The organism is Pseudomonas lundensis, assembly GCF_002269125.1.
Classification (GTDB): Bacteria; Pseudomonadota; Gammaproteobacteria; order Pseudomonadales; family Pseudomonadaceae; genus Aquipseudomonas; species Aquipseudomonas lundensis_A.
This window is the reverse complement of the sequence record NZ_NQKI01000019.1, coordinates 1-57,165: the sequence shown is the minus strand read 5'-3', so window position 1 is coordinate 57,165 and position 57,165 is coordinate 1. Positions and strand designations below refer to the sequence as shown.

51 protein-coding genes, 5 tRNA genes, 1 pseudogene and 1 riboswitch (1 of these 58 only partly in view) are annotated in these 57,165 nt (G+C 58.6%); of the genes and pseudogenes, 29 read left to right on the top strand and 28 right to left on the bottom strand.

The features are described 5' to 3' along the window. From flgA to CJF39_RS13310, 4 genes are all read left to right on the top strand, one after another. Positions 1-398, top strand: partial view of a flagellar basal body P-ring formation chaperone FlgA gene (flgA, locus tag CJF39_RS13325; protein WP_094993843.1) — the 3' portion only. Its footprint begins 373 nt before the window's first position; 398 of the gene's 771 nt are visible here — the last part of the coding sequence; the start codon falls outside the window, past its left edge; it ends in the stop codon at positions 396-398. A gap of 151 nt (positions 399-549) precedes the next feature. Next, positions 550-873 (top strand): flagellar biosynthesis anti-sigma factor FlgM, encoded by a 324-nt coding sequence (flgM, locus tag CJF39_RS13320; protein ID WP_094993842.1) that lies wholly within the window; start codon positions 550-552, stop codon positions 871-873. A 50-nt stretch (positions 874-923) separates the two neighbouring features. Further along, entirely contained in the window at positions 924-1,391 is a 468-nt protein-coding gene (locus tag CJF39_RS13315; protein WP_094993841.1) for a flagella synthesis protein FlgN, read from the top strand. A gap of 94 nt (positions 1,392-1,485) precedes the next feature. Beyond that, complete coding sequence (locus CJF39_RS13310; RefSeq protein ID WP_094993840.1) at positions 1,486-2,226, top strand: flagellar brake protein; 741 nt, start codon at positions 1,486-1,488, stop codon at positions 2,224-2,226. A 46-nt stretch (positions 2,227-2,272) separates the two neighbouring features. Here the strand turns inward: CJF39_RS13310 and CJF39_RS13305 are convergent, their stop codons facing one another. Both CJF39_RS13305 and CJF39_RS13300 read right to left on the bottom strand, forming a co-directional pair. Further along, a complete protein-coding gene (locus CJF39_RS13305) occupies positions 2,273-3,613 on the bottom strand; it encodes an MFS transporter (protein ID WP_094993839.1) in 1,341 nt (446 codons plus the stop codon). Between the two features lie 103 nt (positions 3,614-3,716). Further along, on the bottom strand, positions 3,717-4,958 hold the full coding sequence (locus CJF39_RS13300) for a glutamine synthetase family protein (RefSeq protein ID WP_169966062.1): 1,242 nt from the start codon (positions 4,956-4,958) through the stop codon (positions 3,717-3,719). A gap of 279 nt (positions 4,959-5,237) precedes the next feature. On the opposite strand from CJF39_RS13300, the gene CJF39_RS13295 reads away from it, so the two are divergent. The 6 genes from CJF39_RS13295 (at position 5,238) to CJF39_RS13270 (ending at position 12,411) form a co-directional block, all read left to right on the top strand. Beyond that, positions 5,238-6,248, top strand: a complete 1,011-nt coding sequence (locus tag CJF39_RS13295; RefSeq protein WP_094993837.1) for a LacI family DNA-binding transcriptional regulator — start codon at positions 5,238-5,240, stop codon at positions 6,246-6,248. A gap of 148 nt (positions 6,249-6,396) precedes the next feature. Then, entirely contained in the window at positions 6,397-7,230 is an 834-nt protein-coding gene (locus CJF39_RS13290) for an inositol monophosphatase family protein (protein ID WP_094993836.1), read from the top strand. Between the two features lie 79 nt (positions 7,231-7,309). Then, a complete protein-coding gene (locus CJF39_RS13285) occupies positions 7,310-8,698 on the top strand; it encodes an MFS transporter (protein ID WP_094993835.1) in 1,389 nt (462 codons plus the stop codon). Between the two features lie 152 nt (positions 8,699-8,850). Next, entirely contained in the window at positions 8,851-9,609 is a 759-nt protein-coding gene (locus tag CJF39_RS13280) for an oligogalacturonate-specific porin KdgM family protein (RefSeq protein WP_094993834.1), read from the top strand. Between the two features lie 37 nt (positions 9,610-9,646). Next, complete coding sequence (locus CJF39_RS13275; protein WP_094993833.1) at positions 9,647-10,951, top strand: histidine-type phosphatase; 1,305 nt, start codon at positions 9,647-9,649, stop codon at positions 10,949-10,951. A 149-nt stretch (positions 10,952-11,100) separates the two neighbouring features. Next, the gene (locus CJF39_RS13270; RefSeq protein WP_094993832.1) at positions 11,101-12,411 is read left to right on the top strand and encodes a histidine-type phosphatase; all 1,311 of its coding nucleotides are present in this window, start codon (positions 11,101-11,103) and stop codon (positions 12,409-12,411) included. A gap of 36 nt (positions 12,412-12,447) precedes the next feature. Here the strand turns inward: CJF39_RS13270 and CJF39_RS13265 are convergent, their stop codons facing one another. After that, positions 12,448-13,209: a FadR/GntR family transcriptional regulator gene (locus tag CJF39_RS13265; protein ID WP_094993831.1), complete on the bottom strand. Its 762-nt coding sequence runs from the start codon at positions 13,207-13,209 to the stop codon at positions 12,448-12,450. Between the two features lie 239 nt (positions 13,210-13,448). Here CJF39_RS13265 and CJF39_RS13260 point away from each other — a divergent pair, with 239 nt between their 5' ends. From CJF39_RS13260 to CJF39_RS13215, 10 genes are all read left to right on the top strand, one after another. Further along, complete coding sequence (locus CJF39_RS13260; RefSeq protein WP_094993830.1) at positions 13,449-14,189, top strand: SDR family oxidoreductase; 741 nt, start codon at positions 13,449-13,451, stop codon at positions 14,187-14,189. Between the two features lie 38 nt (positions 14,190-14,227). Further along, positions 14,228-15,076 (top strand): ureidoglycolate lyase, encoded by an 849-nt coding sequence (locus CJF39_RS13255; protein WP_094993829.1) that lies wholly within the window; start codon positions 14,228-14,230, stop codon positions 15,074-15,076. Between the two features lie 14 nt (positions 15,077-15,090). Then, complete coding sequence (locus tag CJF39_RS13250; protein ID WP_094993828.1) at positions 15,091-16,368, top strand: L-fuconate dehydratase; 1,278 nt, start codon at positions 15,091-15,093, stop codon at positions 16,366-16,368. A 36-nt stretch (positions 16,369-16,404) separates the two neighbouring features. Next, complete coding sequence (locus CJF39_RS13245; RefSeq protein ID WP_094993827.1) at positions 16,405-17,268, top strand: amidohydrolase family protein; 864 nt, start codon at positions 16,405-16,407, stop codon at positions 17,266-17,268. Beyond that, positions 17,265-18,041, top strand: coding sequence for an SDR family oxidoreductase (locus CJF39_RS13240; RefSeq protein WP_094993826.1), 777 nt, complete (start codon positions 17,265-17,267; stop codon positions 18,039-18,041). Before CJF39_RS13245 ends, CJF39_RS13240 begins: the two co-directional genes overlap by 4 nt. Beyond that, positions 18,038-18,406, top strand: a complete 369-nt coding sequence (locus CJF39_RS13235; RefSeq protein ID WP_094993825.1) for an L-rhamnose mutarotase — start codon at positions 18,038-18,040, stop codon at positions 18,404-18,406. Before CJF39_RS13240 ends, CJF39_RS13235 begins: the two co-directional genes overlap by 4 nt. A 45-nt stretch (positions 18,407-18,451) precedes the next feature. Further along, a complete protein-coding gene (locus CJF39_RS13230; RefSeq protein ID WP_094993824.1) occupies positions 18,452-19,687 on the top strand; it encodes a sugar MFS transporter in 1,236 nt (411 codons plus the stop codon). 46 nt (positions 19,688-19,733) lie between these two features. Continuing rightward, on the top strand, positions 19,734-21,041 hold the full coding sequence (locus CJF39_RS13225) for an MFS transporter (protein ID WP_094993823.1): 1,308 nt from the start codon (positions 19,734-19,736) through the stop codon (positions 21,039-21,041). A 120-nt stretch (positions 21,042-21,161) separates the two neighbouring features. Then, complete coding sequence (locus CJF39_RS13220) at positions 21,162-22,061, top strand: SDR family oxidoreductase (protein WP_094993822.1); 900 nt, start codon at positions 21,162-21,164, stop codon at positions 22,059-22,061. Between the two features lie 168 nt (positions 22,062-22,229). Further along, entirely contained in the window at positions 22,230-22,499 is a 270-nt protein-coding gene (locus CJF39_RS13215; RefSeq protein WP_178088655.1) for a hypothetical protein, read from the top strand. A gap of 31 nt (positions 22,500-22,530) precedes the next feature. Here CJF39_RS13215 and CJF39_RS13210 read toward each other — a convergent pair. Further along, a tRNA-Arg gene (locus tag CJF39_RS13210) sits at positions 22,531-22,607 on the bottom strand. A gap of 356 nt (positions 22,608-22,963) precedes the next feature. Here CJF39_RS13210 and CJF39_RS13205 point away from each other — a divergent pair. Together CJF39_RS13205 and CJF39_RS13200 are read left to right on the top strand one after the other, a co-directional pair. Beyond that, positions 22,964-23,200 (top strand): hypothetical protein, encoded by a 237-nt coding sequence (locus CJF39_RS13205; RefSeq protein WP_094993871.1) that lies wholly within the window; start codon positions 22,964-22,966, stop codon positions 23,198-23,200. An 18-nt stretch (positions 23,201-23,218) separates the two neighbouring features. Next, complete coding sequence (locus CJF39_RS13200) at positions 23,219-23,398, top strand: PA3371 family protein (protein ID WP_094993820.1); 180 nt, start codon at positions 23,219-23,221, stop codon at positions 23,396-23,398. Here the strand turns inward: CJF39_RS13200 and phnN are convergent. Beyond that, positions 23,390-23,968, bottom strand: coding sequence for a phosphonate metabolism protein/1,5-bisphosphokinase (PRPP-forming) PhnN (gene phnN / locus CJF39_RS13195; RefSeq protein ID WP_094993819.1), 579 nt, complete (start codon positions 23,966-23,968; stop codon positions 23,390-23,392). The genes CJF39_RS13200 and phnN overlap by 9 nt on opposite strands. 363 nt (positions 23,969-24,331) lie before the next feature. Between phnN and CJF39_RS13190 the strand changes: the two genes are divergently transcribed. Beyond that, positions 24,332-24,658 (top strand): Arc family DNA-binding protein, encoded by a 327-nt coding sequence (locus CJF39_RS13190; RefSeq protein WP_047276944.1) that lies wholly within the window; start codon positions 24,332-24,334, stop codon positions 24,656-24,658. Between the two features lie 116 nt (positions 24,659-24,774). On the opposite strand, the gene mgtE is transcribed toward CJF39_RS13190, so the two are convergent. From mgtE to ltaE, 9 genes are all read right to left on the bottom strand, one after another. Beyond that, complete coding sequence (gene mgtE / locus CJF39_RS13185; protein ID WP_047276945.1) at positions 24,775-26,217, bottom strand: magnesium transporter; 1,443 nt, start codon at positions 26,215-26,217, stop codon at positions 24,775-24,777. Between the two features lie 441 nt (positions 26,218-26,658). Next, positions 26,659-26,735: transfer RNA gene (locus CJF39_RS13180), tRNA-Arg, on the bottom strand. 70 nt (positions 26,736-26,805) lie between these two features. Next, positions 26,806-26,882, bottom strand: a tRNA-Arg gene (locus CJF39_RS13175). A 70-nt stretch (positions 26,883-26,952) separates the two neighbouring features. Then, positions 26,953-27,029 (bottom strand) — tRNA-Arg (locus tag CJF39_RS13170). 107 nt (positions 27,030-27,136) lie between these two features. Next, positions 27,137-27,227, bottom strand: a tRNA-Ser gene (locus tag CJF39_RS13165). A gap of 61 nt (positions 27,228-27,288) precedes the next feature. Next, a complete protein-coding gene (csrA, locus tag CJF39_RS13160) occupies positions 27,289-27,477 on the bottom strand; it encodes a carbon storage regulator CsrA (protein WP_003175645.1) in 189 nt (62 codons plus the stop codon). Between the two features lie 187 nt (positions 27,478-27,664). Beyond that, on the bottom strand, positions 27,665-28,900 hold the full coding sequence (locus CJF39_RS13155; protein ID WP_094993818.1) for an aspartate kinase: 1,236 nt from the start codon (positions 28,898-28,900) through the stop codon (positions 27,665-27,667). A gap of 83 nt (positions 28,901-28,983) precedes the next feature. Further along, positions 28,984-31,602, bottom strand: a complete 2,619-nt coding sequence (gene alaS, locus CJF39_RS13150) for an alanine--tRNA ligase (protein WP_094993817.1) — start codon at positions 31,600-31,602, stop codon at positions 28,984-28,986. A 146-nt stretch (positions 31,603-31,748) separates the two neighbouring features. Then, positions 31,749-32,753 (bottom strand): low-specificity L-threonine aldolase, encoded by a 1,005-nt coding sequence (ltaE, locus tag CJF39_RS13145; protein ID WP_094993816.1) that lies wholly within the window; start codon positions 32,751-32,753, stop codon positions 31,749-31,751. A 214-nt stretch (positions 32,754-32,967) separates the two neighbouring features. Then, positions 32,968-33,138, top strand: a riboswitch (FMN riboswitch). A gap of 129 nt (positions 33,139-33,267) precedes the next feature. Between ltaE and CJF39_RS13140 the strand changes: the two genes are divergently transcribed. Together CJF39_RS13140 and CJF39_RS13135 are read left to right on the top strand one after the other, a co-directional pair. After that, positions 33,268-33,780: a 6,7-dimethyl-8-ribityllumazine synthase gene (locus CJF39_RS13140; protein WP_094993815.1), complete on the top strand. Its 513-nt coding sequence runs from the start codon at positions 33,268-33,270 to the stop codon at positions 33,778-33,780. 144 nt (positions 33,781-33,924) lie between these two features. Then, positions 33,925-35,391 (top strand): M91 family zinc metallopeptidase, encoded by a 1,467-nt coding sequence (locus tag CJF39_RS13135; protein ID WP_094993814.1) that lies wholly within the window; start codon positions 33,925-33,927, stop codon positions 35,389-35,391. Here the strand turns inward: CJF39_RS13135 and astE are convergent. The 7 genes from astE to CJF39_RS13100 all read right to left on the bottom strand — a co-directional run bounded on the left by astE (position 35,376) and on the right by CJF39_RS13100 (position 43,029). Next, positions 35,376-36,398 (bottom strand): succinylglutamate desuccinylase, encoded by a 1,023-nt coding sequence (astE, locus tag CJF39_RS13130; protein ID WP_094993813.1) that lies wholly within the window; start codon positions 36,396-36,398, stop codon positions 35,376-35,378. The genes CJF39_RS13135 and astE overlap by 16 nt on opposite strands. A gap of 13 nt (positions 36,399-36,411) precedes the next feature. After that, positions 36,412-36,699, bottom strand: coding sequence for a hypothetical protein (locus CJF39_RS13125; protein WP_047276959.1), 288 nt, complete (start codon positions 36,697-36,699; stop codon positions 36,412-36,414). Between the two features lie 64 nt (positions 36,700-36,763). After that, positions 36,764-38,110 carry an N-succinylarginine dihydrolase gene (astB, locus tag CJF39_RS13120; protein WP_094993812.1) on the bottom strand — a complete coding sequence of 449 codons (1,347 nt, stop codon included), beginning with the start codon at positions 38,108-38,110 and terminating at the stop codon, positions 36,764-36,766. A gap of 40 nt (positions 38,111-38,150) precedes the next feature. Beyond that, positions 38,151-39,617 (bottom strand): succinylglutamate-semialdehyde dehydrogenase, encoded by a 1,467-nt coding sequence (gene astD, locus CJF39_RS13115; RefSeq protein WP_170942684.1) that lies wholly within the window; start codon positions 39,615-39,617, stop codon positions 38,151-38,153. Further along, positions 39,614-40,651 (bottom strand): arginine N-succinyltransferase, encoded by a 1,038-nt coding sequence (astA, locus tag CJF39_RS13110; RefSeq protein WP_094993810.1) that lies wholly within the window; start codon positions 40,649-40,651, stop codon positions 39,614-39,616. The genes astD and astA overlap by 4 nt, the downstream gene beginning before the upstream one ends. 55 nt (positions 40,652-40,706) lie before the next feature. Further along, entirely contained in the window at positions 40,707-41,726 is a 1,020-nt protein-coding gene (aruF, locus tag CJF39_RS13105; RefSeq protein ID WP_094993809.1) for an arginine/ornithine succinyltransferase subunit alpha, read from the bottom strand. Between the two features lie 82 nt (positions 41,727-41,808). Continuing rightward, a complete protein-coding gene (locus tag CJF39_RS13100; protein ID WP_094993808.1) occupies positions 41,809-43,029 on the bottom strand; it encodes an aspartate aminotransferase family protein in 1,221 nt (406 codons plus the stop codon). Positions 43,030-43,425: 396 nt separating this feature from the next. Here CJF39_RS13100 and CJF39_RS13095 point away from each other — a divergent pair, with 396 nt between their 5' ends. Next, positions 43,426-47,559 (top strand): leucine-rich repeat domain-containing protein, encoded by a 4,134-nt coding sequence (locus CJF39_RS13095; protein ID WP_094993807.1) that lies wholly within the window; start codon positions 43,426-43,428, stop codon positions 47,557-47,559. A 3-nt stretch (positions 47,560-47,562) separates the two neighbouring features. Here the strand turns inward: CJF39_RS13095 and argR are convergent, their stop codons facing one another. The 7 genes from argR to acs form a co-directional block, all read right to left on the bottom strand. Further along, entirely contained in the window at positions 47,563-48,543 is a 981-nt protein-coding gene (argR, locus tag CJF39_RS13090) for a transcriptional regulator ArgR (RefSeq protein ID WP_094993806.1), read from the bottom strand. A gap of 124 nt (positions 48,544-48,667) precedes the next feature. Next, on the bottom strand, positions 48,668-49,432 hold the full coding sequence (locus CJF39_RS13085; protein WP_094993805.1) for an ABC transporter ATP-binding protein: 765 nt from the start codon (positions 49,430-49,432) through the stop codon (positions 48,668-48,670). Positions 49,433-49,455: 23 nt separating this feature from the next. Next, positions 49,456-50,568, bottom strand: a complete 1,113-nt coding sequence (locus CJF39_RS13080; RefSeq protein ID WP_094993804.1) for a succinylglutamate desuccinylase/aspartoacylase family protein — start codon at positions 50,566-50,568, stop codon at positions 49,456-49,458. A 3-nt stretch (positions 50,569-50,571) separates the two neighbouring features. Beyond that, the gene (locus CJF39_RS13075) at positions 50,572-51,270 is read right to left on the bottom strand and encodes an ABC transporter permease (RefSeq protein ID WP_094993803.1); all 699 of its coding nucleotides are present in this window, start codon (positions 51,268-51,270) and stop codon (positions 50,572-50,574) included. Next, positions 51,267-51,956 (bottom strand): ABC transporter permease, encoded by a 690-nt coding sequence (locus CJF39_RS13070; RefSeq protein WP_094993802.1) that lies wholly within the window; start codon positions 51,954-51,956, stop codon positions 51,267-51,269. The genes CJF39_RS13075 and CJF39_RS13070 overlap by 4 nt, the downstream gene beginning before the upstream one ends. Before the next feature lie 90 nt (positions 51,957-52,046). Next, a complete protein-coding gene (locus CJF39_RS13065) occupies positions 52,047-52,829 on the bottom strand; it encodes an ABC transporter substrate-binding protein (protein WP_094993801.1) in 783 nt (260 codons plus the stop codon). A gap of 507 nt (positions 52,830-53,336) precedes the next feature. Beyond that, positions 53,337-55,292, bottom strand: a complete 1,956-nt coding sequence (acs, locus tag CJF39_RS13060; RefSeq protein WP_094993800.1) for an acetate--CoA ligase — start codon at positions 55,290-55,292, stop codon at positions 53,337-53,339. 418 nt (positions 55,293-55,710) lie between these two features. Between acs and CJF39_RS13050 the strand changes: the two genes are divergently transcribed. From CJF39_RS13050 to CJF39_RS13035, 3 genes and pseudogenes are all read left to right on the top strand, one after another. Beyond that, on the top strand, positions 55,711-55,974 hold the full coding sequence (locus CJF39_RS13050) for a DUF2790 domain-containing protein (protein ID WP_094993798.1): 264 nt from the start codon (positions 55,711-55,713) through the stop codon (positions 55,972-55,974). Between the two features lie 115 nt (positions 55,975-56,089). Then, positions 56,090-56,308 carry a heme utilization protein gene (locus tag CJF39_RS13045; protein ID WP_094993797.1) on the top strand — a complete coding sequence of 73 codons (219 nt, stop codon included), beginning with the start codon at positions 56,090-56,092 and terminating at the stop codon, positions 56,306-56,308. Between the two features lie 504 nt (positions 56,309-56,812). Continuing rightward, positions 56,813-57,165: pseudogene (locus CJF39_RS13035) on the top strand (ribonucleotide-diphosphate reductase subunit beta); the annotation flags it as partial.

The following is a 57,165-nucleotide window of genomic DNA, read 5'->3' as shown; positions in this document are numbered from 1 at the left end:
CACAGGTGAAGTTATTCCGCGAGGTCGTGACCGTCACTCACCCCCTCAAGCGCGGCATGATCATCAGCTACGACGATGTGGTGCTGCGCGAGCGCGATGTTGGCCTGATCACTCAGGGCTACATGACCGCGGTTGAACTGGCAGTGGGACAAAAACTTCTGCGACCCATGGTCACCGATCAGGTGCTGACCCTGACGCATCTGGAGCAAGCGGCCGTGGTGCGCAAGGGTGATCAGGTGGTGATCAATGCCCGTAGCGGGACCTTGACGGTCAGAATGCCGGGCGAGGCGCTGTCCGACGGCGGGCTCAGCGAACAGGTACGGGTGAAGAACCTGAACTCCAAACGGGTCATCAAGGCGCGGATTACCGGGCCGGGGCAAGTTGAGGTGGCCTTGTAGGACAGTTGGCATACGACTCTCAACTTTCCTACACTGTCGCTTGACGCAGATCAGTACGGGCTTGCGTCGCCGTATGATTAATCGTGCCTAAAGTTTTCTCGGGTATGGCCGAAAACATGGCAAGCGTCCAAATACCCAGAGGTTTTCCATTATGGTCATCGACTTCAGTCGTCTTAACAACGCCGCGCCGTTAACCGGCAGCACGCGCAGCAACGCCAGTCAGGAAGCAGGCAGCGCTACGCAAGCAGCCCCTGCCAAGAGCGAACAGGCGGGCGTCAATGCCCCGAGCGGGGAATCTGTGCACCTCAGTCATGAGGCACAACAATTGCAAAAAATCAGCGATTCGCTGCGCGATCAACCGATTGTCGACAAAAGCCGCGTGGCTGAGTTGAAACAAGCCATTGCCGATGGCACTTACACCGTCGACAGCAATCGGGTTGCCAGCAAACTGCTTAACTTGGAAGCCCAGCGCTAGCCCTCGCGGCAAGCGCCAGGCTTTTGGACGCTTAAATTCCAGAGCCAGCCATGCACGACACGACTTTATTGCAACTGATCAACGACGACTTCGCCCCTGCCGAGAAACTTCTCGCCTTGCTGCAGGACGAAACCATTGCCCTGCAAGGGCGCGACATGTTGGTGCTCGAAGACATTCTGGCGCGCAAACAGTCGTTGATCATTCTGCTCGATCAGCATGGTCGCAAGCGCAGCGAAATTCTCGCGGGCCTTGGCTTGCCGGCCAACCGCAGCGGGCTTGAGCAACTGGCCAGCCACTCGGACCTTGGCCCGCAACTGCTGGCCCAAAGCGACGCATTGAATCAGGTGCTAGCCGATTGTCAGGCGGCCAACGTGATCAACGGTCAGGCCATCCAGACGCAACAACTCATCACGGCCAATCAACAGCGCATCTTGCACGGCGGCGAAGCCCATACGCTGTATGACGCCCGCGGCACCACTGCACTGGTCAACAAACCACGCGCTTTCAGCCAGGCGTGAGCCCGTGTGACCGCACTATCCTAACGACGCAACATACTGGCAAAATGCCTCCTTTTTTGCGTGTTGTTGTATTTTGTCTGGAGATTGATGAACCGTGTCCCATGCTGAAGATGCTCCGCAGCCTCCCAAGGTGCTCACTACACCTTTGGAAATTTCCGCACATTTGCGGATGCTACAAGAGAGCCATGACCCGCTGATCATCACCTTCCACGAGCGCAGTCAGCGTTTTCAGAGCTACCTGGTCGAAGTGGATCGCGAGTCCGCGACCCTGGCTTTTGACGAAATGATCCCGCGTGACGGTGAGCGTTTCCTTGAGGCCGGTGAGCCGTTTCGCGTGGAAGGCTTTCATGACGGTGTTCGCATTGCCTGGGAGTGCACCACGCAACTGACCATTGACGACAAAGACGGCCACCGCTGTTACCACGGCGCTTTGCCGACCGAGATCGTCTACCACCAGCGCCGCAATGCGTTCCGCGCAGCCCTCAAGCTGGCGGATCTGGTAACGGTAAAAGTGGATGGCGACAAGATTAAATCCGCGCTTGAAGGCAAGTTGCTGGATGTGTCAGCGACGGGTTGTAAATTGCGGTTTGAAGGCGACATCAGTGAGCGCCTGCAACTGGGGCAAGTGTACGAACGCTTCAACGCCGCCCTGCCCTTCGGGCCCATGACCACGCCCGTGGAGTTGCGCTACCTGCATTTTGAAGAACGCCTCAACATTACCTTTGCCGGTATGCGCTTTCACAATATGAGCGGCGGCGTTCAGCGTCAGGTCGAGCGTTTTGTGTACCAATTGCAGCGTGATGCGCGACGCTTCGATAAAGACGACGATTATTGAGGCCTGGCCCTCTCCCAATGGGAGAGGGCACAACATGCACCTTGACTCACACCTGCCGCGGATCGGCCTCTTCTGCCTCCGGGAGAGGGGCTTCTGGGGCGTGTGGTTCTACCGTCGGCTCTGCGGTGTCCTGCATCTGATCCTGCACCACTTGCTCATCGACCCGAGGGTCAAGGGCCGCTACCAATGGCGAGCTGGACATGCTGTCCGGCATGGCCACGTGTTGCAGCGGCGCATCGTCGACCTGATGCAGATTGGTCACCGCATTCGGGCGAATGCGCCACACCAGCACCAGGCCAGTCAGGCTGAAAAACGCGTAAAGCATCTGACTGCCCAACACCTTCATCAATACCCCCGCCACCAACGGCCCAATACTGGCCCCGATACCGTAGGTCACCAGCAGCATCGCCGTCAGTGATACCCGGCGGTCTGCTTCCACGTGGTCATTGGCAAACGCCACCGCCAGCGGGTAGATGCAAAACTGCACGAGCGCGCTCAACCAGCCCGCGACGAACAGCACTTGCAGAGGCACTGAAGGCAGGATCGCCAGCGGCAGCGACACCACCGCCAGAATGAACGCGAACACGCGAATCAGCAGCGGCCGGTCATAGCGATCGGACAACCAGCCCAATGGCCATTGCGCCAGCAACCCGGCAAAAATGCAGCACCCCATGTACAGGCCGACCAACTCGGTGGACAAGCCCTGCTGCGTGGCATACAGCGGCGCCAGGCCGTAGAACGACCCCACCAGCAACCCCGCACCCAATACGGCGATCAATGATTGCGGGACACGTTTGATAAAGAACTTCGGGTCCATCGGCGCGGGGTGCAGCGGCGCCGGGTGAATGCGCCGGGTCATGGCCACAGGCACCAGACACAGTGCAAAACACATCGCCACCAGCATCAGCAATTCCGGGCCGAGGGCCGGGTGTATCACCAGAATCAGTTGCCCGAGCACCAGGCCCAGGTAGGACGCAATCATGTACAGACTGAAGACCACACCGCGCTGCTTGGCGTCTGCCTGTTCGTTGAGCCAGCTTTCAATGACCATGTACTGGCACATCATGCCGAGACCGACGATCACCCTCAGCAGCAACCAGATCGGCAGCCAGTCGGTGAGGCCGTGGCACAGCACGGCGGCGCCGACAATCCCGGCACACGTGGCATACGCGCGGATATGCCCCACCCGCGCAATCAATCGGTGTCCAATTTTGCCCCCCAGCACCAGACCAAAATAGTTGGCCGCCATGAGCGCACCGATCCACAGGCCGTCGACATTGTCGGCTGCCAGGCGCAGGGCGAGGTAGGTACTGAGCAAGCCCGAGCCGATCAACATCATCAGCGAGGCGAAATACAACGCTTTAAAAGACTTCCAGATTTGGCGCATCGGCGTTCCCCGCGACTCCATGCAATGGCATGCGAACTGCCCGGTGGCAGCCCGCATGCAGCAGGTTCAAACGGTTGAGCCGAAGCCTGTGCCGTCTGGACGATTAAGCCTGAGCCGCTAACACGCGGCGTTCCCAGGGTGTGATTTCATCAAAGAAGCTGGTGAGCTCCATCGTCTTGGACGCAATGTAACCTTCGATGAACTCCTTGCCGAACAGTTCCTTCGCCAAGTGACTGCGTTTCAGACGCTCCAGAGCGGCATGTAAGGTACATGGCAATGACAATGCGTCCGGCACCTCGAATTCCCCCTGAATCGCAGCAGTCGGCTCCAACTGATTTTCGATGCCGTGCAAACCCGCCGCGAGGCTGGCGGCAATCGCCAGATACGGGTTGGCGTCGGCACCCGGTAAACGGTTTTCGACACGCCGTGCCACCGGCGAACTGGCCGGGATGCGCAGGCCCGCCGCCCGATTGTCATGGGACCAGCACGCATTGTTTGGCGACGCATAGGGGTGACACAGGCGCTGGTAGGAGTTGACGTTCGGTGCGAACAACGCCGTAAAGTCCGCCATGCCTGCCTGTTGCCCGCCGATAAAATGGCGGAAGGCAGCGGTTGGCTGACCCGCCGCATCACTGAACACGTTACGCCCGGTGCCCAGTTCGACCACGCTCTGATGAATGTGCATTGAGCTGCCGGCCGTTTTCGCCAGCGGCTTGGCCATGCACACCACCGTCAGGCCATGCTTGAGCGCAACCTCTTTGAGCAGGTGCTTGAACAGGAAAGTCTGATCGGCCAACAGCAGCGGATCACCGTGCAGCAAGTTGATCTCGAACTGGCTGACGCCCATTTCGTGCATGAAGGTGTCACGGGGCAACCCCAGCGCGGCCATGCATTCATAGACGTCATTGAAGAACGGGCGCAGGCCGTTGTTGGAACTGATACTGAACGCCGAGAAGCCAACTTCTCGGCGACCGTCCAGGCCCAGCGGCGGCTGGAACGGCTGGGTCGGGTCGGTGTTGGGCGCAAACACAAAGAATTCAAGTTCTGTGGCGACCACGGGTGCCAGGCCGCGGGCGGCATAACGGGCGATCACGGCTTTGAGCTGGCCACGGGTCGACAGGCGCGAACTTTCGCCCGTCAGCTCGTCGGCATCGCAGATGGCCAGCGCGCGGGGTGTTGCGCTCCACGGCAGGCGATGGATGTGCGCGGCATCCGGCACCAGTGCCAGATCGCCGTCATCGCTGCCATAGAACCGCGATTCGGGGTATCCCCCCATGATGCATTGCAGTAGCACCCCACGGGCCATCTGCAAGCGTCGCCCTTCGAGGAACCCTTCAGCGGTCATTACCTTGCCGCGGGGCACGCCATTCAAATCGGGCGTCACACATTCAATCTCATCAATGCCGGTCAGTCGCTGCGCGAGTGAACCCTGGCCATCGGTCGTCATGACTCTTTCCTTGTTGTTGTACAAGCCGCGAACGGCGACCCGTACAAAATACGCATCACCTGTTCGGGATTTCAAGCGCACGTGGGTCAATTCCCTGAAATCCTGCGCTTGGCTCACTAGGCATTTACGGCGCAAGCCATTAGGGTGGCGATTCTACTTTTTCGCGCAGTGCCCGTTATGCCTAAAGACGACGCCCACTTAATCACCGCCCACGATGTCGCCCGGCACGCCGGGGTCTCGCGTTCGGCGGTTTCGCGCACGTTCACCCCGGGCGCCAGTGTCTCGCCCCACACCCGCGACAAAGTGATGGCCGCCGCGCAGGCACTGGGTTATCAGGTCAATTTGATCGCCCGCACGATGAACAAGGGCTATAGCAACTTTGTCGGCGTAGTCACCGCCGGCTTCGAAAGCCCGTTTCGTGCCAGCCTGCTCGGTCCGATAACGGACGCCTTGAATAAACAGGGGCTGATGCCGCTGCTGATGAATGCCGACGATCCCCAGCAACTGGAGCAATCGCTGCACGAATTGCTGAGCTATCAAATCGCCGGGGTGATTCTGACGTCGGCCTCGCCGCCCCTGTCGGTGGTGCAGCATTACCTCAAGCATCACATCCCGGTGGCGATGATTAACCGTGGCCACGAGCTGGAAGGCGCCGACGTCATCGGCAGCGACAACCGTGGCGGCGGTCGTCTGGCGGCACAAACCCTGCTGGCCAGCGGTGCCAGGCGTCCCGCGTTCATCGGTCAGGGCCAGCACAACTTCAGCAGCCGCGAACGCTGGCTGGGATTCAGCGAACGCCTGGCCGAGGCGGGTATCACCCCTGTGGCGGTACAAGACGCGGCCCCCGGCTATGACGGCGGACGCGCAGCGGTGTGCCATTTGTTCAATACCGGGGTTCGGCCAGATGCCTTGTTCTGCGCCACCGACATGCTGGCGTTGGGGGCGCTGGACGGCTTGCGCCTGGGGTTGAATTTGTCAGTGCCCAAGGACGTGCAGGTCGTCGGTTTCGACGATATTCCTCAAGCGGCCCACTTAGCCTATCACCTCACCACCCTGCGTCAGGACAGCCAGGCATTAGCCAGAAGTGCCGTGGCGGCCATTATCGCCCGTCGGAAAAATTTTCAGTTGCCGACGCCGCACAGCTCTATCCCGGTCACGCTGGTCAGACGCAGCAGCACATTGGAATAATTATTTTATTTTGATCTTGAATTGAATTTTTATTTCGTGTTGTATGACCCCAACAGTGAGTCGTCCCCTGCCCTCTCTCTCCTGCAGCCGGACGATTCACTTTTTTAGAAGCCTGATTGCACACGTGTGCAAACTTGAGGATGTCAGCATGCCCAACAGTCTCTCTGCCCTTCTGCCGCCCGAATCGCTCGACCTCGACGCGCGTTACCGGCACGCCCAGCGCATCGCCGTGCAGGCGGCTCAGTTGGGGCTCGACTACTACCGCCAGCGCGCCAGCCTTGAGGTCAGCCACAAAGCAGGCGTGGGGCAAGACGTGGTCAGCATCGCGGACCGCGAACTGGAAGACTTCATCAAACAGCAACTGACTGAACATTTCCCCCAGGACGGTTTTCTGGGTGAAGAAACCGGCGGCAGCGAGTTGCAGGCACGCTGCATCTGGGTGGTTGACCCGATTGATGGCACCAGCTGCTTCGTGAACGGTTTGCACACCTGGTGCGTGTCGATTGGCCTGCTGGTCGATGGCGAACCGTGGCTGGGCGCAGTCGCTGACGCCAACCATGACGAGTTGTTTCACGCGTGCCGGGGCCATGGCGCCTTTGTGAACCAGACCCGCATCGAAGTGAACCCGGCCACTGACCTGACGCAGGGCGTAACCGGTGTCGGTACCTCTCACCGACGCGGCAAAGAACACTTTTTGCCTTTTCTCAAGCAGCTACTGGATGAAGGCGGCATGTTCATTCGTAACGGTTCGGGTGCCTTAATGATTGCCTATGTCGCCGCAGGACGCCTGCTGGGCTACTACGAAACCCACATCAACAGTTGGGATTGCCTCGCCGGGTTGGTGCTGGTGCGCGAAGCAGGCGGGCAATGCAGCGACTTTCTACGCGACGGCGGCCTGACCGAGGGCAATCCGTTATTGGTGGCCGCACCACAGCTCTACCCGGCGCTGGCGAACCTGATAGGTCCCTCGCTAACGGCTTGATACATTGCGCTGCCTGACCTGGAACCGGCCGTGCCTGCAAGGCGCGGACTGAAAAACAATAAACAGGAAACCTTGCACCATGACTTCTCTGCTCAATGCCTTTAAGGCTGCGCCTGCCCGGCAAGGACCGGCTACCCCGGATATGGATCGGTTCAAGCGGTTGCGCTGGCAAACCTTTCTGTCGATGTCCCTGAGTTACGCGCTGTTCTACGTCTGCCGCCTGTCGTTCAACGTGGTCAAGCCCGCACTGGTCGCTAACAACCTGCTCAACCCCACCCAACTGGGCATCATCGGCTCGGCGCTGTTTTTTGCCTACGCCATCGGCAAACTGGTCAACGGGTTTCTGGCCGACCACGCCAACGTGCGCCGCTTCATGATGCTGGGCCTGCTGCTCAGCGCCATCGTCAACGCCTGCATGGGCCTGACCACCAACACTGTCATTCTGACTTTGATCTGGGGCCTGAACGGTTGGGCGCAGTCCATGGGCGTCGGACCGTGCGTGGTCTCGCTGTCACGCTGGTACAGCGACAAGGAACGCGGCACATTTTATGGCTTCTGGTCGATTGCCCACAGCCTGGGCGAGGCGTTGACCTACGTGGCCGTGGCCGCCGTGGTGGTGACGTGGGGTTGGCAATATGGCTACGGGCTGGCGACCTTGATGGGGCTGGCCGGGCTGGCACTGATTTTCTTTTTCATGGCCGACTCGCCGCAAAGCTGCGGTTACCCACCCGTGCACCATGAAGCGCAAACACCCACACCCGACGACTCGCCCGCCCCCAGCATCTTCAGCAAACAATTGGCCCTGCTGAAAAACCCGGCCCTGTGGCTGCTGGCACTGGCGTCTTGCCTGATGTACATCGGTCGTTACGCAGTGATCTCCTGGGGGGTGTTTTTTCTGGAGAACGCCAAGGCCTACAACACCCTGAGCGCCTCAACCCTGATTTCCATCACCGGGGTGTTCGGCATCATCGGCACCGGGCTCAGCGGCTTGATCTCCGACCGTTTCTTCAACGGCAAACGCAATGCATTGGCAATGATATTCGGCTTGATGAACACCCTGTCACTGAGCGCTTTCCTGTTCGTCCCCGCCGGGCACTACTGGCTGGACGCGGTTTCGATGATGTTTTTTGGCCTGTCGATGGGCGCACTGCTGTGCTTTTTGGGCGGGCTCATGGCCACTGACATTGCGGCCAAAAGTGCTGCGGGTGCCGCATTGGGCATGATTGGCATCGCCAGTTACGCAGGGGCCGCCGCCGGGGAAATTCTCACCGGGGTGTTGATCGAACACGGCACCACCGTGCTCGGTGATGGCAGCAAGGCATACGACTTCCAGACGCTGTCAATTTTCTGGGTCAGCGCCTCCCTGATCTCAGTCCTGATGACGGCCCTGTTTGCCCTGCACTTGCAAAAACGCCAGCCGCCGACTTTGCCAAAGCGCGAAGAAACCCTGGTGCCTGTGCAGCCCTAACAGCCTGTTGATTTTGAAACAAAAAGTGACATACCCCTGAAACATTCACCCTGCATAGTTGGCAAATGCCAGCAAGGAGTTGTGTTAACCAAGCCCTGACACCCCCTCGTATTTGTCTTGGATCTAACAACAACAATAAATGAGCTAACAAGATGACTAACCCATTGAATACGCCCCAAAATGCACACGTGTGCAAACCTGCACTGAACAAAGGATTGCTGGCCGCCCTGTGCTTCACCGCGCTGGAAGGTGGCCTGTTGTTAATGCCGGCGGCCGTTCAGGCGCTGGAACTGGATTACCAACACCAGTACAACGAAAAGGAACGCGATCACACCGACAAGGTGATGATCACCCAGGCACTGGATAACGGCCTGGCGTTCTCTTTCCAGTTCGTCGCCAGCCCGGCCGAGAAGAGCAATGGCCAGCCGGGTCAGCCGTTTGAACACATGACCAAGGACTCCCTCAAGGGCAAGGTCAAGTACTCGCACAAACTCACCAAGCATTTGAAATTCAAACCCAAGTTCACCTATTCACAAGGCAAAGATAAAAAGTCCTACAAACCTGCACTGAAGTTCCCGTATGAACTGGGTTACGGCTTCTCAGCCACGCCCGGCTACTACTACAAAGTCACGACCTACAAAAACGGCAACGAAACCAAACGCGACAACGTCTGGTCGCTGGGTGGCAAATACAAGACCGAGCACATGTCCATCGGCGTGGCGCGCAAAGAGATCTACAGCAACCAGATCGCCTTCGATGGCAAGAAACGCAACTACAGCAACAAGCTGTATATCGACTACAAGCTGACCCACTTTTTCACCCCGTACGTTGAAGTGGCGGACGTCTACGTCGACAAAAACACGGACGAGCGTCAGGCCCGCTATCGCGTGGGCTTCAAATACAAATTCTGACCGCGTCCCGCCCTTCAAACCTCGCTGGAGACTGTGAATGAACGTTTCTCTCTCACACTTTGCCCGTCTGGGCGCCCCGCTATTGAGCGTCGCCTTGAGCCTGACCACACCGTTGACGGCACACGCTCAGGACAATGGCCACTACGTGCTTGAAAAAGCCGTGCAAGTCAGCCGCCATGGCATTCGTCCGCAAACCGACACCGCCAAACTGGTAGACGCCACGCAACGCCAATGGCCCACCTGGCTGGTGCGCGATGGCGAACTCACTGGCCACGGCTATCTGGCCACCAGTTTGATGGGCGCCTGGCAAGCCGAACAGTATCGTCAGGCCGGTTTGCTGCCAGCGGGCTGCCCAAAAGACGGCACGCTATACGCGGTTTCGAGCCCAAAACAACGTACCCGCGCCACCGCAGCGGCGTTGATGGACGGCATGTTCCCCGGCTGCGGCGAGAAACCCCATGCCAGCGCACAGTCCCACGATCCGCTGTTTCAGACTGACAAGATGGACTTCGCCCGCGTCGATCCGGCCATCGCCAAAGCTGAAATCCTCAAAGCGCTGGGCGGCGACCTGCAAGCTGCAAAGGCCCGCCTGAAACCCGATATGGATTTGCTCAAAGCCGCCGCGTGCATTGAGGGCAAACCGTGCCCGTTCTACGACGCTGAATGGGTCATCAAGCAAAACGATGAGGGGCGCCTGAAAATCAAAGGGCTGGACAAGGCCTCCTCCCTGGGCGAAACCTTCCGCCTGCAATACAGCGAGGGCAAACCCTTGAACGAGGTGGCGTTCGGTCACGCGACAGACGCCAAACAGGTGATGGCGCTGACCCGTTTGCACCGCGCCAAATATGACTTCGTCAACGACACGCCACACATCGCCAAACGCGGCGGTTCGCAACTGATGAACCAGCTGCGGCTGGCGCTGGAGCAAGGCACGCCACTGGAGCAGGCCGATCCGCTGGGCAATCCACCTGCGGCACCGTTGCTGGTGATCGTGGCCCATGACACCAACCTCTCGCAATTGCGCACCATGCTCGGGTTTCACTGGACGCTGGGCGAGTACCAGCCGGGCAATATCCCGCCCACCGGCACCCTGGCATTTGAACGTTACCGCGACGCAGACAGCGGCGAGCGCTTCATTCGCACCACGTTCGTGACGCAAAGCCCGGATCAAATGCGCAATCTCACGCCATTGACAGCTGACAACACGCCACTGCAAACCGACTTCAATATGCCGGGCTGCAAACTCACCCGCGTGGGCACCCTATGCCCACTCAACGATTTTGCCGAGCACCTGAATAAGGCCATCGACCGCACAGCCCTGACCGCATATCGCTATCCCTGACGACGGTGGCGCAGGCTGCGACGCGTCGTTGCCTGCGCCAGCGCACACAAATGCCGCGCATCCTATTTCGGCCGACTAAACTCTGTCGCCAATTGTGTCCTGGAAGAACCAGCAGGTTCCCCTGCGCAGCGTTGCCAAAAGGAAATCTCATGAAACACTCTGCGTTCTCTGTCTCCCGCCTCGCCCTGGCCCTGCTTTTGGGCAGCGCCCTGAGCCCTGCCGCCTTCGCCCAAACGCCCAGCAGTGATGGCTATGTGCTGGATAAAGTGGTTCAAGTCAGTCGCCACGGGGTACGTCCACCCACCGAGTCCAATGAAAAGCTGTTGACCCATGTCACCCAGCGGCAATGGCCGACCTGGTTGGTGCCCTTGGGTGATCTGACCGGCCATGGTTACAGCGGGGCCGTGGAAATGGGCCGCTATCGCGGTGCGGTTCTGCGCAACGCGGGGCTGATTCCCGCGGGCTGTCCAGACGCTAAACACCTGCTGGTACACGCCAGCCCGCTGCAACGTACCAAAGCCACGGCCCAAGCCCTGCTCGACGGCATGTTCCCGGGCTGCGGCTTCCAGCCGACCTACGTAGCGGGCAAACAGGACGCCCTGTTTCAGGCCAATGAAATGAGCTTCGCCGCCCTCAACCCCGAAAAGGCCAAGGCACAAATTCTCAAGGCGTTGGGCGGCAGCGTCGAGGCGGCCCAAAAGCGTTACGCCCCCTTTGAACACACCCTGCGTGAAATCACGTGTTTGCCTGACGCCAATTGCCCATACGGGCAGGAACCCTGGAAGCTGGTGCAGAACGAGAAAGGCCGGTTTTCAATCAAGGGCCTGAGCGCGGGCGCCAACATGGGTGAAGTGTTCCGTCTTGAATACAGTCAGGGGCTGCCGCTGGAGAAGGTCGCGTTCGGCCATGCCCGCACGCCCGCTGAAGTGTCGAGCCTGATGGTGCTGACCAAAGCCAAATATGACTTTCTCAATGACATCCCGTACATCGCCAGCCGGGGCGCCTCGGAGCTGATGAACCAGATTTCACTGGAACTCAAACAAGGCACGGCCCTGGCCGCCAAAGACGCCACTGGCGCTCCGCCTGACGTACCGCTGATGCTGTTGGTGGCCCACGACACCAATATTTCTTACTTGCGCACCATGCTTGGTTTTGGCTGGAAGCTGGGCGACTACCTCGAAAACAACATCCCGCCCGTGGGCACGTTGCAGTTCGAACGTTACAAGGAAGTCAAAACCGGCGACTACTTCCTGCGCATCGCCTTTGAAGCACAGTCGATGGATCAGATCCGCAACCTGACGCAACTGCAAGGCCAGGCCAAACCGCTGAACAGCGACTTCAAAAGCGCCAACGACTGCCGCACCACAAGCGTCGGTTTGCTGTGCCCGCTCAAAGACGCAATGGCGACTGTCGAGCGAAACATTGACCCGACAGCGCTCACGCCTTACAGCTTCCAATAAGCCGTCACTCAACGCGGCAGGCGCAATGCCTGCCGCTTATTGCCCGTTACGACTGAAGATGCGGATCACTTCGTCCAGGTGGTCGGTCATTGCCTGACGCGCGCCTTGTGCGTCGTGCTGCTCCAGGGCGTGCAGAATAGTGCGGTGCTCGTCTTCGGAACGGTGCGGCATGTCGCCCGAGGTGTAATGGCTTTGCAGGCGCTGGAACAGGCTGCCGTAACGGTGACCCAACAAATGCTGAATCATCAGTGCGTACGCCGGGTTGTCAGATGCTTGTGCAATCCGGATATGAAACAGGCGGTCGCCGGGGTGGGTATGCGAGCCTTCGCGGTTGTCTTGGACGTTGCGCTCGAACGCTTCACGAATCCCGGCCAGTTCTTCATCGCTGGCATTCAGTGCGGCCAGTGCCGCGGCTTCGGGCTCAATCAGGCGACGGGCCTGTAGCAAGGCGAACGGCGGGATCTCTGCGCTGAAATCCACGTCGATACCCAGTTCCGGGTCCAGCTCTTGCCACTGATTGCGCGTGACTTGCCGCATCACCGGTTCATCCGACACGGGTTTGGCCGGCGGCTCACACACCAAAACGCCATTGCCTACGCGAACATCCACCAGCCCGATCACTTCCAGCGCAATCATCGCTTCACGCACCGATGCGCGACTTACCCCCAGCAACTTGGCCAATTCGCGTTCGGCGGGCAAACGGCTGCCGGGCGGAAATTCTCCGCTGTCGATCAGGGCACGCAATTGATCTGCGATCTGTCGGTAAAGCCGTTGGTTATCAATCACTTGAAATGGCATATCAATTGTTGTCCTGCTCAATTCCATGCGCTGCACACCACAGCGCCGTCAAAAAGGCGCTTGTTGATACGCAACGTGCGTGCTACAAAAGGTTCAATGGCCTGACCATTGGATGGATCTCGTAGTGCGATCATAACGCAAAGCGTGCTCCAAACCTTGTGTGGTTTGCCAGTTGCTACGCCCCAAATGGCCTGACCATTGGACCAAATAACAATAATGAACAGAGTTACGGAGTTTCCATGGATCTTTCCGGCAAACGCGTCCTCATCACGGCAGCAGCCCAGGGTATCGGCCTGGCCAGTGTGCAGGCCTACCTCGCCGCTGGCGCCGAGGTCTTCGCCGCCGACATTAATGCCGACGCCCTCGACACGCTGAAAGGCGCGCGCACACACCTGCTCGACGTCACCGACCCACACGCCATTGAACGCCTCGCCGCCGAGCTGGGACCGCTGGACGTGCTGTTTAACTGCGCGGGCGTGGTGCACAGCGGCAACATCCTCGACTGCAACGAAAAGGACTGGGCCTTCGCCCTCGACCTGAACGTCACGGCCATGTACCGCATGATCCGCGCCTTTCTCCCGGCGATGCTGACACACGGCGGGGGGTCGATCATCAACATGGCCTCGGTGGCGTCCAGCATCAAAGGCGTGCCCAACCGCTTCGCCTACTGCGCCAGCAAAGGGGCAGTGATTGGCTTGACCCGGGCCGTAGCGGCCGACTTCGTCAGCCAGAACATTCGCTGCAACGCCATTTGCCCTGGCACGGTGGACTCCCCTTCCCTGCGCCAGCGCATCACTGAACAGGCCCTGCGCGAACACCGCAGCGAAGACGAGGTGTACACCGCGTTTGTCAGCCGCCAGCCCATGGGCCGCATCGGTTCGGCGCAAGAAATCGCGCAACTGGCGTTGTACCTCGGGTCGAGCGCCAGCGGTTTCACCACCGGCACAACGCAAATCATTGATGGCGGCTGGAGCAACTAGCCCCCCGCTGCACCCCCCTTTCCTTTCAAGGAGCTTTTATGAAACTGCTGCGCTATGGCGAAAAAGGCCAGGAACGTCCTGCATTGCTGGATGACAACGGTGAGCTGCGGGATTTGTCTGCGGTAGTCACGGACATTGCCGGCCAAACCTTGAGCCCCGACAGCCTGAACCGCCTGCGGGACATCGACCCCACCTCGCTGCCCCGCGTTGCGGGCTCGCCGCGCCTGGGTGCGTGCGTCGGTCAGGTCGGAAAATTCATTTGTATTGGTCTCAATTACGCCGATCACGCTGCCGAAACCGGCGCACCGATTCCGGCCGAGCCCGTGGTGTTCGGCAAATGGACCAGCGCTATTGTCGGCCCCAACGATGACATTGAAATCCCGCGCCATTCGCGCAAGACCGACTGGGAGGTGGAACTGGGCGTGGTCATCGGCAAAGGCGGCCGTTACATCAGCGAAGCCGACGCGCTGGAGCATGTGGCCGGGTATTGCGTCATCAACGATGTGTCCGAGCGTGAGTTCCAGCTGGAGCTGGGCGGCACCTGGGACAAGGGCAAAGGGTGCGACACGTTCGGTCCACTCGGCCCGTGGCTGGTGACCCGTGATGAAATCCCCGACCCGCACCAACTTGACCTGTGGCTGGAAGTGGACGGCAAGCGTTATCAAAACGGCAATACACGGACGATGATTTTTCAGATCCCGAGAATCATCAGCTACCTGAGCCAATTCATGAGCCTGCAACCCGGCGATGTGATTTCCACCGGCACCCCGCCCGGCGTCGGGCTGGGCATCAAACCCGAGCCCGTGTACCTGCGCGCCGGCCAGCAGATCCGCCTGGGCATCAGTGGCCTCGGTGAACAAAACCAACGCACGGTAAATGCCGACTGACAGGGAGTTGCGCCATGACCACCATTACCGCCGTACGGGTTGAAGACATTCGCTTCCCCACTTCACAATCGCTGGACGGCTCCGATGCGATGAACCCCGACCCGGATTATTCCGCGGCCTATGTCATCCTCGAAACCGACACCCCCGGGCTTGAAGGCCACGGGCTGACGTTTACCATCGGCCGCGGCAATGAAATCTGCTGTGCCTCGATCAAGGCGCTGGCGGGCCTGCTGGTGGGGTTGAAGCTGGACTGGATCGCCGAGGACATGGGCCGTTTCTGGCGCCATGTCACCAGCGACAGCCAACTGCGCTGGATCGGCCCGGACAAGGGCGCCATCCACTTGGCCACCGGCGCCGTGGTCAACGCCGCGTGGGATTTGTGGGCCAAGGCTGAAGGCAAACCGGTGTGGCGCCTGGTAGCCGACATGAGCCCCGAGCAACTGGTGCGCTGCATCGACTTTCGCTACCTCACCGATTGCATTACCCCTGACGAGGCCCTGAACCTGCTGCGCGAGCGCGCCGAGGGTAAGGCCGATCGCATGGCACTGCTCCAGGCCCACGGCTACCCCTGCTACACCACCTCAGCCGGCTGGCTGGGTTACGCCGACGACAAGCTGCGGCGCCTGTGCCAAGAAGCGGTGGACGCAGGGTTTTCCCACGTCAAATTAAAAGTCGGGCATGACGTGCAAGATGACATCCGACGCGTGCGCATCGCCCGCGAGGTATTGGGGCCGGATCGCAAGTTGATGATTGATGCCAACCAGGTGTGGGAAGTCGACACTGCCATTGACTGGGTGCGCGAATTGTCCTTCGCCAATCCGTGGTTTATTGAAGAACCCACCAGCCCGGACGACGTCGAAGGTCATCGAAAAATTCGCCTGGGCGTCGCCCCGGTCAAAGTGGCCACCGGCGAGATGTGCCAGAACCGCATCGTATTCAAGCAATTGATCATGCGCGAAGCCATCGACGTGGTGCAGATCGATGCCTGCCGACTGGGCGGGGTTAACGAAGTGCTGGCAGTGATGCTGATGGCAGCCAAGTACGACTTGCCGGTGTGCCCGCACGCGGGCGGAGTTGGGCTGTGCGAATACGTGCAGCACTTGTCGATGATTGATTACCTGTGTATCGCAGGCACCCACGAAGGGCGGGTGGTGGAGTTTGTCGATCACCTGCATGAACACTTCGAAGACCCCTGTGTAATCCGCGATGCGGCGTATATGCCGCCGCAGGCACCGGGGTTTTCGATTCAGATGAAGGCCGCCTCCCGCGAGCACTATCGCTACCGGGGTTGAACCACAGTCATCAGCGGACGGAGTACAACAACAACAATGTCGTCCCGACACTCACTTCGGCTGGACGCTCACCAGCATTTCTGGCGCTACGATGCGGCCAGTTACCCGTGGATTACCCACGACATGCCGCGCCTGCGCGGGGATTTTCAGCCCGCGGATTTGCGTCCCTTACTGGACCGGGCCGGGTTTGACGGCTGTATTGCCGTGCAGGCCCGCGGCTGCCCAAGCGAGACCGACCACCTGCTGCACCTGGCCGGGCAGTATCCGTGGGTGCGGGCCGTGGTGGGGTGGGCCGACCTGCGCTCGATCACCCTTGAGGCGTCACTTGAGCGATGGGTACAGGCCAGCACATTGCGCGGCTTCCGTCATCAGCTGCAAGACGAGCCCGTGCCCGCCACGTTGATGCAGGACGCGGCGTTTAACCGCGGTCTCAGCACGTTGCAAGGCAAAGGCTACGTGTATGAGGTGCTGATCAAAGCGCGGGATCTGCCTGCCGCGACACAGTGGTGCCAACACCACGACCGGCATCATCTGGTGCTCGATCATCTGGGCAAGCCCGACGTCCGTGCCCGCGACGTGCAGGCGTGGCGGCAACAGCTCGCGCCACTGGCTGCACTGCCCCATGTCAGTTGCAAACTGTCGGGGCTGATGACCGAGGCGGATTGGCAAACCGGACACAGCGCGCCGCTACTGCCCTACCTGCACACTGCGCTGGAGCTGTTTGGCGCCGATCGACTGATGTTCGGCTCTGACTGGCCGGTGTGCCTGCTGGCCAGCGAGTATGCAGGCACTTGCGCCTTGGTTGAGCAGGCCTTGCAGCCACTCAGCGCGTCTGAACAGGCAGCCATTTGGGGCGGCACCGCGTGCCGTGTCTACGGGATTGAAGGAGTTAACCCATGAATTTTTACCTGCAAGACAAGGTGTTTATCGTCACCGGTGGCGGTTCGGGGATTGGCGCGGCCATTTCATTGGGGCTGGCCGATGAAGGCGCGATCCCGGTGATTTTTGGCCACAGCCCGTTACCGGATGAGCTGGCGCGGGCACTGGACCAGCGTCAGGCGCAAAGCCTGTTCATTCAAGTGGAGTTGCGCGACGAGGACGCCTGCCGCGCCGCAGTGGCCCAGGTGCTGGCGCGTTTCGGACGTATCGACGGGCTGGTGAACAATGCCGGGGTCAATGACGGCGTAGGACTGGAGGCCGGGCGTGCGGGCTTTGTCGAGTCGCTGGAAAAAAACCTCATCCACTATTACGTCATGACCCATTTGTGTGTGGATGCCCTCAAAGCCAGCCGCGGGGCCATCGTCAACATCAGTTCCAAAACCGCGCTTACCGGTCAGGGTGGCACCAGTGGCTATACCGCCGCCAAAGGGGCGCAGCTGTCACTGACCCGGGAATGGGCCACCGCGTTGCGCAATGATGGGGTACGCGTCAACGCAGTGGTTCCGGCCGAGGTGATGACGCCGTTGTACGAGCGCTGGATCGACACCTTTGCCGACCCCAAGGCCAAACTGGCCAGCATCGTCGAGAAAATTCCCTTTGGTCAGCGAATGACAACCGCCGAAGAAATTGCTGACAGCGTGCTGTTCTTGCTGTCGTCCCGGTCTTCCCACACCACGGGACAATGGCTGGTGGTCGACGGCGGTTACACCCACCTGGACCGGGCGCTGACATGAACGCACAACGCCACTGCCTGGCCCTTGACCTGAAAGACGACCCGGCGCTGATCGCGCAATACGAAGCCCTGCATCGGCAGATCTGGCCGCAGATCAGCCAGCACCTGCTCGCTCACGGAGTACTGGACATGCAGATCTGGCGACTGGGCACGCGGCTGTTCATGGTCATGGACACCGCCCCCGGATTCGATGCTCACGCGTTTGCCCGCGCGCAGGCCAGTGACCCTGACGTGCAGGCATGGGAGGCGCTGATGTGGCGTTTTCAGCAGCCCACACCGTGGACGGCCGAGCACCAGAAGTGGACACCGATGACGCAGATTTTCAGCCTGCAGGCGACCGAAACAGGCGAAGCGCAACACGTTTAAACACAAGGCAACGACATCACAACAACAATAAGCAGGAGATGCGTTATGTCACTCAAGCATTCCACCGTTGCAGCGTCGCCCCGTCTGGCGGCGGTTTCTTCCTATCGCCGGGCACTGATACTGGTGACGTGCCTGTTCTTTTTGTGGGGCCTGTCCTACGGCTTACTGGATGTGTTGAACAAGCACTTTCAGGACACGCTGCACGTCAGCAAGGCGCAGTCCGGGCTGCTGCAGAGCGCCTATTTCGGCGCGTACTTTCTAATCGCCCTGCCCGCCGGTTTTTTGATGGATAAATACGGTTACAAGGCGGGAATTCTTCTCGGCCTGTGCCTGTATGCCATCGGCGCGTTGCTGTTCATGCCCGCCGCATCGGCGCAGAGTTTCCCGTTTTTTCTGTTTGCCCTGTTCGTGATCGCATGCGGACTTGGCTGCCTTGAAACAGCCGCCAACCCCTACGCCACCGTATTGGGTGCACCCGAAGGCGCCGAGCGGCGCTTGAATCTGGCGCAGTCATTCAACGGGCTGGGCCAGTTTTTTGGCCCGCTGATTGGCGGCGCGCTGTTCTTCGGCGGTGCCAGCCATCTCGAATCCACCCAATCGCTGCAGATGACATACCTGGTGATCGCCGGCCTGGTATTGCTGGTCGCGCTGCTGATCGGCCGCACCCCGCTGCCGGATTTGCGCGAACAGGAAAACGCCGTGCAACAACGCAGTGACAAAACCCTGTGGCAGCATCGCGAATTCGTCACCGGGGTCATCACTCAATTTTTTTATGTCGGCGCGCAGGTCGGGGTCGGGGCATTCTTCATCAACTACGTCACGGAGCATTGGGCGCAGATGAGTAGTCAGCAAGCCGCCTACCTGCTGTCAGTGGCAATGCTCAGTTTCATGTTCGGGCGTTTCTTCAGTACTTGGCTAATGGGCCGGATCAATGCCCAGCGCCTGCTGCTGATCTATGCATTGATTAATACCGCGCTGTGCGCGGTGGTGGTCAGCGGCCTGGAAGGCGTGTCGGTGATCGCACTGGTGGCCACGTTCTTCTTTATGTCGATCATGTTTCCGACCTTGTTTGCCATGGGCGTGAAAAACCTTGGTTCGCACACCAAGCGCGGCAGCTCGTTCATGATCATGTCCATTGTCGGCGGCGCGTTGCTGCCCTACGTGATGGGGCTGGTGGCCGACCACTCTTCAACCGCACTGGCGTATCTACTGCCGATGGGGTGTTTTTTGATTGTCGCGGCCTACGCCCGCCGTGCATTGCGTAGCCCGCAGCCCCACTGACACCCGATGTTGTTGCACTCCACAAAAACAATAACCGGAGTTCTGCATGTCCAATCCCGCCTTGAAACAAGCCTTGAGCAAGATCCGCTGGCGCATCCTGCCGTTCGTGGCGCTGATGTTCGCCATGGCCATCATTGACCGCTCCAATATCGGGTTCGCCAAACATGCCTTCCAGGCCGACACCGGCCTGAGCAACGCAGCATTTGCACTGGGGGCCGGGATTTTCTTTATCGGTTATGCGGTGTTTGAAGTCCCCAGCAACTTGATGCTGCACAAGATCGGCGCCCGCGTCTGGTTGAGCCGGATCATGGTCACGTGGGGGCTTGTCTCCGCGGCCATGATGTTTGCTCATGACGAAACCAGCTTCTACATCCTGCGTTTCTTGCTGGGTGTGGCTGAGGCAGGTCTGTCGCCGGGGGTGGTGTTGTATTTGACCTACTGGTTCCCGCAAAACCAGCGCGGTTCGGCGTATGGCATTTACTACTTCGGCGTACCGCTTTCGCTGATGATCGGCGGCCCGGTCTCGGGCTGGTTGCTGGAGAGCAGCCAGTTTGGGCTGACCGGCTGGCAATGGATGTTTGTGACAGAAGGATTGGCTGCATCCGTGATCGGGGTGATTGCGTTCTTCTACCTCAATGACCGTCCACGTGATGCGAAGTGGTTGAACATCGAGGAAAAAGCCGCGATTGAGCAAGCACTGGAGACAGAACAGCGGCAAAAAGCCAATCAAGGCCCTTCATCCTGGCGCGCCGCCCTGATCAACCCTGCCGTGCTGTATTTCACGCTGATCTACTTCACGATTCAGGTCAGTGTGTACGGCGTCCTGTTTTACCTGCCGACGCGAATTGCCGAGCTGCTGGGCACCGGGATCGGGCTGCAGGTGGGCGCGCTAACCTCCATTCCGTGGATTGCCACAGTGTGCATGCTGTACGCGGTGACACGACGTGCCGACCGCAAAGGCCAGCAAACCCGCTATGCCGCCTGGATGTTGGGGCTAGCAGCGCTGGGCATGGTGGGTTCGACGCTCAGCGCCAGCCTGCCGCTGGTGATCCTGGCGTTTTGCCTGGCTGCGTCGGGCTTTATCACCGTGCAACCGCTGTTCTGGACCCTGCCAACCCGACTGCTGAGCGGCGCAGCGGCTGCCAGTGGCATTGCGGTGATCGGCGCGCTGGGCAATCTGGGCGGCTTTCTGGCACCGACCGTGAAAACGTTTGTGGAGCAGCACTTCGACAACCCCCATGCGGGCATGTACTTCCTGGCCGGGACGGCCTTACTGGGCGCACTGATGCTCTTACGCACCAGCAAGACCAGCACTGGGTCAGCGCAACAGGGGGTGCCCGCAGCCACCCGCTGAATACCAGCACGGGGGACAGACGCCTGAAAATCCGATTGAACGATCAAACCCTGCTCCAACTCCGATTTTTTGAGAGGCGCAACAGCGCTTGTACTTTCAATCGGAGCTGGAGCAGCCCACATGACGACCGAAAACCAGTACGCAATGCAGAACCCGGTGACGCAATACCCTCAGCCGGGCTTCCCCGAACAACCGCAACCGGCTCCCGGTTCAGTGCACAAATTACAGCCCCACGCCGACCATGGCGAAACGTCGTACAAAGGTTTTGGACGGTTGGCGGGCCGCAAGGCGCTGATTACCGGGGCTGACTCGGGTATCGGCCGCGCCGTAGCTATTGCCTACGCCCGCGAAGGCGCGGACATCGTGCTGAACTATTTGCCCGAGGAAGAAGCGGACGCCCGGGACGTGGTCGCGTTGATCGAGGCCGAAGGTCGCAAGGCCATTTGCATACCTGGCGACTTGTCCCAAGAAGCGTTTTGCCTGGAGCTGGTGAGCCAGGCTGTCAAAGGCTTGGGCGGGCTGGATATTCTGGTGAACGTCGCAGGTAAACAAACTGCGCAAAAAGCCATTGCCGACCTGACCACCCAGCAGTTTGACGCAACCTTCAGAACCAACGTCTACGCACTGTTCTGGCTGTGCAAAGCCGCGCTGCCGCACTTGCCGGCCGGTGCCACCATCGTTAACACGACGTCGATTCAGGCCTATCAGCCGTCGGAAACGTTGCTCGACTACGCGCCGACCAAATCAGCAATTGCGGCGTTTACCAAAGCGCTGGCCAAACAGGTGATCGGCCAGGGCATTCGCGTCAATGCCGTGGCACCCGGCCCGTTCTGGACACCGCTGCAACCCAGCGGTGGGCAGCCTCAGGAAAAAATCCCTACCTTCGGCGCCGAAACTCCAATCGGCCGAGCAGGACAACCGGCCGAGTGCGCGCCGATTTACGTACTGCTGGCCAGTCAGGAGTCGAGCTACATCACGGGTGAGATCTTCGGCATTACCGGCGGGACCTCCATTGCGTAATGGCATGACACGTTAAAACGCGAACAGGGCCGCCCGGTGCGGCCCGACCGCTGAAACGTGCACAGGTATCGCGGTCGGGGTCACGGGTGGGTTACATTCAATTCTGGTTGTAACAAAAACAACAGCCCATTCTTCAAATAAGGGTCAACCGTGAATACCAATCAAAAACTGCGAACCTTCGACCGCATCCGTGACGCGGTACTGCCGCAATACCGCGAACGGGTGGCCGAATACCTGACGAGGTACGAAGACGTGCTTCACGACAGCCATGCATGCCCTGACGCTCAACGCACCGCGGCCAATCAATTAATGGGGTATATACGCGGCCTGAACACCACACGCGTGTTGGGCATGGCGGACCTTGAAGAACTGGAACGCCGCATCACCGAATCTTGGCTAAAACAAGCCGAGCTCGAAGGGCAGGAGGAAAAAATTTGAAGGGGAAAGACTGAAAGGCAATGACGTGAAATGGTGTCCCAGGCGGGGTTCGAACCTGCAACCTTCCCCTTAGGAGGGGGATGCTCTATCCAATTGAGCTACTGAGACTGATCACGCGTACCACGCACAGGGCGCGGTGTGCAGGTCGGCGAGCATGTTAACGGCGATACCGTGATTTGTCATGTCGTCCGTTGGCTTTTTACGTGTAAGGGCCTTAATGCCCGGTAGACAGGGCAACCGCCGGGATAGCGTGCAAAACACGCTAAAGCAGCGTGCAGGACTGCATCATCCCTGCCATCGTGCAATTTGCATTGCAGCAAAAAGGCTTCATTGCAATTTGCAACTCACGCACCTTAAAAACTGATAGTAAATGACTGTTTTACAAGGCTTTTATAGGTATCCTGCGTTGGCACGAAGACTGCAATCACAACAGTATTAAGTCCATGCCCTCAGAGATGACCGCCATGAACAGCACACTGATCCTGTTGAATGCACTCGCGCTGGCCGTTCTGGTCTTTTTTCAATTCCAACCCGATGAGACGTCTGGTCAACAGAGCGCTGAGATTGCGGGTACGTATAAACCCCACTCGCCATTGCCACAGTTGGCGGTGATGACTCCAGATCAAAGCGGCACACCTCACCTGACCGCCGAGCACCCTGCGCAGACGCAAGCGGTTCAGGGCGACAGCTGGGTTTTCTAAAGAGAGCTTTAACGAATCATGTCCAAAATTGCATTTGGCTTTTTGATGTTGGCGCTGGCCAGTCTGGCGCTGGATATATTTATCCCTAATGGGGATCTGGGCGACGTGCCATTGTTCGCCGCCGCTACGTTCTTCGGCTGTTGGCTGCTGGCGTTGCTAGTAGGACGCCGGATCAAGTTCGACCCGCAATTACGCTGAGGCCGGGTAGTCCACGCCGTGATCAATCAAGGCCAGCAAGCCTTGCACCACCACGGTCAAGCTGCCGGAGTTATCGAGCACTTTAATAGCCTCAGCCTCATGGCGTGGCATGCCTTCAAGAAATAACTGATTACGCTGCAACCGTTGCCGGATTTGCTCAGGCGTTTCGCGGCCCCGTTTGAGCAGCCTTTCGTGCAAAACCTCTGTGCTCACACACAACATGACTGCCACTAAATCGGGATAGCGCTGACGGGCCTGCTCCAGATGCGCGCGCGAACCGTTCACCAGTACATGGCGACCCTGGCGCAGGTAGTCATCCAGTAGCGTGGTAATCCCGTAGCTGAGGCCATGCGCCTGCCAGTGCAAGGCAAAGGCGCCCTGCTCTTTGAGCGCCTCAAACGCTTGGGCTGAAACACCCTGCGCGTCCTCCCCCACGGATTCGGCTGAGCGCGTGATGACACGCCGCATCACCTCACAACCCCGCTCGGCCAGAGAATGACGGGCCGCTTCGATCAGGCTGTCTTTGCCCGAGCCAGAAGGCCCCATCAAATAGATCAAGTTGCCTGGCATCTGCGACCCCCTTCTGCTGTTGATCTTTTAAGTCCGGGCACTGCCCTCTCACGGTTTAAGTGAGGGTTGCAGCTGGATCTTCCAAACAATTTGCGTGGTAATTACTTTGTATGAGGCGTTTCAGATGAATGGAGCCCAGTACCGCTATCAAACGCAGTGCGCATTTCTGATAATCGCTACTGGCAAAAAGCCTGTATCCGGTTCAATATTTGTCACAGAATTGACGCCAGGGAAGTGGCTAATTTGAGGCATGATGCCGGCCTCTTAGCAATTCAGGTTGAACATTTGGCCCCAAAGATGGTCTTAAAACACATCCTGCGGCCAATCCCGAGAACCGCTCCCCTGAACTAACCGGTTAACTATATGCGCCCATTGAAACAGGCTATTTATTCCAGCCGTACGGCTGACAAGTTCGTAGTGCGCCTGCCAGACGGAATGCGCGAGCGCATTGCCGAGGTGGCACGTAATCACCATCGCAGCATGAACTCAGAAATCATTGCCCGCCTGGAACAGAGCCTCATCCAGGAAGGCGCTTTGGGCGACGAGCCCGCATTGCGCCTCGACAGCCCTGAGCTCTCGATGCATGAACGCGAGTTGTTGCAACGCTTCCGCCAGCTGTCACATCGTCAACAAAATGCGCTGGTTTCACTGATTGCACACGATGTCGAAATGGCATCCGACGCCTCGTGATCTAGACGCCTTTTCAAAAAAGCCAGCCTTGTGCTGGTTTTTTTGTGGGCGGCCCGAACGCAGCAAGCAGTCACAAAAACGGCTTGATCGACACAGTCAGATCAAGCCGTTGGTGACTAGAGCAGGAAGATCGTGGCCAGCCCCAGGAAGATGAAGAATCCGCCACTGTCAGTTACCGCGGTAATCATCACACTGGCACCCATGGCCGGGTCACGGCCCAACCGGGCCAGCGTCATCGGGATCAATACCCCCATCAATGCTGCCAACAACAAGTTGAGCGTCATGGCAGCGGTCATCACCACTCCCAGCGACCAGCTGCCGTAGAGCAGATAGGCCACTACACCGATCACACCGCCCCACACCAGACCGTTAATCAAGCCCACCGCGAGTTCTTTGCGCATCAGACGCGACGTGCTGCCTGTGTTCACTTGGTCCAGCGCCATCGCCCGCACGATCATGGTGATGGTCTGGTTACCGGAGTTGCCGCCAATGCCCGCCACAATAGGCATCAGGGCTGCCAGTGCCACCAGCTTTTCAATCGAACCTTCAAACAACCCAATGACCCGCGACGCAAGAAACGCGGTGATCAGGTTAATCGCCAGCCAAGCCCAACGGTTGCGCAGGGATTTCCAGACAGACGCGAAAATGTCTTCCTCTTCGCGCAAACCCGCCATGTTGAGAACTTCGGTTTCGCTTTCTTCACGGATCAAGTCGACCATTTCATCGATGGTCAAACGACCGATCAACTTGCCGTTCTTGTCGACCACCGGAGCCGAGATCAAGTCGTACCGCTCAAATGCCTGCGCCGCATCGTAGGCGTCTTCATCCGGATGGAAACTCACCGGATCGCTGGCCATCACTTCGGACACCTGTTTTTCAGGGTCATTTACCAGCAGGCGCTTGATCGGCAGCACGCCTTTGAGCGCACCGTCGTAATCCACCACAAACAACTTGTCGGTATGGCCCGGCAGCTCCTTGAGACGCCGCAGGTAACGCAGAACCACTTCAAGGCTGACGTCTTCGCGGATGGTCACCATCTCGAAGTCCATCAGGGCGCCGACCTGATCCTCGTTATAGGACAACGCGGAGCGAACGCGCTCACGCTGCTGGCCGTCAAGGGTTTCCATCAGTTCATGGACGACGTCTCGCGGCAGCTCGGGGGCCAGGTCAGCAAGTTCGTCAGCGTCCATCTCCTTGGCTGCTGCCAGGAGCTCGTGATCGTCCATGTCGGCGATCAGGGTTTCTCGAACCGAGTCCGACACTTCAAGCAGGATGTCGCCGTCGCGGTCAGCCTTGACCAACTGCCAGACCGTCAGACGGTCATCCAGAGGCAACGCTTCAAGAATGTAAGCAACGTCGGCGGAGTGCAGGTCTTCCAGCTTGCGCTGGAGCTCAACGAGATTTTGCCGGTGGACCAGGTTTTCGACCCGATCATGGTGATGGCCTTCCTGACGATGTGTCAGGTCTTCGACCACACGCTGGCGGTTAAGCAGTTCAATCACTTGCGCAAGACGGCTTTGCAGGCTGTCTTGAGTCTTTTTTACTTCAACTTCGGTCATAGGCGAACTCCACTCCCAGCAGCAGGGCACGCCGGAAGGATCAATCAGTCAATTCATGATTGGTAAAGCGGGATGCTGAATTACTACTGGGTAAGTCCATGGAGGTATTCCACAAGCCCCGGCGGGGCTGACGGGCGCAATCATACACGGCTTAAAAAATTAATGACGTTAAAAATCTCGGGGATAACAAATGCTTGCGATCAGGCGAAGCTCAATGCTCGCGAGACTGAATCTGCGACGCCGGATTCAAGGAAGAGAACACACGTGCACGCGAAAAACCGTTCAGGCGCGGCATGCTCTTTAACAGACAGCCCGGGAGCGGGTTAATTCCTGATTGATTGAGGGTGTATCCGCACAAGGCGCAATCCAGTCAAACACGCCAGAAGTATGTCAAATCGCAGACAGCAAAAAGCCCGCTTTAAAGGCGGGCTTTTTGGTGTTTGGTGCACTCGACAGGATTCGAACCTGTGACCGCTCGGTTCGTAGCCGAGTACTCTATCCAGCTGAGCTACGAGTGCAAGGTGTGTTTGTTAGACCAGACCACCCTGGTTGAAGCCAAGTTAACCGCCGAAGCAACTAACTCTTAAATGGTGCACTCGACAGGATTCGAACCTGTGACCGCTCGGTTCGTAGCCGAGTACTCTATCCAGCTGAGCTACGAGTGCAAGGTGTGTTTGTTAGACCAGACCACCCTGGTTGAAGCCAAGTTAACTACCGAAGCAACTAACTCTTATATGGTGCACTCGACAGGATTCGAACCTGTGACCGCTCGGTTCGTAGCCGAGTACTCTATCCAGCTGAGCTACGAGTGCATTTGAAGCTGCGTATTATAGACCGTTGAATCTCTCTGCCAAGTGTTTTTTTCAATAAATTCAACAACTTACTGAAACGGCTAGATTCTAACGTGCTACTTGAATAATGGCGGAGAAGGGGGGATTCGAACCCCCGACACCCTTTTGAGATGTACTCCCTTAGCAGGGGAGCGCCTTCGGCCACTCGGCCACCTCTCCGCAACACGGGGCGTATAATAACCAGCCTTTTCCCCGTATGCAACCAAAAACTTAAATAAAATTAAAGACTTGGTTCTTCGTCCTTTTCTTTCTTGATCCGCAGGTAGATTTCCTCCCGGTGCACGGCCACTTCTTTGGGGGCATTCACACCGATTCGCACTTGGTTTCCTTTGACGCCGAGCACGGTCACAGTAATTTCACCGTCGCCTATGATCAGGCTTTCTGCGCACCGGCGAGTCAAAATCAGCATAGCTTTCTCCTCACGCTATTCATTCAGGGACAACAGTCTGCAAAAAAAAAGGGCTTCGGCCTACTAGCTAAACAGCTATAGCCCGACGCGCCTTAAGTATTGACCAACATGACGAAACAAGAGGCCTTCGTTCACATTTATCAAAAAAACAAAGGGCGCGGATCAACCGCGCCCTTTGGGCAACGCATTACTCACCCTGTCGGGCAGGCGCGTCCAATTCAAAAGCAGTGTGCAAGGAGCGTACTGCCAGCTCCAGGTATTTCTCTTCTATCACCACCGACACTTTGATCTCGGAGGTCGAGATCATGAGGATGTTGATGTTCTCTTTAGCCAACGACTCAAACATGCGGCTGGCCACACCAGCGTGCGAGCGCATACCCACACCCACGATCGACACTTTGGCGATCTTGGTATCGCCGACCACTTCACGCGCACCGATCTCACGCGCCGTGTTTTCCAGCACGGTCTGCGCCGCGCTGTAATCGTTGCGGTGCACGGTGAAGGTAAAGTCGGTGGTGTTATCGTGTGCCACGTTCTGCACGATCATGTCGACTTCAATGTTGGCCGCGCTGATCGGGCCCAGAATCTTGAACGCCACGCCCGGGGTGTCTGGCACGCCACGGATGGTCAGCTTGGCTTCATCGCGATTGAACGCGATACCAGAAATGATCGGCTGTTCCATGGATTCCTCTTCATCAATAGTAATGAGGGTGCCAGGACCCTCCTTGAAGCTGTGCAATACGCGCAGCGGAACGTTGTACTTGCCGGCGAACTCGACCGCACGGATCTGCAACACCTTGGAGCCCAGGCTGGCCATTTCCAGCATTTCTTCGAAGGTGATCTTCTCCAGACGTTGAGCCTGCGCCACCACACGCGGGTCGGTGGTGTAGACACCATCGACATCGGTGTAGATCTGGCACTCGTCAGCCTTCAGCGCAGCCGCCAGCGCCACACCCGTCGTATCAGAGCCGCCACGGCCCAACGTGGTGATGTTGCCCTGCTCGTCCACGCCCTGGAAACCGGCGACCACAACCACACGCCCGGCCTTGAGGTCTGCGCGAATCTTCTGATCGTCTATTTTCAGGATGCGGGCTTTGGTGTGAGAGCTGTCGGTGAGGATACGCACCTGGCTGCCGGTGTAGGACACCGCGGGCACGCCCCGCTTGTTCAGCGCCATGGCCAACAAGCCAATGGTCACTTGCTCGCCGGTAGAAACGATGACATCCAGCTCGCGCGGCAACGGCTGATCGCTGATCTGTTTGGCCAGATCGATCAGGCGGTTGGTTTCGCCACTCATTGCCGACAATACAATCACCAGGTCATTGCCGGCTTCGCGGAACTTCTTAACTTTATCGGCGACCTGTTCGATTCGTTCGACAGTGCCGACCGAGGTGCCTCCGAATTTCTGTACGATCAAAGCCATTTCAAAGCAGCCTCAGCCCCTAAAGGGCGCCCATTTATCATTCAAACGACGCGCCGCCACTAGACAGCGGCGCGTTCTGGACCTCAGATACCCTGTTCGACAAATGGCACAGTCAGGGCTAACGCGGCGTCCAGAGCAGCAGCATCTACACCGCCACCTTGCGCCATGTCCGGGCGACCACCGCCCTTCCCGCCCACTGCCGCAGCGGCCTGCTTCATCAAATCACCGGCTTTGAGTTGGCCGGTCAGGTCTTTGGTTACGCCTGCAACCAGTACGACCTTGTCTTCGTAAACTCCACCCAGCAGGATCACTGCGCGGCCGAGCTTGTTCTTCAGCTGATCCACCAGCGCCAGAAGCGCCTTGCCATCCTGACCGTCCAGGCGAGCGGTCAAGACTTTCACGCCTTTGATGTCCACAGCCGACGCCGACAGATCGTCGCCAGCCGCGCTTGCGGCCTTGGCCTGCAATTGCTCCAGTTGCTTCTCCAACTGGCGGTTACGTTCCAGCACCGCCGAGAGCTTGTCGACCAGATTTTCCCGCGACCCCTTGATCAGGTTCGCCGCTTCCTTGAGCTGCTCTTCCGCTGCGTTCAAGTAAGCCAGTGCGCTAGCACCGGTCACCGCTTCAATTCGACGGATACCCGACGCCACGCCGCCTTCGCTGGTGATTTTCATCAGGCCGATATCGCCCGTGCGCTTGGCGTGAATACCGCCACACAGTTCCACGGAGAAATCGCCACCCATGCTCAGTACGCGCACGTTGTCGCCGTACTTCTCGCCGAACAGCGCCATGGCGCCTTTTTGCTTGGCGGTTTCGATGTCGGTTTCTTCGGTTTGTACCGGGGTATTCTTGCGAATCTCGGCGTTGACGATATCTTCGAGGGCTTTGATCTGCTCAGGCTTGATGGCTTCGAAATGGCTGAAGTCGAAACGCATGCGCTGACTGTCAACCAACGAACCTTTTTGCTGAACATGCTCACCCAGTACTTTGCGCAATGCGGCGTGCAGCAAGTGAGTGGCCGAGTGGTTCAACGCCGTCGCGTGACGCACATCGGCATCAACCTGAGCTTCAACCGTTTCGCCAACGTTCAGGCCGCCCTTCGCAACCACGCCGTGGTGCAGAAAGGCACCGCCGGTTTTCGTGGTGTCGCGCACGTCAAAACGCGCAGCACCTGCCTGCAGGTAACCGCAGTCACCCACCTGACCGCCGGACTCAGCGTAGAACGGCGTCTGGTCGAGCACGACCACACCTTCATCACCTTCATTCAGGGTGTCGACCGACTGACCCTCTTTATAGAGGGCAACCACCTTCGCAGAACCTTGAGTTGCGTTGTAACCGATGAATTCGGTCGGCACATCCACCTTGACCAGGGTGTTGTAGTCCAGACCGAACGAGCTGGCCGAACGGGCACGCACCCGCTGCGCTTCCATTTCGCGTTCGAAACCGGCTTCGTCCACGGTCAGATTGCGCTCACGGGCGATGTCCGCTGTCAGGTCCATCGGGAAACCGTAGGTGTCATACAGCTTGAACACCACGTCGCCCGGCACCACGGTGCCCTTGAGGTCAGCCAGATCCTGCTCCAGGATTTTCAGGCCCTGTTCGAGCGTCTTGGAGAACTGCTCTTCTTCAGCCTTGAGGACACGCTCAATGTTGGCCTGTTCACGCACCAGCTCGGGGAAGCTGGCGCCCATTTCGGCTACCAGTGCAGCCACGATCTTGTAGAAGAAGTTGCCGGTCGCGCCCAGCTTGTTGCCGTGGCGGCAAGCGCGGCGAATGATCCGACGCAGCACGTAGCCGCGACCTTCGTTGGACGGCAATACGCCATCCGCGATCAGGAAGCTGCACGAACGAATGTGGTCCGCCACGACTTTAAGCGAAGCCTGGCCCTCATTGGCGCAACCAATGGCGTCGGCTGCCGCTTTGAGCAGGCTCTGGAACAAATCGATGTCGTAGTTGGAATTGACGTGCTGCATCACCGCACTGATCCGCTCCAGGCCCATGCCGGTGTCCACCGACGGTGCTGGCAACGGATGCAACACGCCATCGGCGGTGCGGTTGAACTGCATGAACACGTTGTTCCAGATTTCGATGTAACGGTCGCCGTCTTCGTCTGGCGAGCCTGGCGGGCCGCCCCAGATTTCGGGGCCGTGGTCGTAGAAAATCTCGGTGCAGGGACCGCACGGGCCGGTATCGCCCATGGTCCAGAAGTTATCGGACGCGTACGGGGCGCCTTTGTTGTCGCCAATGCGGATCATGCGCTCAGCGGGCACGCCGACGTCTTTGGTCCAGATGTCATAGGCTTCGTCATCGCTGGCGTAGACAGTCACCCACAGCTTGTCCGCTGGCAACTTCAGTACGCCGGTTAGAAAGGTCCAGGCGAAATTGATCGCGTCTTTCTTGAAGTAGTCACCAAAGCTGAAGTTGCCGAGCATTTCAAAAAAGGTGTGGTGACGCGCGGTATAACCGACGTTTTCCAGGTCACTGTTCTTGCCACCGGCACGCACGCACTTCTGGCTGCTGGTTGCACGGGTGTAAGCACGCTTTTCCTGACCCAGGAAGCAGTCCTTGAACTGGTTCATCCCCGCGTTGGTGAACAGCAGGGTCGGGTCGTTATTTGGCACCAAGGAGCTGGAAGGGACACGGGTGTGACCTTGCTCCTCGAAGAAGCGAAGGAAGGCTTCACGGATTTCTGCGCTTTTCATAGGTTCTTCCACGGAGGCTGAGGCCAGAGGCAAGTCAATCAGGTCGGTCGACAGTGCGACTCGCAAAGGGCCGCATTATATCGGCCCTGCGCCTTGGGTACAGCGTGTTTATACGATAGGCACACTCAATTGGACGGGTTACGCACTCATTGTCGATTAAATTCGTCCAAAACCGTGACCACCTGCTCAATTTGGCTGCGATTGACATCCAGGTGCGTCACCATCCGCAAGCGCGGCGCGGCGCTCAGCTTGATGCCGCGTTCGGCGGCAAAGGCTTTGAGCGCTTGGGCCCGGTCGCCCAGATCGACGTACACCATATTGGTTTGTACCGGTTCGACGGCATAGCCGCAGGCGCGCAGCCCGTCAGCCAGATGCTGCGCATTGGCATGGTCGTCCGCCAGGCGCTGCACCTGATGATCCAGTGCATACAAACCCGCCGCGGCCAATTGCCCGGCCTGACGCATACCACCACCGACCATTTTGCGCAGGCGTCGGGCCCGGGCAATCAATTCGGCCGAGCCGCACAGCACCGAGCCTACCGGCGCGCCCAACCCCTTGGACAAACACACCGAAACCGAATCGAAATGACGGGTAATGTCGGCTGCGTCCACCCCTGATTTGACCGCTGCGTTGTACAACCGCGCCCCGTCCAGGTGCAGCGCCAGCCCATGCTCACGGGTCAGGCGACTGGCCGCCGCCAGGTACTCAAGCGGCAGCACTTTGCCCTGCATGGTGTTTTCCAGTGCCAACAAGCGGGTACGGGCGAAATGGAAGTCATCCGGTTTGATCGCGGCCGCCACCTGCTTCAAGTCCAGCGACCCGTCGGTCTGTACCTCCAGCGGCTGCGGCTGGATAGACCCCAGTACCGCCGCCCCGCCGCCTTCATATTTATACGTGTGGGCCTGCTGCCCGACGATGTATTCATCGCCCCGCTCGCAATGCGCCATCAGCGCCAAGAGATTGCTCATGGTACCGGTGGGCACGAACAGGGCCTGCGCAAACCCGAGCCTGTGCGCCAACTCAGCCTCCAGGTGATTGACCGTCGGGTCTTCGCCATACACATCGTCCCCTAGCGGCGCGGCGGCCATGGCCGCACGCATGCCTGGCCCGGGTTGAGTCACGGTGTCACTGCGAAGATCGATAACAGTCATTGGAAGCCTCAGCCAAAGGAGATAAGCACTGGATGCTAAGCGGTGAAATACCTGTCGAACAAGAGGAGTGCAGGTTATCGCGAGATTAATCAAACGGCATTGTCCGAGCCAGCCGATAAAATCATCAGAAATTTCGATGACCATTAGCAAAAAGCATCAATGCATCCCTGAAACATTTGTGATACAAAATGCCCGCCGCCAGAAAGGCTGGCGGCAACGTTCTCAGGGCGGGGTGTAACTCCCCACCGGCGGTAATTGCGCGCAATGCGTATAGCCCGCGAGCGCTTGGCAGGTCCGAAGGCTACGGCAGACGGCTTGGCAAGGTCAGCAGACCCGGTGTGATTCCGGGGCCGACGGTCATAGTCCGGATGAAGAGAGAACGGGATTGGCGCCAAAGGGCCGTCAGTCGGGCAGGCCAGTGTCGAGGTTACACACTCGTGCGGCCTGTCTGGACGCACCCTTAAATCCCATTCGATTCATATGCCCTGTTTTTCACACAAACAGGAGTCTGAACATGCAACCCACCGCAATCGACAGCAAAAGCAAAAACCACCACAACGAGCGCGTCGCGTTCATTCAGGCCAGCTGGCACAAAGAAATCGTCGATCAAAGCCGTAAGGGCTTTCTGGCCGAAATGCTGGAGCAGGGCTATCAGGAAAGTGACATCGACTTTTTTGAAGTCGGTGGCGCCTTCGAGATCCCGCTACACGCCAAGCTGCTGGCCAAGACCGGCCGCTATGCAGGCATTGTGGGTGCAGCCCTGGTGGTGGACGGCGGCATCTATCGCCATGACTTCGTCGCGCAGTCAGTGGTCAGCGGCCTGATGCAAGTGCAGCTGGAAACCGAAGTGCCTGTGTTCTCGGTCAGCCTGACCCCGCATCATTTCCACGCGGGCGAAGAGCACCAGAAATTTTTCTTTGACCACTTTGTGCACAAAGGCCAGGAAGCGGCAAAGACCTGCGTCGACACCTTGCAGAAAATCCGCAACATCAAGCGTCTCGATACCCAGCAAAAGCGCGCGGTATAACGCCTGAATTCCCGACTGACCATCCCCCGGTCAGTCGGGATTGCGCACTAACTATCTAAAGCACGCGTAAGCACTCAAAGCGTTTCAATCGTTATCAATGGGGTTGCCCCAGACGTTTGAACCACATGCTATGGAGCCTTACCTATGTGCCCTACCCCCCCTGCAGCGCCTGAGGGCCCTGAATTCCATATTGATGGCGCCAGCAAAGGCCCACCGGAGCTGACCGAAAAAACCGTCTCCAGCCCAACCCCCCATGTTGTGGAAACCACTACCAGAAGCCTGCTGCATCTGAGCGCGTATGTTTCGATCTTTCGTTACGTTACAGAGGGCGTGCTGTACGAACGGCCGGTCGATCGGCTGGAGTTTCGTACCTCTGCGCCACGTACGTCCCTGTTCGTCACCCAAGGGGAAAACGACACGATCATCGTTGACCTCAATCACCAGCGCTTCCACATTCGTCCCGCCAATACCCGACAGATCATTGAAATACACACATCCCAAGGTGATGACACGGTGTATATCGCCAGCGCATTCAAAAATCCGTTTCATATCGAAACCGGCGCTGGTAATGACACCGTCATCACCCACGCGAAAAAAACAAACATCCTCACCGGCGCTGGTAACGACATGGTGTTGACTGGCTCCGGGCGCAGTTATGTCAACACGGGCGTCGGCAACGACATCGTGAATGTCAGTGGCTCAGGCACCACTTCGGCTTATCTGGGCAGTGGCGCCGACTTTTTCCGGGGAGACGCTGGCAGGGTATTTGTGGATGGCGGCAAAGGTGACGATCTCATCATCGGTGGCCAGGGCCACAACATATTAAGTGGCAACGACGGGGACGACCTGATCACCGCAGGCCCGGCCACCAACGTGATCTACACAGGCGACGGGCAAAACATCATCGATAACCTCAAGGCCAGTGACCGGATCTACACGGGGAGTCAAATCACGTCCATTTCAGAAGGCGCGTACACGCCAGATAAGCAAATCGGAACGGTATTCAAGGTCACGTCGCAACCACTGTCCGAAACCGGTCTGATTATTGAAGGCAGCGACACCTTCACTGAGCGGGTTCAGGATGACCTCAGGTTATTGCTCGGCTCGGACAATGGCCACCAGCTGTTAAGGGCACTCACCAAAAGTATTCGTGACAGCAAGAAACCCATCACCATTCGTGAGTTCAAGCATGTTCGAAACGGCCTGTATGTCCCCACACTCAATGATGGCACCGCATTCGCTGCGTCGGGAAAGCCGGGCACTCGAACCTATGGCGGCACGGCTTTTTACAATCCAACCTACTCAGAATCCGAAGACGTGCCGCTCGCAGCGCTCTATCACGAACTGTGCCATGCCTATAACTTTGTGACAGGCTCGGTTTTCGGGGGCATGAGCCCTGACGGACACGGCGGGACCAAGTCCGCGCCGATGGTCAACAACCTCGAACTGCAGGTTGTGGGACTGCCTTGCAACATTGAACCGTTTGACTTCGACGATGACCCAGCCACCCCTGCCCGAGTGACCAACCCAACCCCCTACACCGAAAATGCGTTACTCGGGGAACTGGGCCTGCAACTGCGCAAAACCTACATTTATTACGCCAATGATTGATCCAGCAACGCTTCGGACGCGGGCTCAATAATGATCCCGGCGCGCAGACCACTCTTGACCTTGGGATTGGGGAAGATAATCCGCGCGCCCTTCTCCTCAATGATCCAGCGGGTTTTCCCGGCATCTTCAGCCAGCAAATAACCTTTGGGCAACTCTGAAAAGTTCTCAACATCGGACGGCAAATGCAGAATAAACGCGTCACTTTCCTTAATGACTTCTCGCGCCACGCGAAACAGCTGCAAGCCGTCCAGCGACGCCTCGTCCAGTGACGGCTCAGTGCCCTCAATGATCTGTTTCAAACGTTGCTCAAGGCGCTCTACATTCACACTTGCGTTGCACCCAAACGGCCGCGCTTTACCTAACTCAAGGGTGAACGCCTCGGCATCCAGTTTTTCGCGGGTGAAAGCACTGAACACAATCGACGGCTTGTTTTGCAACAAAACCGCTTCCATGCCCGCCGCACGCAGGCGCACCAGTTCGCGACGCGACGGGACGCGATCTTTCTTAAACGGATACAGGGCAAATTGTTCGAGTTTCGAACCGCGAATCGCGGTGTGCAGGTCATAGTGCAAACGTGTGCGGTCCGGCTGGCTGTAAAACACCGTAGCCAAACGCTCCAGCTCACAAGCGCGCAGGGCTTCAGGGCCGCAGCTGCTTTCGTGACGGCCGTTAAACAGCCGGTTGAGGTCCTCCTCGACAAAACGCTCACCGGTGCGCATGGCACCCGGATTGCCGAACAAGAACAGAATGCGTGCACGCGGCGTGATGTCTCCACGTGCGATGCCGTGCAACAGGCGATCGAGCAGCTCGATCGGCGCTGTTTCGTTACCGTGAATGCCCGCTGACAACAGTAAATCCAGGCCAACGTCCTGGCCACTGGGCGGCGTAACATCCAGTGCGCCCTCACCTAGCCAGCGCAATCGCACGCCTTCGGCCGTCAGTTGAATTTTCTGGGCCGGTTCACGACCGGCCAGGGTCAGTTCAAGCAGTTTGCCGAGGGCGAGCATAGAGCATCCTTAATCAGTGATTACAGTCCGGGCCGTGGACGTGACCGTCTTCGTCATCGCTCATGTCAGCCGGTTCCATTTCCAGTTGCAGGCTCACCAGGTTGGTGGCCAGTGGACGCAACAGCAGGTTGGCATATTCGGCGTCGCCTTCTTCCACGTCTACACCGATCAACAACTGGCCGCGGCCGTCTTGCTGGATCCACAGCTCCTTGCCCTGCCACATGACCGCAACGCGGGTGCAGGACGTTTGCAATTGCGTGCCGTCGGTGTCTTCAAGGATCAGCTGCAGGGAATCGCTCATAGTTTCGTACTCAGTGGAAAGTGGAGTGGCCAGTACGGGCATCAACGCCCGTACAAAGCGGTGTTCAATTGATCTGGAATGGATAGACCGCGCCCAGTTTAAGGATTTGCGTCAGTTCATCCAGTGCCGTGCGGCATTCAAGCAATAACTGCGGATCCGCCAGATCGCTTTCGCGCAGCGCATCGCGGTAGTGCTTGCTCACCCAACGGGTGAGCGTGCCGTACAACGCAGGCGTCATGATAACCCCCGGATTGACCGCCGCCAGCTCTGTTTCTTTCAGTGCGACCCGCAGCCGCAGGCAAGCCGGGCCACCGCCGTTCTGCATGCTTTGCTTGAGATCAAAAACCTTGACCTCACGAACCGGTCCGCCGCAGGCGGTCAGGCTTTGCAGGTACTGCCAGACACGCGGGTTGCTGCGGCACTCTTCAGGCACGATCAGCAGCATCGAACCATCCGCACGGCTCAACAATTGGCTGTTGAACAGGTACGAGCGCACCGCATCTTCAACGGCCACCTGGTCGCGCGGCACACAAATGGACTGGAATTGCGCGCCACGTGCCTGCAGCTTGCCGTGCAACTCGGCCAGCACCTGGTCAGTGTTCAGGAAGGCATCTTCGTGATGGAACAACAGTTCGCCATTGCCTACCGCAATGACATCGTTATGGAACACACCCTGGTCAATGACCGCCGGGTTCTGCTGCGCAAACACGACGCCCGCCTCACTCAGGCCGTGCAGGCGCGCCACCGCTTGAGAGGCCTCAAGCGTCTGGCGTGCCGGGTATTTCTGAGGTGCCGGATAACGGCTGTCGAAGGCGCTGCGTCCATACACAAAGAACTCGACGCCGGCTTCGCCGTAGTCCCGGCAGAATCGGGTGTGGTTTGCCGCACCTTCATCACCAAATTGCGCCACGGCCGGCAAAGCCGCGTGGTGGGCAAAATACTGAGGGTCCGCAAACATCGCCCCCAGCACACGGCTGGTGGTCGGGTGTTCAATACTGCGATGAAACTTGCAGTTGAGGTTGGCGGCGGTGAAATGCACCCGCCCGTCGGCCGTGTCGGCACTCGGGCTGACCGTCGCCGCGTTGGCCACCCACATGCTTGATGCCGAGCAACTGGCTACCAGCAACGGCATGGCGTCTTTGGCCGCTTTTTGAATGACCTGAGCATCGGTGCCGCCAAACCCCAGGCTGCGCAAGGCAGCCACGTCCGGGCGCTCTTGCGGGGCCAGAACGCCCTGGACAAAGCCCATGTCCATCAGCGCTTTCATTTTTTCCAGGCCTTGCAGCGCGGCTTCCTTGGGGTTGGAAGCCTGCTGGCTGTTGCTCTGGGACGCGACGTTGCCGAAGGACAACCCGCCGTAGTTATGGGTCGGCCCCACTAAACCGTCAAAATTGACTTCAAAGGACTTCATCAGCGAGGCTCCGGCAAACGGTTTTATAAGCATTTCGAAATTACAAACGTACGCCCGGCGTCAGCGCCGCTGGCAACGCGAGCATCGGCGTTTCGAGCGAGGCCACCGGGTAGGCGCAATAATCGGCTGCGTAATACGCACTGGCACGGTGATTACCCGAGGCGCCGATTCCGCCAAAAGGTGCGCTGCTGGCAGCCCCCGTCAATTGCTTGTTCCAGTTGACGATACCGGCACGGCTTTCGAGCCAGAACTGCTGATAACGCGCTTCGGAATCGGAAAGCAAACCGGCTGCCAGACCAAAGGCCGTGTTATTGGCCTCTGCAATCGCGGCGTCGAAATCGGCATAACGGATCACTTGCAGCAACGGCCCGAACAACTCTTCATCGCCGCGCTCGCTGACTTCGGTCACATCAATGATGCCCGGCGTCAGCAACGCGGCATTGCTGTCCGGCTGACTCATTTCAAGCAGAGCCACTGCCCCGGAACCGAGCAACACTTCTTGGGCATCCATCAAGGCCCGCGCGGCTTGCAACGAAATAACCGACCCCATGAACGGTGCAGGCTGCTGATCGAACGCGCCCACCTCGATGCGCTGACTGACCTCAACCAGACGCGTCAGTAAGCTGTCGCCCCAGGCGCCTTCAGGCACCAATAAGCGGCGGGCGCAGGTGCAACGCTGACCCGCTGAAATGAACGCTGACTGAATGATGGTGTACACCGCCGCTTCGACGTCAGCCACCTGATCGACCACCAGCGGGTTATTGCCGCCCATCTCCAGCGCCAGGATTTTGTCCGGGCGACCGGCAAACTGTTGATGCAGTGCGTTACCGGTGCGGCTCGACCCCGTAAAGAACAGGCCATCGATACCCGCATGGGCCGCCAGCGCAATGCCCGTATCGCGCCCGCCTTGCAGCAAGTTCAGCACCCCCGCTGGCAGACCGGCTTCGATCCAGCACTTGACCGTCAGCTCGGCCACTTTCGGTGTCAGCTCGCTCGGCTTGAACACCACGCTATTGCCGGCCAGCAAGGCCGGAACAATGTGACCGTTAGGCAGGTGCCCAGGAAAGTTGTACGGACCGAACACCGCCACCACGCCATGCGGCTTGTGGCGCAACACGGCCGTGGCGTCACCCAGCGGGCCGCTTTTCTCGCCCGTGCGCTCGCGGTAGCTTTGAACCGAAATCGCCACCTTGTTAATCATGCTGGTGACTTCAGTCGCCGACTCCCACAACGGCTTGCCGGTTTCTTCACCGATACAGCGCGCCAACGCGTCGGCATTGGCCTTGAGGCTGGCGGCAAAGGCCTCCAGAACTGTCAGTCGCGCTTCAAAAGAACGCTTGGCCCACCCCGCAAAAGCCTGACGTGCTGCGTTGACGGCGGCATTCACCTGATTGGCATCGGCGCCCTGGCCGGACCACAGCACCTGCTGGGTCACTGGGTTCAGCGACTCAAAGGCTTCGCCCTGCCCGTTTTGCCACGCGCCTGCGATGTACAACGTGCTCATTATTTTTTCTCCCGTGGGGCCACTGGCTGGGCGGATAACGTCACCGCGCGCACTTGATCGCCCGCGCTCAATTGCAGGCGTTTGGCAGTCAGCGGATCGACCACCAGCGTGCCCGCAGCCAGACGCGCCGCAGCCGCCGTGATGCGGCAGTCCTCGCGCTTGCGGTTGTGAATCAGGTAAGGCGTGGCGTCGTCGCCGGGCGTGCCAATGGCCAGCACCAGCGCTTCGCTTTCGCGCACGGCCCGGATCTTGTCCGTCTCGCACTCCACTGCCGGGCCTGCGTCAAAAATATCGACGTAGCCCTGATAGCTGAACCCTTCGCTTTTGAGCATATTCAGGGCCGGCTCGGTGTGGGTGTGCACCTTGCCGATCACGGCCCGCGCGTCTTCGGACAGGAAACAGGTGTACACGGGAAACTTGGGCATCAGTTCAGCGATAAACGCTTTGTTACCGACCCCGGTCAGGTAATCGGCCTGGCTGAATTCCATTTTGAAGAAGTGCCGACCCAAGCTTTCCCAGAACGGAGAACGCCCGGCTTCATCAGACATGCCGCGCATTTCAGCAATGATCTTGTTGCCAAACAGCTCCGGGAACTCGGCGATAAACAGCATCCGCGCCTTGGCCAGCAAGCGCCCATTCAGGCCGGTGCGGTGCCCCTCACCCAGAAAGAGCGAGCACAGCTCGGAATTGCCGGTCAGGTCGTTGGCCAGGAACAGCGTCGGAATTTCGCGGTAAATATTCAGTTCTTGCGACGCGCTGACGGTCAGTCCGACGCGGAAGTTATACCAGGGCTCACGCAGGCCCACGGCGCCAGCAATGGCCGAAATACCGACCACTTTGCCGTCGTCGTCTTCCAGCACAAACAGGTAGTCGGCATCGCCGCGCTCAGCTTCGCCGCGGAAGGTTTTCTCGGCCCAGGTCACGCGGTGCAGCAGGCGCTCTTCATTGGCGGGCAGCGTGGTCAGACCGGTCCCTGTGCTACGGGCCAGTTCGATCAAGGCAGGTAAATCGCTGTTGCGTACAGGGCGAACGATCATGCTATCTCCTCATGCAGGGCTCGCTGACGAACCCCGCGAAACTCGCTCAAAGGCGTTAAACCGCAACCACTCGCACGCTGGCACCTTCGCCAACGCCCAGGGCTTCGGCCGCTTCCAGGTCCAGCGTGACCGGCTTGCCCGGCGCCCAATCGAGCTCCATCAGCACCGCGCGGTAGTCCTGGAGCTGCGCATTGGCCACCAGATATTGGCGGCCACCGCCTTTGCACAATTCACCGATTTTCACCGGCACCACGCGGCTTTGCGCAATCGAACGAATACCGGACACCCGCGCATGCAGGGTCGGGCCGCCGTCGAAAATGTCGATGTAATGATCGGTTTCAAAGCCTTCGCGCATCAGGATGTCGAAGGTGATCTGTGCCCGTGGATGCACTTGCCCCATGGCTTCTTGCGCGGTGTCAGGCAACAGCGGTACGTAGATCGGGTAATGCGGCATCAGCTCGGCGAGGAAGGTACGGCTCTTCAGCCCGCACAAGCGCTCGGCGGCAGCGTAGTTGAGGTCAAAGAAGTTGCGGCCGATAGCATCCCAGAACGGCGAGTCACCGTTTTCGTCGCTGTAGCCGACGATTTCCGTCACAACCGAGTCGGCAAACCGCTCGGGATGGTTGGCAACGAACAGCAGGCGGCCACGGGAATTGAGTTCGGAAAAAGCCGAACCCACCAGCTCCGGGACCACGTAAAAACTGGTCAGCAGGCTGTTACCTGTAAGGTCGTGGCACTGCGACAGCACATGAATCTTGTTGTGAATCTTCAGCTCGCGGGAGGCGTGGACGAAGGTCTCGTTACGGAAGCTGTAGAACGGCTCCGAGTAACCGGCCGATGCCACGATGGCCGAACAGCCCACCAGCGTGCCGGTGGCGGTGTCTTCGAGGACAAAGAAATAACTTTCTTCGCCATTGAAACTCACCTCGGCGGCGAACGATGCCTCGGACGCGGCGATCTTGTCGCGCAGGCGTTCCACATCGTCCGGCAATGAAGTGACACCAATCGGGCTGTCCGCAGCCAGACGCTGTACCTCGCCCAGGTCAGCCATTTGCGCAGGGCGCATCACCAGCATGGTGTCACTCCTTAATTCTTGAAATAGAAAGAAACGAAGAAACCCTGACGGGAAGCATGCACGCTCCCGTCAGGGGTGCCGATCAGGCTTGGGTCAGCTTCTGCACTGCGCGTTCAAAGCGGTCCAGACCGTCTTTGATGTCGGCCTCGTCGACCACCAGGCTCGGGGCAAAACGCACCACGTCCGGGCCAGCTTGCAGGATCATCAGGCCTTCCTTTTCGGCGGCATTGAAGATGTCCTTGGCCTTGCCTTTCCAGGCATCGCTCAATACGCAGCCGATCAACAGGCCCAGGCCACGCACGTGCGTGAACAGGCCGTACTGCTGACCGATCGCTTCAAGACGGGTCTTGAACTGGTCGTGTTTGGCTTTCACGCCGTCCAGCACGTCAGGCGTGTTGATCACATCGATTACAGCATTGCCCACCGCGCACGCCAGCGGGTTACCGCCGTATGTGGTGCCGTGGGTGCCGACAACCAGGTGCTTGGCCAGCGCTTCAGTGGTCAACATCGCTGCAATCGGGAAACCGCCGCCCAGGCTTTTAGCGCTGGTGAGGATGTCCGGGGTCACGCCATAGTGCATGTAGGCAAACAGCTCGCCCGTACGGCCCATGCCGGTTTGCACTTCATCAAACACCAGCAGCGCGTTGTGTTGATTGCACAGGTCACGCGCGCCTTGCAGGTAAGCCTGCTCGGCAGGCAGCACACCGCCCTCGCCCTGTACCGGCTCCAGCACAACGGCGCAGGTCTTGTCGGAAATGGCCGCTTTGAGCGCGTCCAGATCGTTGAACGGCACGTGGGTGATGCCGGTGATTTTTGGCCCGAAGCCATCGGAATACTTCGACTGCCCGCCCACGTTAACAGTGAACAGGGTCCGCCCGTGGAAGCTGTTGAGCGCGGCAATGATTTCGTATTTTTCAGGACCAAAGCGGTCGTGGGCCACACGACGTGCGAGCTTGAAAGCTGCTTCGTTGGCTTCAGCGCCCGAGTTGCAGAAGAACACGCGCTCGGCAAAGGTCGAATCCACCAGTTTTTTGGCCAGGCGCAGTGCCGGCTCGTTGGTGAACACATTGGACACATGCCACAGGTTGTTGGCCTGCTCAGTCAACGCCCCGACCAGTGCCGGATGCGCATGGCCCAATACGTTAACGGCAATGCCGCCCGCGAAGTCAATCAGCTCGCGACCCGACTGATCCCATACTCGGGAACCCGCACCGCGCACAGGAATGAAGGCGGCAGGTGCGTAGTTAGGCACCATGACCTGATCGAAATCGGCGCGTTGCACCGGGGCTTGCTCAACGGACATCGGAGTCTCCTGAAGAGGAACGCCTGCCTAAACTGGCGAGCGATGGGAGGATTGTAAGGACACGTGGGCATCACGCCTTGCCGCCAAGCGACAACTTCTTATAGCGCTCAACCACGATTTTCTCAGGCTTTCGGCAATGCGACATATTGCGTCACAAAGGCGCAGTTTAAACGCTGAGCACGCTTAACGGCAGCGCCACGTCAGGTTGATTTTCAGAGGCTTGGACACGGGCACTCAGCCCCAACCCCTTCACGGCGCACCTGGGGCTATTTTTTTATCCCTTGATCGCATAGTTGCGATCTGTTGGGTGCGGCTTTAAGCAGGTATTTGCGCTTTTTATCAGTGACACCGGGGCCGATCTTTAGGGCTCTTACCCGCTGATCAATGAGTGAATCAATGCCTGATGCCATCAATGCCGCTTCCCCCCCTCCAACCCCCACCGCAGCACCTGTACTGGCTCACCAGCGACTGATTGAACGTACGCTGCCTGACTGGCTGGTGCAGGCCCCCGAGGCAGCGCGCCAAACACTCAGGCAGATCAAGCCCGCGCCCGCGCATTGGCCGCCCGAGTTACCTCACGCACAACGAACAGCCCTTAACCAAGCCCACGTTGCGCACTGGAAATCCCATCACGCCACTCGCCAACACCTCGACACGCTCACGGACATTGAGGCATTCGCCACTTCTTTGCTGCGAGAGGCACTAATACGCCAGTACGCCATTGACCCCGCACTGGACCTCAAGGCCACCTTCATCAACCTGTATATCCCGCTGACCACGCCCCTCTTGAACATCCCGACCGGCGCCGTCAAAAACTGGCGCACGTCCATGCTGGGGGCTGCCCTGCATAATTTTGAAGCGTTTGAGGGCGAGCCGGGTGCACATACTGGGGACTCGGGCTTCATTTCAAAACCGACCCCCAGCGGGCAATTTCACGTGCTGCATGGGTTAACCCGGCAACTGCCCGTGCCAGGCTTCATCCAACTGTGCCGCCAACTGGACATTGGCCGACAGTACAAAGCGCATCTGGACAACGCGCTCGGCCTGACGGATCGCCGCAAAGCGCTCGCGCTCAAAACCGCTGTACGCGACTACGCAAAAAACGCGCTGGCAGCCTGCGCCCATCGCGCAGAGGCGCACGGCCAGATTACCCCCAGCCAGCAGGCGTCCCTCAACGACCTGGGCGAAGTCCGGGGCTGGACCCGTGCCGGCCCGGCCCCGCTGTACCCGCACAGCATGACCTTGCTGGGCAAAACCTTGACCGGGGTCCTGATTTTCAGTGCTCATCGGGTTTTGCCGTCGGCCAACAGCGAAATCATTGCTTACGTGCCGGATGATCCACTGAACCCGCTCAAACGCTACGCCTCAATGGCTGACTTCGTTGCCCAGCTCGCCCTCCAATTACGCGCCCCCCTGTACCAGCAGTACTTCTGCCGCTTCATCGACCACCAGCATGTGGGCGAGTTTTTCGCTGATTTAAAACGCGCTCTGTTTCACATCACCGCAGACCCGCCTTCCCTTCCCGAGGGACAAGGCTGGCCCGAGGATTACCCCCTCGACATTCGCACCCGCGTGATTGAACACCCCGTACTGGAGTACACCCTGAGCGACATCCCTCAGGATTTCGACGAGTACCTGTTTGAGGAGAAGCGCCGCAAACTGCTGGCCGACGCGCCCCTGATTGCGGTCAGCACCGACGCCGAAGACCAGAAAACGCGCCATGACCGGCAGGCGCGTTTGAAGAAAGTCGGGGAATGGGCACTCAATGGACTCGAAATGGTCGGTGCCATTTTCGTCCCGGGTCTCGGGGAGTTGATGCTCTTGCAAATGGCCTATCAAATTCTGGATGACACGTATGAGGGCATCAAAGACTGGACCGAAGGCAAAACCCTGGAAGCGTGGGATCATCTGTTTAATGTGGTTTCAAGCCTGACCCAGGCAGGCGCATTGGCGATTGGCGGCAAAATTGCCGGTGACGCGCTCACTCCGTTTATTGCGCGCTTAAAACCCGTCACCCTGCCCACCGGTGAAAGCCGTCTGTGGGAACCGGACCTCGCCCCCTACGCCCACACCGCACCGTTACCCGAGCATGTGCCGGTTAACGACAGCGGCTTGCAGCTGCACGAAGAAGCCCAGTTTTTAACCCTGGACGATCGCACCTATCGTGTGGAACAAGAAGCCCGCACCCAGCGCTTGCGCATCAAACACCCCTCCCGCACACGGGCGTACTCGCCCCGCTTGCGGCACAACGGTACGGGCGCATGGTCGGCAGAAACCGAGCAGCCGCTGTACTGGGATGACGTGACATTATTTCAACGCCTGAGCCCGACCGCCGCCAGGCTACCGGCGGACCAAGCCTCACGCCTGCTGGCCCTCACCGACACCGGGCCCGATCTGCTGCGCCGCCTTCATGTGGACGCTCTGCCCACCCCCCCCTTACTGGCTGACAGCATTTCACGCTTCGTGATCGAGGGCGAAATCCAAGGCTTTATCGACGACATGGAAAGCCTGGACCCGCTGGTACAGCAACAGGCACACACTCAGACACAACTGCAGCTGTTAACCCACCGCGACCTGTGGAATGTGCCCAAAGGGTTAAGGGTCGTCAGTGAAAGCGGCGAAGTGATGGCCGATTACCCGCCGGCCTCCGGTTCATCAGAGCGCCTGCAGGTCCGTCACAGCCGGGTGCGTGAGGGCCATTTATTGGAGGACGTGTTGCAGGCTCTGGATGAGCCAGATGCCAAAACGTTACTGGCCATCGACCCCGCGTTTGGTGATCCGCTGCCGGATACGCCCCTTCAAATCAGTCGGTTGCGCACCCTTTTGGCTGAACTGGCTCGCCGCCAGCGTGTCGAGTTATTCAAGTCCCACTATGCGTCAGCGTCACCGGCCACTAATGACGAAATACGCGTGTTGCAGGCGGCCTGTCCCGAGCTGCCGACAGCGGCGGCTCAGGCATTGATCTGGAATGCCCGGGGTGACGAACTGCTGCAACTGCTCAATCAACGCACCCTGGCGCCCCGCTTGCATACCCAGGCCTTGCAGCTCCTGCATGAATCACGCGTCAACCGCACCTACGAAGGGTTATTCCTCGATTCCACGTCCAGCCCGCAGACCGAATGGCTGATATTGAACACGATCGAATCCCTCCCCGGCTGGTCAAAAGCGCTGCGCCTGGAGGTTCGCCAGGACCACTTTGACGGCCTTCTGCTTAACAGCCTCGGGGATGAGCAGGCCGCTGTACGCAAGGTATTGATCAAATCTGAAAACCGCTACAGCGCCCGGGATGCTGAAGACCGGGAATTACATGGCCCCGACGACCTCTATGCCGCGGTGCTGCATGCGTTGCCGGATGCCGAACGCAATCAATTGGGCTTCCCGCATGTCGGTCAGGGGAGTGATTTGAAACGTGCCGTTCGCCACCATCCCCTCCTGCCACGTCACAGGGTCAGCGCACAGATTGAACCCGCCCGCACCGCGCTGGATATAGACCCTCTCGCGAATCTGCCACAAACCGCCCGCGACTACCCCCTGTTGGGCGCCGATGCCCCCGGTTCCGCACCCGACCCGCTCGACCAGCGGGTGTATGAGCTGTACCCCAGCCTGAATATCAGGGAGCGGGCACGGATCATCCGGGGCCTGCCCACAGACCGGGTTCAGGCCCATCAGGCACTGACCGATCTGGGGCAAGCGTTGCAGGGCTTACGTGATGACCTCGAAGCCTGGACCCTTGACGCACCTGCGGTGAATCAGCGTACAGGGGAGTTACTCCCACCGAGTCAGCGCGTGGCCAATGTTCAGGACCGCCGTGCATTCAGCCGTGAACTGGAGCGTTGCTGGCGTCATCAAACAGCGTTCGACAACCACTATGCCGACCCTGAACGTGATGGCTTTGAACTGACATTCACACGGTTAATAGTCGACAGCATGCCGCCAGTCAACGCTGATTTCAGCCATGTGACGTTTCTTTACTTGCGAGGCTTCGGGCCTGTGACCGGGGTGGATGAGTTTCTTCAGCGCTTCCCGCGAGTGCGTGTATTGCAACTCCAAGGGTTTGAGCTGGACGTGCTGCCCGAGTCGATTTTTTCGATGCCCAACCTCACCGATATCCACCTCGAAAGCAGCGCAATCACCTTAACCCCTGAGACAGCCCAGAGGCTGGCGGGAATGGAGCGTCTGGAGTACATCGACCTGGATGACAACCCGCTCAATGTCACGCCCGACTTCAGCAGCATGACAAATTTGAACACCCTGCACTTGAGCAACACCGAACTGACGGAGTTCCCGCTTTCCGTGCTGGACCTGCCGGGGCTGGAGGTGATTGATTTGAGTGAAAACCTGATTATTGAGTTGCCCGAAGCGCTGTTTGAGGCCCCCGCCTCCATCACCCAAGGCCTCGACCTGCAAGGCAATCCGCTGTCAGTGACCAGCCTGAATCGCGTTCGCGACTATTTCGCTCAAACAGGCCTGGACATGAACATCGAGCTGGACGTTGACGTCCCGGAGGAGGCGCCGGATATCGAAGAGTGACCCTCAACCACGCTCGGCGGGCGCAGAGGACAACTCAAACGGGCTGCTGCTGCGGCGTTGATTGCGATCTTCACGCGGTGTGGCGCCAAAGAAATTGCGGTAGGCGCTAGAGAAGTGCGGCCCGGACGAAAAGCCGCACGACAAACCGATCTGGATGATCGACTTGCTGGTCTGCATCAGCATTTGCCGGGCCTTGTTCAGGCGCAACTCAAGGTAGTACTGGCTTGGGACGCGATTGAGGTATTGCTTGAAGATCCGCTCCAACTGCCGACGGGACACGCACACATGCTGAGCGATTTCGTCGGTGGTCAAGGGTTCTTCAATATTGGCTTCCATCAGCAACACCGCTTGCGTCAGCTTGGGGTGACTGGAACCCAGACGGTTCTGCAACGGAATGCGCTGGCGTTCGCCGCCTTCACGGATGCGTTCCACCACCAGCTCTTCGGACACAGCCCCCGCCAGCTCGGCACCGTGGTCGCGGGCCAGCACAGCAAGCAACAGATCCAGCACCGACATCCCGCCGCAGGCACTTAGGCGGTCGCGGTCCCAGTCAAACAGGTGACTGGTGGCAATCACCTTGGGGAAGCGCTCGGCAAAATCATCCTGCCAACGCCAGTGCACGGCTGCGCGATAGCCGTCCAGCAACCCCAACTGCGCCAGCGGATAAACACCCGCCGACAACCCGCCAATCACGCACCCGGCCCGCACCACTTGCTTAAGGGCAGTACTCAGCGCCGGCGCCACCGAAAGCGGCGGCTCATCGGCCAGCAAAAACAGCTTCTGGCAGCCTTCAATCTTTCCGCCCCACGGCTCACCGGGCAAACGCCACTCGCCTTCTACAGGGGGTTCTGCTTGTAGAAACAGCAACTCGTAAACGACTTCCGGGTGCACGCGCTGGGCAACACGCAACGCCTCTTCGGCCAGCGCCAGGGTCAAGGCTTTGGTGCTGGGCCAAATGAGGAAACCAATTCGATGGGCGGTCATAGCGTGCTATCCGGAACGAAAACGAGAGTGAGAAACCACATACGCCAGACACTGAACCAGGCCAGCCGCGCACGGTGCGGAGCATGACCTATTTTGGTGCACAGCGGCAGTCTTGAAATCGCAGTTACTTCAGGCTACCTGAAAGAAACTGCTGCAAACGTTCACATTTCGGGTTGACCAGAACTTCGCGCGGGTCGCCGCGCTCTTCGACGATCCCTTTGTGCAGAAACACCAGTTGGTTCGACACTTCGCGGGCAAAGCCCATTTCGTGCGTTACCACCACCATGGTGCGGCCTTCAAGGGCGAGGTCCTGCATGACCTTCAACACATCACCCACCAGCTCGGGGTCAAGGGCCGACGTCGGTTCGTCGAACAACATGACTTCCGGCTCCATGGCCAGCGCCCGGGCAATCGCCACACGCTGCTGCTCACCGCCGGACATATGGCCCGGGTAAGCATCCTTGCGATGAGAAACACCGACCTTGTTGAGGTAATGCTCGGCTTTTTCCCGCGCCTCGATTTTGGACATGCCCAGCACATGCACAGGCGCTTCCATGATGTTTTCCAGCGCAGTCATGTGCGACCACAGGTTGAAATGCTGAAACACCATCGACAGGCGCGAACGCATGCGTTGCAGCTGCTTGGGATCCGCGGCTTTGAGGCCGCCGTCCTTGTTGGCGATCAACTTCAGCTCTTCGCCATTGAGCAAGATTTTGCCCGCGTGCGGCTGCTCAAGCAGGTTGATGCAACGCAAAAAGGTACTTTTACCGGAACCGCTGGAACCGATGATGCTGATCACATCGCCTGCTTTGGCGGCCAGCGAAACGCCTTTGAGCACTTCGTGACTGCCGTAGCGTTTATGCAGGTCTTGGACTTCAAGTTTGTACATGCTGTCGGTTCTCACAGAAACAGTCAGTCGTTGAGCAAGCGCCCGTGGCGCAGAGGCTCGCGCCCCGCCACTTTGGCCAGCCAGAAACCGGGTTGCGCATAGCGCAGGCGCTCAACGGCAAACAGCACACCGGCCGTACCTGCGCATACCGTACTCACCCGGTCGGATAAAGGATCAATCACTTCGAACAGCGGCTCGCCCACTTCAACCCAGGCGCCCGCCGGACGTAAAAAACTCACCACACCGGGGTGCGGTGCAAACAACAACTCAGTCCCCTCGAAAGGCATGCCTTCACATGCTTCATGTTGCGCAGCCGGCCATTGCCCGCCGATCAGCCCCTGCTCGGCGAGAAACGCCAGAACCCCTTCGGCATAGCGCTGCGCCTCCTCACGACCGGTGTCTGCCTGCCCGCCCAGCTCCACAGTGGTGGCCATGCAGGCCAGCGGAATTTGCGCGTCGCCAAAGTGACGCTGCAAACGCAACCAGGGCAAGGAACACGCCTCGTCAAAAGAGCTACCGCCCGAGTCTTCAGCCAGCAAACCAACACGCACATTCAGGTGCGCGGCCAGCGAGCGCCACTGCGGCCAATGCTGGGGCAAGGCGTACATGTGCAAGGCCGCTTCGGCATCGCAATGCAGGTCGAGCACCACGTCGGCATCGCAGGCGTGATTCAGGAGCACACGCTGCATGCCTTGCAACTGAGTGGTGGCAGCTGGCAATTCAGCTAACACGTCGCGCATGGCCTGACGGATCAGGTGAACATTCGCTCGCGGGTCATCCCCGAGGCGCCCTTCAAGCCGTGCAGCCACCGGCGCACTCAGCTCGACAAAGTCGCGGTTGAAGTTCTTGCCGCTGCCGCACTCAAAACGCCCCTGGTGATTGCCTTGCAGCAATTGCCCGAGCCCGAGCGGATTGGCCACGGGTACCAGTTCGATCACGCCGTTCAACAGCCCTTGAGCTTCCAGTGCACTCAAGCGCTTTTTCAGCTCCCAGGCGCAGCGCATGCCAGGCAACTCGTCCGCATGCAAGCTGGCCTGAATGTAGGCCTTGCGCTCTCCCGCGCCAAAACGAAACACCGACAGATGACGCTCGGTGCCCAGGCTGCTCCAGGGCAATGGATGATCGATACGTTCCATGGGTCAGGCCTTGCGCGGGGCCATGTAGCCCAACCAGCGGCGCTCGGCCATTTTGAACAGGCGCACCAGAATGAACGTCAGGCACAAGTAGAAAACACCGGCGGTGATGTAGGCCTCGAACGGCAAATAGTACTGCGCATTCACGGTACGCGCGGCGCCCGTAATGTCGATCAGGGTGACGATGGACGCCAGACTGGTGGTCTGCAACATCATGATGACTTCGTTGCTGTACTGCGGCAGCGCCCGGCGCATGGCAGACGGCAACAGAATGCGGCGGTACATTTTGCCGCGCGACATGCCCATCGCCTTGGCCGCTTCGATTTCGCCGTGGGGTGTGGCCTTGAGACTACCGGCGATGATTTCGGCGGTGTAAGCGCTGGTGTTGATGGCAAACGCCAAACAGGCGCAGAAGGTTGCACTGGACAGCAACGGCCACATAAAGCTCTCACGAACGGTCTCGAACTGAGCCAGCCCGTAGTAGATCAGGAACAGTTGCACCAGCATCGGCGTGCCGCGAATCACATAGGTGTAGAGCCAGGCCGGAAAGTTGACCAGCGGCTGCTTGGAGACGCGCATCAACCCCAGTGGCACTGCCACCAACAAGCCGAAGAACAGTGAAATACCCAGTAACTTGAGGGTTTCCAGCAGGCCATTAAGGTACAGCGGCATGCTGTCCCAAATGACGTTGTAGTCGAAGATCATAGATCAGCCGCCTTAACGCCTACCGAGTAGCGTTTCTCAAGTTGTCGCAACGCCAGCAGCGATACGCTGGTCAACACCAGGTACATCGCCGCGACGGCCAGAAAGAAGGTGAAAGGTTCGCGCGTGGCATCTGCCGCCTGCTTGGCCTTGAACATCATGTCTTGCAACCCGACCACCGAGATCAGGGCCGTGGCTTTGGTTAACACCAGCCAGTTGTTGGTAAAGCCCGGAATCGCGAGGCGAATCATCTGCGGCACCAACACCCGGAAAAATACTTGAAAACCGCTCATCCCATACGCCATCCCCGCTTCCGCCTGTCCTTTGGGAATGGCCATGAAGGCACCCCGAAACGTTTCGGACAAATACGCGCCAAAGATAAAACCCAAGGTGCCGATACCGGCCGCCAACGGGTTCAAATCGATGTAGTCGTCATAGCCCAGCAGGGGCGCGACGCGGTTCAGCAAGTCCTGACCACCGTAGAAAATCAGCAGGATCAGCACCAGATCGGGAATGCCGCGAATGACTGTGGAATACAAATCGCCCAACCAGGCCAGCCAGCGCACCGGCGACAGGCGCAAAGAAACACCGATCAGACCTAGAACAATGGCCAGGGCCATGGACGACAAGGCGAGCTGAAGCGTCAACCAAGCGCCATCGAGGATGACAGCCCCGTAGCCTTTCAACATGATTCAGGTCCTCAAAATTTGGATGAAAAAATGGCGCAAACTTCAGAATTCCTGTTGCTTGCGCCATTTCGGACAGGGTGCTGCGATGACTTACTGCGCGTCGGCGCCGTAAATATCGAAGTCGAAATATTTGTCCTGGATCTGCTTGTACTTGCCGTTTTCACGGATACCGGCGATGGCCTTGTTGATCTTGCCTTTCAACGCATCGCCCTTGCGTACCGCGATGCCTACGCCGTCACCAAAGTATTTGACGTCGGTAAATTGCGGGCCTACGAACGCGTAACCTTTACCTGCGTCGGTTTTCAGGAAACCGTCTTGCAGCAGGGTGGCGTCGGCAACGGTGCCATCCAGGCGACCGGCTTGTACGTCCAGGTAGATTTCGTTCTGCGAACCGTAAGGAACAACAGTGGCCCCTTTAGGCGCCAGCACTTCCTTGGCAAAGCGGTCGTGGATCGAACCACGTTGCACACCGATTTTCTTGCCTTTGAGTTCATCCAGGCTGTCGCTGACGGCAGTGCCTTCCTTCATCACCAGGCGTGCTGGAGTGAGGTAGTAACGCTGGGTGAAGTCAACGGATTTTTGGCGATCTTCGGTGATGGACATCGAGGACAGGATGGCGTCGATCTTGCGCACTTTCAGCGCAGGGATCAGCCCATCGAACTCTTGCTCAACCCAAACGCACTTGACCTTCATCTCTTCGCACAGGGCGTTACCGATGTCGTAGTCAAAGCCGACAATGCTGCCATCCGGTGCCTTGGAGGCAAACGGAGGGTAAGCAGCTTCAATACCAATTTTCAGAGGTTTTTCATCAGCAAAAGCCTGCAGGGACAGCACAGACAGTGCCAGGGCGCCAAGAAGCACGAGTTTCTTCATCTTAGGACTCCATCGGTAAAGGGCAAAAAATGCAGAGTGAGCCTGAGCCCAATATGCGGAGGTTAAACCGGGAATGCGGCGCCACGTCCTACTGGCGTTGTGCTGAGGTCAGCACAACAACGACGAGCGAGTGATCGGCATTCTAACGACAGGCTTCAAGCCGTTATTTCTTCAATGCGACAACTAATTACAAATGCACCGAGAAAGGCGACTCCAGGCATTGACAGCTCTTCAAAATCATGCAAGAGCAAAAGGTGCAGAACCTATATGAGTTGCAAATAGCGGGCCTATTATTCGCAAAGCCTTCTATTCCGGCAAGTGCAGCGTTTCATCTAATTTATTTGGCCCGCAAAAGCTGCGCCAAAACAGTGCTCTTCGTTTCGCAAAGCCCCGTTTCCGTGCGCCCGGTTACATCAGCGGTAACACCTTACACAGGCTTCTCGCCTGTACAAAACAAAAAGCCCCGCCTGACTGTGCCAGGCGGGGCTTTTACGATGCGGCCACGCGTTACGCGACCTTCATGCCTTTGTGGGTTTCAATCAAATGCTGCACCACGCCCGGATCTGCAAGCGTCGAGATATCCCCCAGCCCGTCGTACTCACCCGTGGCGATCTTACGCAGAATGCGACGCATGATTTTGCCCGAGCGGGTTTTCGGCAGGCCCGGCGCCCACTGAATGACATCCGGCGAAGCGATAGGACCGATCTCCTTGCGCACCCAATTCTTCAACTCCTGGCGCAACGCTTCGGACGGCTCTTCCCCGCCATTCAACGTGACATACACATAAATGCCCTGCCCCTTGATGTCGTGGGGCACGCCCACAACAGCCGCTTCGGCCACTTTAGGGTGCGCAACCATCGCGCTTTCAATTTCCGCGGTGCCCATGCGGTGCCCTGAGACGTTGAGTACGTCATCCACGCGACCGGTGATCCAGTAATAGCCGTCTTCATCGCGGCGCGCTCCGTCACCGGTGAAATACATGCCACGGAACGTCTTGAAGTAGGTGTCCACAAAGCGGTCGTGATCGCCGTACAAGGTGCGCGACTGACCCGGCCATGAATCGAGGATCACCAGGTTGCCTTCGGTAGCGCCTTCCAGGATGTTGCCCAGGTTATCCACCAACGCTGGCACGACACCAAAGAATGGCCGTGCAGCCGACCCCGGCTTGAGCGCATGCGCACCCGGCAACGGGCTCATCAGACAGGCACCGGTTTCGGTCTGCCACCAAGTGTCAACGATCGGGCAGCGCTCTTTGCCGACAGTCGTGTAGTACCAGTTCCAGGCTTCCGGGTTGATCGGCTCGCCCACCGAGCCCAGCAAACGCAGACTGGAGCCGTCTGCATCCTTAACAGCTGCCTGACCTTCGGCCATCATCGCGCGAATAGCTGTCGGCGCGGTGTAGAGGATGTTGACCTTGTGCTTGTCGATGATTTTCGATACGCGGGTAATGTCCGGGTAATTCGGCACCCCTTCAAACAGCACCGTGGTGGCACCGTTGGCCAGCGGCCCGTAGACAATATAGGTATGACCGGTGACCCAGCCCACGTCGGCCGTGCACCAGTACACCTCGCCCGGACGGTAATCGAACACACGCTCATGGGTCAGGGCCGCATACAGCAGATAGCCACCGGTGGTGTGCTGTACGCCCTTGGGTTTGCCGGTGGAACCGGAGGTATAAAGGATGAACAACGCTTCTTCTGCACCCATCTCTTTTGGCGCGCAGTGCGTTGAGGCGACAGCCATCAGGTCGTGGTACCAGATGTCACGGTGTTTGTACCAGGCAATATCACCGCCAGTACGCTTGAACACGATGATCTTTTGCACACTGGAGGTGTCAGGATTGGTCAGCGCTTCGTCGACATTGGCCTTGAGGGCCGTGCGCTTGCCGCCGCGAATACCTTCGTCGGCGGTAATGACCACTTTGGATTTACAGTCGATGATACGACCGGCAAGCGCTTCAGGTGAGAAGCCGCCAAACACAACCGAGTGAATCGCGCCGATGCGGGTACAAGCCAGCATGGCAACGACCGCCTCGGGCACCATCGGCATGTAGATCGTGACCACGTCGCCACGGTGCACGTCCTGACCGCGCAAGGCGTTCGCCAGTTTGCACACTTCTTCGTGCAATTCACGGTAGGTAATGTTGCGTTGCTCGGAAGGGTCATCGCCCTCCCAGATAATCGCCACTTGATCGCCACGCTCGGCAAGGTGTCGATCCAGGCAGTTGTAAGACACGTTGAGGGTGCCGTCGGCAAACCATTTGATATCGACATGGTGATCGTCGAAAGAGGTCTGCTTGACCGTAGTAAAAGGCTTGATCCAGTCGAGACGCTTGGCCTGCTCGCGCCAGAAACCATCCGGATTGACGACAGATTGCTGGTACATCGCCTTGTACGTCGCCTCATCGGTCAACGTGTTAGCTGCGACCTCGGGGCGTACGGGATACAGGGAAGCTGCACTCATGTTCCACACCTCAATTTTTTTGTAGTTGTTGTTTTATGACCCTGTTGTAGCCGGGCCACCGCGTGAGTTCCATTCGACGTTGGTAGTAAGAAACCAGCCTGAAAAGCGTCATTTATAGGCAGAAGGCTCAAGCTCGGTACTTACAGCCCCTCACCCTGCAAAACGACGTGCCGCGAAGCGCCCTTGACGCCCTGTTTTCGGCGATTGTTGCAGAATCTGTCAACAGTCTTTATCAAAACGCCCTCTATATGCAGGCCCGGTGCAGGCATAAAATTCCTCTCGCCAACCAAGGCACCGCGATTAACACACGTTACAGCCCCCACGAAGGCACGCTTAGTCGCACTTAACTTTTTAAGTTTCACACGTGGCCTCATAAGGGCTACGTGACCCCACTCGACCAAAAACAGGTACCCCTGAAATGAAAGCGTTGTTAGTTCTGGCCCTCAGCAGTGTGTGTTTAACCGCCATGGCCGATACATCAAACACCCCGGTTTCCAACCCGCAACCTGCCGTTGAACACTATTCCTACTCTTCCGAACTGGACATTGCCAAAGTTATCTCAATGACTGAAGTGCCCAACGTTTGCGAAGTCGTACCGGCACAGATGGTTTACGAAGACTCCCACGGCATGCAGCACACCCTGGAATACCGCGTTATGGGTAATGGCTGCTCTAACGGCTAACTTGCTGTTTTAAATTAAAACGACAACTTCTTTATTCAGGGCGCAACGTTAACAGCACACTAGGTTTACAGGTGATGCGTTAATACCCGCCAGTAACAACTCAGGACACGCGTAAATGAAACGCTCACTGGTATTGGCTTTTAGTCTATCGGTATTGGCAAGTGCTGCCTTTGCAGCAGATGGTTATGACCGCACTCATTCAGCAACTTTCGTTGAAGACGGCTATGACAACACTCGCTCGGCCTCCTTTGCCGAAGACGGCTACGACAACACCCGCTCGGCTTCATTTGCCGAAGATGGTTATGACCGCACCAATGGTCATCGCTTGAGCTGATACCGCGAGTGACTTAACGCCCGGTTTTAACCGGGCTTAGTCCCCCGAATGGGAAATGCCTGCCCCCTCCCCACCGCTGCGCACCTCGCGCGCTCCTCGCCAGGCCCCACGCAAAAAAAATCCGCCCAGTCAAACCCTCGCCCAGCCGCAGCCTCGCCCAAGTCCACCTGAAAATCAGGGCATTTCGTCGCATCCGCAAAAAAAAACTGGCTGAAATACCCTGTACAAAACCCGTATACTGCCGCCGTCAAAAGGGCTTGATATATCCCCTTCACGGGTTATAAACCCACGCTGCTCCGGCCCAAGGCCAGGCTGCGATGCACAAACCACTGCATCCCCTCAGCGACAGCGGGCCAACCCTACGAATACATTCATGTTTTTGCGTGCGCTTACCGCTGCTGCAAGCAACATTCCTTAGATCCAAACGGCCAATGGCCGTGTGACAACCCAACTATTAAGCGTTATCACACGGGCGTCAGGCCCTCACGCAGGAGACGACACGTCATGCTGAGCTGGGACGAATTCGATAAAGAAGATGAAGGCGAAGTCGCCGTCAAAGGCGCCAATGCCGGTCACGCAACCGAAGCCAACATGGACCGCCTGGACACCGCCGGCGGCGTTGCGGCGCTAGAAGCTCGCGCTGTCACGGCCACTGACTCCGAGGCTATCAAGCGTGCCAAGGCAGCCCTGGACAACCTCGACATCGCTGAAGGTCTGGCCGAACTCGAAGGCGCCAGCGCCCGTGTCGCCGTTGATGAAAAGATGATGATCAACTGCCGCGCCGACCTTAACCAGCTCGTGCCGTTCAAGTACGACTGGGCCTGGCAGAAGTACCTCGACGGCTGCGCAAACCACTG

What these genes read in the sequence shown, in the direction of transcription:
- flgM (WP_094993842.1), top strand. Translation starts at nt 550, where the DNA reads ATGGTCATCGACTTCAGTCGTCTTAACAACGCCGCGCCGTTAACCGGC.
- CJF39_RS13315 (WP_094993841.1), top strand. Translation starts at nt 924, where the DNA reads ATGCACGACACGACTTTATTGCAACTGATCAACGACGACTTCGCCCCT.
- CJF39_RS13305 (WP_094993839.1), bottom strand. Translation starts at nt 3,613, where the DNA reads ATGCGCCAAATCTGGAAGTCTTTTAAAGCGTTGTATTTCGCCTCGCTG.
- CJF39_RS13300 (WP_169966062.1), bottom strand. Translation starts at nt 4,958, where the DNA reads ATGACCGCTGAAGGGTTCCTCGAAGGGCGACGCTTGCAGATGGCCCGT.
- CJF39_RS13295 (WP_094993837.1), top strand. Translation starts at nt 5,238, where the DNA reads ATGCCTAAAGACGACGCCCACTTAATCACCGCCCACGATGTCGCCCGG.
- CJF39_RS13290 (WP_094993836.1), top strand. Translation starts at nt 6,397, where the DNA reads ATGCCCAACAGTCTCTCTGCCCTTCTGCCGCCCGAATCGCTCGACCTC.
- CJF39_RS13285 (WP_094993835.1), top strand. Translation starts at nt 7,310, where the DNA reads ATGACTTCTCTGCTCAATGCCTTTAAGGCTGCGCCTGCCCGGCAAGGA.
- CJF39_RS13280 (WP_094993834.1), top strand. Translation starts at nt 8,851, where the DNA reads ATGACTAACCCATTGAATACGCCCCAAAATGCACACGTGTGCAAACCT.
- CJF39_RS13275 (WP_094993833.1), top strand. Translation starts at nt 9,647, where the DNA reads ATGAACGTTTCTCTCTCACACTTTGCCCGTCTGGGCGCCCCGCTATTG.
- CJF39_RS13270 (WP_094993832.1), top strand. Translation starts at nt 11,101, where the DNA reads ATGAAACACTCTGCGTTCTCTGTCTCCCGCCTCGCCCTGGCCCTGCTT.
- CJF39_RS13265 (WP_094993831.1), bottom strand. Translation starts at nt 13,209, where the DNA reads ATGCCATTTCAAGTGATTGATAACCAACGGCTTTACCGACAGATCGCA.
- CJF39_RS13260 (WP_094993830.1), top strand. Translation starts at nt 13,449, where the DNA reads ATGGATCTTTCCGGCAAACGCGTCCTCATCACGGCAGCAGCCCAGGGT.
- CJF39_RS13255 (WP_094993829.1), top strand. Translation starts at nt 14,228, where the DNA reads ATGAAACTGCTGCGCTATGGCGAAAAAGGCCAGGAACGTCCTGCATTG.
- CJF39_RS13250 (WP_094993828.1), top strand. Translation starts at nt 15,091, where the DNA reads ATGACCACCATTACCGCCGTACGGGTTGAAGACATTCGCTTCCCCACT.
- CJF39_RS13245 (WP_094993827.1), top strand. Translation starts at nt 16,405, where the DNA reads ATGTCGTCCCGACACTCACTTCGGCTGGACGCTCACCAGCATTTCTGG.
- CJF39_RS13240 (WP_094993826.1), top strand. Translation starts at nt 17,265, where the DNA reads ATGAATTTTTACCTGCAAGACAAGGTGTTTATCGTCACCGGTGGCGGT.
- CJF39_RS13235 (WP_094993825.1), top strand. Translation starts at nt 18,038, where the DNA reads ATGAACGCACAACGCCACTGCCTGGCCCTTGACCTGAAAGACGACCCG.
- CJF39_RS13230 (WP_094993824.1), top strand. Translation starts at nt 18,452, where the DNA reads ATGTCACTCAAGCATTCCACCGTTGCAGCGTCGCCCCGTCTGGCGGCG.
- CJF39_RS13225 (WP_094993823.1), top strand. Translation starts at nt 19,734, where the DNA reads ATGTCCAATCCCGCCTTGAAACAAGCCTTGAGCAAGATCCGCTGGCGC.
- CJF39_RS13220 (WP_094993822.1), top strand. Translation starts at nt 21,162, where the DNA reads ATGACGACCGAAAACCAGTACGCAATGCAGAACCCGGTGACGCAATAC.
- CJF39_RS13205 (WP_094993871.1), top strand. Translation starts at nt 22,964, where the DNA reads ATGAACAGCACACTGATCCTGTTGAATGCACTCGCGCTGGCCGTTCTG.
- CJF39_RS13200 (WP_094993820.1), top strand. Translation starts at nt 23,219, where the DNA reads ATGTCCAAAATTGCATTTGGCTTTTTGATGTTGGCGCTGGCCAGTCTG.
- phnN (WP_094993819.1), bottom strand. Translation starts at nt 23,968, where the DNA reads ATGCCAGGCAACTTGATCTATTTGATGGGGCCTTCTGGCTCGGGCAAA.
- CJF39_RS13190 (WP_047276944.1), top strand. Translation starts at nt 24,332, where the DNA reads ATGCGCCCATTGAAACAGGCTATTTATTCCAGCCGTACGGCTGACAAG.
- mgtE (WP_047276945.1), bottom strand. Translation starts at nt 26,217, where the DNA reads ATGACCGAAGTTGAAGTAAAAAAGACTCAAGACAGCCTGCAAAGCCGT.
- csrA (WP_003175645.1), bottom strand. Translation starts at nt 27,477, where the DNA reads ATGCTGATTTTGACTCGCCGGTGCGCAGAAAGCCTGATCATAGGCGAC.
- CJF39_RS13155 (WP_094993818.1), bottom strand. Translation starts at nt 28,900, where the DNA reads ATGGCTTTGATCGTACAGAAATTCGGAGGCACCTCGGTCGGCACTGTC.
- alaS (WP_094993817.1), bottom strand. Translation starts at nt 31,602, where the DNA reads ATGAAAAGCGCAGAAATCCGTGAAGCCTTCCTTCGCTTCTTCGAGGAG.
- ltaE (WP_094993816.1), bottom strand. Translation starts at nt 32,753, where the DNA reads ATGACTGTTATCGATCTTCGCAGTGACACCGTGACTCAACCCGGGCCA.
- CJF39_RS13140 (WP_094993815.1), top strand. Translation starts at nt 33,268, where the DNA reads ATGCAACCCACCGCAATCGACAGCAAAAGCAAAAACCACCACAACGAG.
- CJF39_RS13135 (WP_094993814.1), top strand. Translation starts at nt 33,925, where the DNA reads ATGTGCCCTACCCCCCCTGCAGCGCCTGAGGGCCCTGAATTCCATATT.
- astE (WP_094993813.1), bottom strand. Translation starts at nt 36,398, where the DNA reads ATGCTCGCCCTCGGCAAACTGCTTGAACTGACCCTGGCCGGTCGTGAA.
- CJF39_RS13125 (WP_047276959.1), bottom strand. Translation starts at nt 36,699, where the DNA reads ATGAGCGATTCCCTGCAGCTGATCCTTGAAGACACCGACGGCACGCAA.
- astB (WP_094993812.1), bottom strand. Translation starts at nt 38,110, where the DNA reads ATGAAGTCCTTTGAAGTCAATTTTGACGGTTTAGTGGGGCCGACCCAT.
- astA (WP_094993810.1), bottom strand. Translation starts at nt 40,651, where the DNA reads ATGATCGTTCGCCCTGTACGCAACAGCGATTTACCTGCCTTGATCGAA.
- aruF (WP_094993809.1), bottom strand. Translation starts at nt 41,726, where the DNA reads ATGCTGGTGATGCGCCCTGCGCAAATGGCTGACCTGGGCGAGGTACAG.
- CJF39_RS13100 (WP_094993808.1), bottom strand. Translation starts at nt 43,029, where the DNA reads ATGTCCGTTGAGCAAGCCCCGGTGCAACGCGCCGATTTCGATCAGGTC.
- CJF39_RS13095 (WP_094993807.1), top strand. Translation starts at nt 43,426, where the DNA reads ATGCCTGATGCCATCAATGCCGCTTCCCCCCCTCCAACCCCCACCGCA.
- argR (WP_094993806.1), bottom strand. Translation starts at nt 48,543, where the DNA reads ATGACCGCCCATCGAATTGGTTTCCTCATTTGGCCCAGCACCAAAGCC.
- CJF39_RS13085 (WP_094993805.1), bottom strand. Translation starts at nt 49,432, where the DNA reads ATGTACAAACTTGAAGTCCAAGACCTGCATAAACGCTACGGCAGTCAC.
- CJF39_RS13080 (WP_094993804.1), bottom strand. Translation starts at nt 50,568, where the DNA reads ATGGAACGTATCGATCATCCATTGCCCTGGAGCAGCCTGGGCACCGAG.
- CJF39_RS13075 (WP_094993803.1), bottom strand. Translation starts at nt 51,270, where the DNA reads ATGATCTTCGACTACAACGTCATTTGGGACAGCATGCCGCTGTACCTT.
- CJF39_RS13070 (WP_094993802.1), bottom strand. Translation starts at nt 51,956, where the DNA reads ATGTTGAAAGGCTACGGGGCTGTCATCCTCGATGGCGCTTGGTTGACG.
- CJF39_RS13065 (WP_094993801.1), bottom strand. Translation starts at nt 52,829, where the DNA reads ATGAAGAAACTCGTGCTTCTTGGCGCCCTGGCACTGTCTGTGCTGTCC.
- acs (WP_094993800.1), bottom strand. Translation starts at nt 55,292, where the DNA reads ATGAGTGCAGCTTCCCTGTATCCCGTACGCCCCGAGGTCGCAGCTAAC.
- CJF39_RS13050 (WP_094993798.1), top strand. Translation starts at nt 55,711, where the DNA reads ATGAAAGCGTTGTTAGTTCTGGCCCTCAGCAGTGTGTGTTTAACCGCC.
- CJF39_RS13045 (WP_094993797.1), top strand. Translation starts at nt 56,090, where the DNA reads ATGAAACGCTCACTGGTATTGGCTTTTAGTCTATCGGTATTGGCAAGT.